This window comes from Streptomyces sp. NPDC005566, assembly GCF_040605575.1.
Taxonomy (GTDB): domain Bacteria; phylum Actinomycetota; class Actinomycetes; order Streptomycetales; family Streptomycetaceae; genus Streptomyces.
On sequence record NZ_JBEXDB010000006.1, the window covers coordinates 170,337 to 228,007 of the forward strand.

Annotated in this window: 38 protein-coding genes and 5 pseudogenes (2 of these 43 cut by a window edge); 24 read left to right on the forward strand and 19 right to left on the reverse strand. The window is 69.6% G+C overall.

Annotation, left to right across the window (positions count from 1 at the left end):
- From ABZS61_RS11655 to ABZS61_RS11665, 3 genes and pseudogenes are all read left to right on the forward strand, one after another.
- On the forward strand, positions 1-859 hold the 3' portion of the coding sequence (locus ABZS61_RS11655; RefSeq protein WP_356418083.1) for a family 43 glycosylhydrolase. It extends 626 nt beyond the left edge of the window; the window shows 859 of its 1,485 coding nt (coding positions 627-1,485); the start codon falls outside the window, past its left edge; the stop codon is at positions 857-859.
- A 419-nt stretch (positions 860-1,278) separates the two neighbouring features.
- Positions 1,279-2,247: pseudogene (locus ABZS61_RS11660) on the forward strand (pectinesterase family protein); the annotation flags it as partial.
- Between the two features lie 188 nt (positions 2,248-2,435).
- On the forward strand, positions 2,436-3,443 hold the full coding sequence (locus ABZS61_RS11665; protein ID WP_356418085.1) for a LacI family DNA-binding transcriptional regulator: 1,008 nt from the start codon (positions 2,436-2,438) through the stop codon (positions 3,441-3,443).
- Between the two features lie 76 nt (positions 3,444-3,519).
- Here the strand turns inward: ABZS61_RS11665 and ABZS61_RS11670 are convergent, their stop codons facing one another.
- The 7 genes from ABZS61_RS11670 to ABZS61_RS11700 all read right to left on the reverse strand — a co-directional run bounded on the left by ABZS61_RS11670 (position 3,520) and on the right by ABZS61_RS11700 (position 14,443).
- Positions 3,520-4,230, reverse strand: coding sequence for a hypothetical protein (locus tag ABZS61_RS11670; RefSeq protein ID WP_356418087.1), 711 nt, complete (start codon positions 4,228-4,230; stop codon positions 3,520-3,522).
- 29 nt (positions 4,231-4,259) lie between these two features.
- Positions 4,260-6,479: a glycoside hydrolase N-terminal domain-containing protein gene (locus ABZS61_RS11675; RefSeq protein ID WP_356418089.1), complete on the reverse strand. Its 2,220-nt coding sequence runs from the start codon at positions 6,477-6,479 to the stop codon at positions 4,260-4,262.
- Positions 6,476-8,452, reverse strand: a complete 1,977-nt coding sequence (locus ABZS61_RS11680; protein ID WP_356418447.1) for a beta-galactosidase — start codon at positions 8,450-8,452, stop codon at positions 6,476-6,478. Before ABZS61_RS11680 ends, ABZS61_RS11675 begins: the two co-directional genes overlap by 4 nt.
- 14 nt (positions 8,453-8,466) lie before the next feature.
- Complete coding sequence (locus ABZS61_RS11685; protein ID WP_356418091.1) at positions 8,467-10,722, reverse strand: 1,4-beta-glucanase; 2,256 nt, start codon at positions 10,720-10,722, stop codon at positions 8,467-8,469.
- Positions 10,723-10,804: 82 nt separating this feature from the next.
- Positions 10,805-11,719, reverse strand: a complete 915-nt coding sequence (locus ABZS61_RS11690) for a carbohydrate ABC transporter permease (protein ID WP_356418450.1) — start codon at positions 11,717-11,719, stop codon at positions 10,805-10,807.
- A gap of 26 nt (positions 11,720-11,745) precedes the next feature.
- Complete coding sequence (locus tag ABZS61_RS11695; RefSeq protein WP_356418093.1) at positions 11,746-12,768, reverse strand: ABC transporter permease subunit; 1,023 nt, start codon at positions 12,766-12,768, stop codon at positions 11,746-11,748.
- Between the two features lies 1 nt (position 12,769).
- A complete protein-coding gene (locus tag ABZS61_RS11700; RefSeq protein WP_356418095.1) occupies positions 12,770-14,443 on the reverse strand; it encodes an extracellular solute-binding protein in 1,674 nt (557 codons plus the stop codon).
- Between the two features lie 382 nt (positions 14,444-14,825).
- Between ABZS61_RS11700 and ABZS61_RS11705 the strand changes: the two genes are divergently transcribed.
- The 10 genes from ABZS61_RS11705 to ABZS61_RS11750 all read left to right on the forward strand — a co-directional run bounded on the left by ABZS61_RS11705 (position 14,826) and on the right by ABZS61_RS11750 (position 30,339).
- The gene (locus ABZS61_RS11705; RefSeq protein ID WP_356418097.1) at positions 14,826-17,684 is read left to right on the forward strand and encodes a glycoside hydrolase family 3 C-terminal domain-containing protein; all 2,859 of its coding nucleotides are present in this window, start codon (positions 14,826-14,828) and stop codon (positions 17,682-17,684) included.
- A gap of 61 nt (positions 17,685-17,745) precedes the next feature.
- Entirely contained in the window at positions 17,746-20,013 is a 2,268-nt protein-coding gene (gene yicI / locus ABZS61_RS11710; RefSeq protein WP_356418099.1) for an alpha-xylosidase, read from the forward strand.
- Positions 20,014-20,301: 288 nt separating this feature from the next.
- Entirely contained in the window at positions 20,302-21,834 is a 1,533-nt protein-coding gene (locus tag ABZS61_RS11715) for an aldehyde dehydrogenase family protein (protein ID WP_356418101.1), read from the forward strand.
- Positions 21,835-21,917: 83 nt separating this feature from the next.
- Positions 21,918-23,489 (forward strand): GMC oxidoreductase, encoded by a 1,572-nt coding sequence (locus tag ABZS61_RS11720; RefSeq protein ID WP_356418103.1) that lies wholly within the window; start codon positions 21,918-21,920, stop codon positions 23,487-23,489.
- Complete coding sequence (locus tag ABZS61_RS11725; protein WP_356418104.1) at positions 23,486-24,538, forward strand: glycine betaine/L-proline ABC transporter ATP-binding protein; 1,053 nt, start codon at positions 23,486-23,488, stop codon at positions 24,536-24,538. The genes ABZS61_RS11720 and ABZS61_RS11725 overlap by 4 nt, the downstream gene beginning before the upstream one ends.
- Entirely contained in the window at positions 24,538-26,520 is a 1,983-nt protein-coding gene (locus tag ABZS61_RS11730) for an ABC transporter permease subunit (RefSeq protein ID WP_356418106.1), read from the forward strand. Before ABZS61_RS11725 ends, ABZS61_RS11730 begins: the two co-directional genes overlap by 1 nt.
- 1 nt (position 26,521) lies before the next feature.
- Positions 26,522-27,505: an ABC transporter substrate-binding protein gene (locus ABZS61_RS11735; RefSeq protein WP_356418108.1), complete on the forward strand. Its 984-nt coding sequence runs from the start codon at positions 26,522-26,524 to the stop codon at positions 27,503-27,505.
- Between the two features lie 203 nt (positions 27,506-27,708).
- On the forward strand, positions 27,709-28,278 hold the full coding sequence (locus ABZS61_RS11740) for a PadR family transcriptional regulator (protein ID WP_356418110.1): 570 nt from the start codon (positions 27,709-27,711) through the stop codon (positions 28,276-28,278).
- Positions 28,275-29,015 (forward strand): ABC transporter ATP-binding protein, encoded by a 741-nt coding sequence (locus tag ABZS61_RS11745; RefSeq protein WP_356418112.1) that lies wholly within the window; start codon positions 28,275-28,277, stop codon positions 29,013-29,015. Before ABZS61_RS11740 ends, ABZS61_RS11745 begins: the two co-directional genes overlap by 4 nt.
- Positions 29,005-30,339, forward strand: coding sequence for an FtsX-like permease family protein (locus ABZS61_RS11750; RefSeq protein WP_356418114.1), 1,335 nt, complete (start codon positions 29,005-29,007; stop codon positions 30,337-30,339). Before ABZS61_RS11745 ends, ABZS61_RS11750 begins: the two co-directional genes overlap by 11 nt.
- Positions 30,340-30,355: 16 nt before the next feature.
- On the opposite strand, the gene ABZS61_RS11755 is transcribed toward ABZS61_RS11750, so the two are convergent.
- Positions 30,356-30,574, reverse strand: coding sequence for a hypothetical protein (locus ABZS61_RS11755; protein WP_356418116.1), 219 nt, complete (start codon positions 30,572-30,574; stop codon positions 30,356-30,358).
- 6 nt (positions 30,575-30,580) lie between these two features.
- Here ABZS61_RS11755 and ABZS61_RS11760 point away from each other — a divergent pair, with 6 nt between their 5' ends.
- From ABZS61_RS11760 to ABZS61_RS11770, 3 genes are all read left to right on the forward strand, one after another.
- A complete protein-coding gene (locus tag ABZS61_RS11760) occupies positions 30,581-31,381 on the forward strand; it encodes an alpha/beta hydrolase (protein WP_356418118.1) in 801 nt (266 codons plus the stop codon).
- Complete coding sequence (locus tag ABZS61_RS11765) at positions 31,378-32,631, forward strand: SpoIIE family protein phosphatase (RefSeq protein WP_356418120.1); 1,254 nt, start codon at positions 31,378-31,380, stop codon at positions 32,629-32,631. Before ABZS61_RS11760 ends, ABZS61_RS11765 begins: the two co-directional genes overlap by 4 nt.
- A gap of 142 nt (positions 32,632-32,773) precedes the next feature.
- Positions 32,774-33,544, forward strand: a complete 771-nt coding sequence (locus tag ABZS61_RS11770) for a hypothetical protein (protein ID WP_356418123.1) — start codon at positions 32,774-32,776, stop codon at positions 33,542-33,544.
- 62 nt (positions 33,545-33,606) lie between these two features.
- Here the strand turns inward: ABZS61_RS11770 and ABZS61_RS11775 are convergent, their stop codons facing one another.
- The 3 genes from ABZS61_RS11775 to ABZS61_RS11785 form a co-directional block, all read right to left on the reverse strand.
- On the reverse strand, positions 33,607-35,499 hold the full coding sequence (locus tag ABZS61_RS11775; protein ID WP_356418125.1) for an ABC transporter ATP-binding protein: 1,893 nt from the start codon (positions 35,497-35,499) through the stop codon (positions 33,607-33,609).
- 62 nt (positions 35,500-35,561) lie between these two features.
- Positions 35,562-36,944 carry a cytochrome P450 gene (locus ABZS61_RS11780; protein WP_356418127.1) on the reverse strand — a complete coding sequence of 461 codons (1,383 nt, stop codon included), beginning with the start codon at positions 36,942-36,944 and terminating at the stop codon, positions 35,562-35,564.
- An 83-nt stretch (positions 36,945-37,027) separates the two neighbouring features.
- Positions 37,028-38,812 (reverse strand): ABC transporter ATP-binding protein, encoded by a 1,785-nt coding sequence (locus ABZS61_RS11785; protein WP_356418129.1) that lies wholly within the window; start codon positions 38,810-38,812, stop codon positions 37,028-37,030.
- Between the two features lie 103 nt (positions 38,813-38,915).
- On the opposite strand from ABZS61_RS11785, the pseudogene ABZS61_RS11790 reads away from it, so the two are divergent.
- Together ABZS61_RS11790 and ABZS61_RS11795 are read left to right on the forward strand one after the other, a co-directional pair.
- Positions 38,916-39,260 (forward strand): annotated as a pseudogene (locus ABZS61_RS11790) (ThuA domain-containing protein); the annotation flags it as partial.
- Positions 39,261-40,045: 785 nt separating this feature from the next.
- Positions 40,046-41,205 (forward strand): annotated as a pseudogene (locus ABZS61_RS11795) (IS3 family transposase).
- A gap of 127 nt (positions 41,206-41,332) precedes the next feature.
- Here ABZS61_RS11795 and ABZS61_RS11800 read toward each other — a convergent pair.
- From ABZS61_RS11800 to ABZS61_RS11810, 3 genes and pseudogenes are all read right to left on the reverse strand, one after another.
- A pseudogene (locus ABZS61_RS11800) lies at positions 41,333-41,479 on the reverse strand (transposase); the annotation flags it as partial.
- 62 nt (positions 41,480-41,541) lie between these two features.
- Positions 41,542-44,997, reverse strand: coding sequence for a discoidin domain-containing protein (locus tag ABZS61_RS11805; RefSeq protein WP_356418131.1), 3,456 nt, complete (start codon positions 44,995-44,997; stop codon positions 41,542-41,544).
- A gap of 188 nt (positions 44,998-45,185) precedes the next feature.
- Positions 45,186-45,749: a QsdR family transcriptional regulator gene (locus tag ABZS61_RS11810; protein ID WP_356418133.1), complete on the reverse strand. Its 564-nt coding sequence runs from the start codon at positions 45,747-45,749 to the stop codon at positions 45,186-45,188.
- 60 nt (positions 45,750-45,809) lie between these two features.
- On the opposite strand from ABZS61_RS11810, the gene ABZS61_RS11815 reads away from it, so the two are divergent.
- On the forward strand, positions 45,810-46,787 hold the full coding sequence (locus tag ABZS61_RS11815; protein ID WP_356418134.1) for a DUF1295 domain-containing protein: 978 nt from the start codon (positions 45,810-45,812) through the stop codon (positions 46,785-46,787).
- A gap of 73 nt (positions 46,788-46,860) precedes the next feature.
- Here the strand turns inward: ABZS61_RS11815 and ABZS61_RS11820 are convergent, their stop codons facing one another.
- Complete coding sequence (locus ABZS61_RS11820) at positions 46,861-47,397, reverse strand: XRE family transcriptional regulator (protein ID WP_356418136.1); 537 nt, start codon at positions 47,395-47,397, stop codon at positions 46,861-46,863.
- A gap of 203 nt (positions 47,398-47,600) precedes the next feature.
- On the opposite strand from ABZS61_RS11820, the gene ABZS61_RS11825 reads away from it, so the two are divergent.
- The 5 genes from ABZS61_RS11825 to ABZS61_RS11845 all read left to right on the forward strand — a co-directional run bounded on the left by ABZS61_RS11825 (position 47,601) and on the right by ABZS61_RS11845 (position 53,610).
- Positions 47,601-48,950, forward strand: coding sequence for an MFS transporter (locus tag ABZS61_RS11825; RefSeq protein ID WP_356418138.1), 1,350 nt, complete (start codon positions 47,601-47,603; stop codon positions 48,948-48,950).
- A gap of 110 nt (positions 48,951-49,060) precedes the next feature.
- Positions 49,061-50,284 carry an amidohydrolase family protein gene (locus tag ABZS61_RS11830; protein ID WP_356418140.1) on the forward strand — a complete coding sequence of 408 codons (1,224 nt, stop codon included), beginning with the start codon at positions 49,061-49,063 and terminating at the stop codon, positions 50,282-50,284.
- 71 nt (positions 50,285-50,355) lie between these two features.
- Positions 50,356-50,775: a nuclear transport factor 2 family protein gene (locus tag ABZS61_RS11835; RefSeq protein WP_356418142.1), complete on the forward strand. Its 420-nt coding sequence runs from the start codon at positions 50,356-50,358 to the stop codon at positions 50,773-50,775.
- 367 nt (positions 50,776-51,142) lie between these two features.
- Entirely contained in the window at positions 51,143-51,271 is a 129-nt protein-coding gene (locus ABZS61_RS11840; RefSeq protein WP_356418144.1) for a hypothetical protein, read from the forward strand.
- A gap of 188 nt (positions 51,272-51,459) precedes the next feature.
- A complete protein-coding gene (locus ABZS61_RS11845; RefSeq protein WP_356418146.1) occupies positions 51,460-53,610 on the forward strand; it encodes an MMPL family transporter in 2,151 nt (716 codons plus the stop codon).
- A 208-nt stretch (positions 53,611-53,818) separates the two neighbouring features.
- Here ABZS61_RS11845 and ABZS61_RS11850 read toward each other — a convergent pair whose 3' ends face one another.
- The 4 genes and pseudogenes from ABZS61_RS11850 to ABZS61_RS11865 all read right to left on the reverse strand — a co-directional run.
- A complete protein-coding gene (locus tag ABZS61_RS11850; protein ID WP_356418148.1) occupies positions 53,819-55,270 on the reverse strand; it encodes a HAMP domain-containing sensor histidine kinase in 1,452 nt (483 codons plus the stop codon).
- On the reverse strand, positions 55,267-55,959 hold the full coding sequence (locus tag ABZS61_RS11855; RefSeq protein WP_356418150.1) for a response regulator transcription factor: 693 nt from the start codon (positions 55,957-55,959) through the stop codon (positions 55,267-55,269). The genes ABZS61_RS11850 and ABZS61_RS11855 overlap by 4 nt, the downstream gene beginning before the upstream one ends.
- Positions 55,960-56,541: 582 nt before the next feature.
- A complete protein-coding gene (locus ABZS61_RS11860) occupies positions 56,542-57,495 on the reverse strand; it encodes a hypothetical protein (RefSeq protein WP_356418152.1) in 954 nt (317 codons plus the stop codon).
- A gap of 173 nt (positions 57,496-57,668) precedes the next feature.
- A pseudogene (locus ABZS61_RS11865) lies at positions 57,669-57,671 on the reverse strand (transposase); its annotated part runs 81 nt beyond the window's last position; the annotation flags it as partial.

Below are 57,671 nucleotides of genomic sequence, written 5' to 3' on the forward strand. Positions count from 1 at the left end.
GTACGACTGGGAGAAGTCGGGCGGCACGGTGAACGAAGGCGCCGAGGTGCTGCAGCGCGGCGGAAAGACGTTCATCGTCTACTCGGCCAGCGGCTGCTGGACCCCCGACTACAAGCTCGGGCAGCTCACCCTGACCGGATCCAACCCGCTCTCCGCCTCCTCCTGGACGAAGAAGTCCACCCCGGTCTTCCAGCGCAACAACGCCGCCGGGGTGTACGGGCCGGGGCACAACGGATTCTTCACCTCACCCGACGGCACGGAGAGCTGGATCGTCTACCACGCCAACGACGCGGCGTCCGACGGCTGCGACAACGGGCGCACGGCGCGGGCACAGAAGTTCACGTGGAACAGCGACGGGACACCGAACCTCGGCACGCCCGTCGCCCTCGGCACGACACTGGCCGGGCCCTCCGGCGAGAGCGCGGCCACGCCGACCGCGTACACGGTGGTCAACAGGGCCACCGGAAAGTGCCTGGACGTGAACGGTTCGTCGACCGCCGACGGAGCGAACGTCCAGCAGTGGACGTGCAACGGCGGCACACAGCAGAAATGGCGCATCGAGGACCAGGGCGACGACACGAGCCGCCTCGTCAACGTCGCTTCGGGCAAGGTGCTCGACACGGCGGACTGCTCCACAGCCGACGGCGCCGACCTGCGCCAATGGTCGTGGCTGAACAACACCTGCCAGCGCTTCGGCCTCGTCACCACGGCGGCCGGCGGCTGGGTGCGCATCGTCAACCGGGCGAGCGGGAAGGTCGCCGACGTGGCCGACTGCTCGGCCGCCGACGGTGCGGACGTACGGCAGTGGTCGTGGCTGAACAACAACTGCCAGCAGTGGAAGCTGACTCCGGCGGCCTGAGGCCCCGCGAGCGCTGCGTGATCCAAGTGAGGGATCCGGAGTCCGGGCCGCGGCCCGGACTCCGGATCCCTTCGACATGTACGCGGCCGATCCGGTCGGTGCGCTCGATGTGGTGCTGCGGGCCGCGGGACCCCCTGGACAGGTCCGGGCGCAGGACGCGCGGTCTGCAGGGCATGAGACAGGCGCCCGGCCACGACCCGGAGAATTGTGCCGCGACCCGGAATCCGGCCACGAGCCGCGGCAACCATTCGGGGCGCAGCGGCGACTACCTCCCGGAACCCCCACCTCTTCCCCACGGAACGGATCAAGCCATGGCAGCGAATCGGCATGCCGCGCTCCGCCCAGGTCGGCGCACCGGACTCGTGGCGGCGGCGCTCGGGGCCGTCGTGACGGTGCAGGCGCACGGGGCGGCGTCCGGCGCCGCAGCGGCGAGCACCCTCACCGTCGCCAAGGACGGCACCGGCCAGTACACCACCGTGCAGGCCGCCGTGAACGCGATACCGGCGGGCAACACCGCGCGCGTCATCGTCTCCGTCAAGCCCGGCACGTACCGGGAGACCGTGAAGATCCCCTCCTCCAAACAGAACGTCACCCTCCAGGGCAGCGGAACGAGCCGCAACGACACCGTCATCGTGTACAACAACGCCTCGGGAACCCAGAAGCCCGACGGTTCGGGCACCTACGGCACGAGCGGCAGTGCGACCGTCGCAGCCGAGGCGAACGGCTTCCAGGCCCGCAACCTCACGATCTCCAACGACTTCGACGAGGCCGCCCACCAGAACATGAGCGGACTGCAGGCCGTCGCCCTGCGCACTGCCGCGGACAAGGTCTTCCTCGACTCCGTCATCGTCACCGGGGACCAGGACACCCTGTTGCTCGACACCGCGTCCAAGGCGACGCTCGGCCGGGTCTACATGACCAACTCCTACGTAGTCGGCAACGTCGACTTCATCTTCGGGCGGGCCAGCGCGGTGATCGACAGGTCGGTCATCACCCTGAAGAAGCGATGGGACGGCAGCTCCGCCGGCTACATCGCCGCGCCCAGTACCGCCGCGGACCGCAAGGGCTTCCTGATCAACAACTCAACGGTCAACGGGGACGTCTCCGCGGCGAGCTTCCACCTCGGACGGCCGTGGCACGCGGGCGGCGACGCCTCCCTCGATCCGATGGCCACCTTCCGCAACACCACGCTGGGTGCCGCGATCAAATCCGCCCCGTGGACCGACATGAGCGGCTTCTCCTGGAAGGATGACCGCTTCGCCGAGTACAAGAACACCGGGCCGGGCGCGGGTTCGGCGAGCAGCAACCGCCCGCAACTCTCGGATTCCCAGGCCACCGCCCAGGAGACCGCGGACTGGCTCGCCGGGTGGACACCGTCGGCGTCCTGAGACACGGTGGGAAGGACAGGGCAGCAGTCGGTCGAAGCGCTTCGATTACCCTTCTGGACAGTCCCGGTGAGCGAGTCTAGGCTCGACGGTGTCTGTGCTTGTCAGAGTGTGAAAGGGAGGGACAAAGGCGCTGTCGAAGCGCTTCACCTTCTCTTTCCTTACTGTCCTCATCTGTAAGGGAGAGCTGAATGGTCACGCTTGCCGAGGTCGCCCAGCACGCCGGAGTCTCCGCGAGCACGGTGAGCTATGTCCTCAGCGGGAAGCGGTCGATCTCCGCTTCCACCCGGGAGCGGGTGGAGCTCAGCATCCAGCAGCTCGGCTACCACCCCAACGCGGGGGCACGAGCCCTCGCCAGCAGCCGGACCAACATCATCGCGCTCATGGTGCCGCTCCGTACCGACATGTACGTACCGGTGATGATGGAGATCGCGATCGCCGTCGCCACCACCGCCCGTACCCACGGCTACGACGTCCTGCTCCTCACCGGGGAGGAAGGACCCGCGGCGGTCCGGCGGATCGCCGGGAGCTCGCTCGCGGACGCGTTGATCCTGATGGACGTCGAGATGCACGACGAGCGGCTCCCGCTCCTCCGGGAGTCCGGCCGGACCGCCGTCCTCATCGGGCTGCCGGCCGACACCGACGGACTGACCTGCGTGGACCTCGACTTCGAGGCCACCGGTGCGCTCTGCGTCGAGCACCTCGCCGGCCTCGGACACCGCGAGATCGCCGTGATCGGCGAAGCCGCCGCGGTCTACGAGCGCCACACCGGCTTCGCCGAGAGGACCGTGGACGGCATACGGGCCAAGGCGCAGGAGACGGGCGTGCGGGTCCTGCACCGGCCCTGCGAGGGCGGGTACGCGGCGATGGCCGGCACCCTGAGCCGGATCTTCGACGAGCGTCCGGGTACGACCGGGTTCATCGTCCAGAACGAGGCCGCCGTCGAGCCGCTGCTCAACCTCCTGCAGCAGCAGGGCCGTGCCGTGCCCGAGGACGTCTCCGTCGTGGCGATCTGTCCCGAACAGGTGGCCACGCAGGCCTCGGTCCGGCTCACCTCCGTCGCCATCCCGGCGCAGGAGATGGGGCGCGGGGCGGTGGAGCAGGTGGTGGCCAAGCTCGCGGGCCGCGGCACGGACGAGGTCGAGCTGCTGGCGCCGGAGCTGACCGTACGTGCCAGCACGGGCCCTGCTCCGGCCTGAACCCTTCGAACCGGATGAACCGGACGAGCCGGCCCCCGCGGGGACCGGCTCTGCCCGTAGGTGAGGGCTTGGGGGATCAGCTCGACGAGACGTTGAACCCGTTGGTCCTGAAGTCCAGTCCGCCCTGCGACGAGGTGATCTCGTAGCCGAACTGGACGTCGCCGATGGTCTCGTTGCCCCACCAGCCCTTGGTGTCCTTGATCCACTTCAGGATCGGCAGGATGTTCACGGTGCCGGAGGAGGAGTCCGAGGTCCGCAGGAACGAGAAGACCTGGTTGGCGCCGTTGTCGCCCTTGTAGACGGCCCAGGTGTGGCCGCCCAGGGTCACGTTGCCCTGCGAGGTGCCGAGCGGGCCGACGGCACCGTTGTAGTTGACCCAGAGCATCACTTCGTAGTCGTAGTCCGTGTCCCAGATGTCGTACGACGTGTTGTACGCGCCGGAGGACGGGACCGTGACGTTGTAGTTGCTCGTGAGCGACGCGAGCGAGCCGATCGGCTTGTTCACGATCTTCTTGGCGTTGGGGTACGACTTGATGCCGCCGGTGTTCGGGTGGTCGGCCCAGACGCCCCAGTTGCTGGAGGAGTTGGCCCAGACCGTCTGCGCGCCCGCGCCGGAGCCCCAGATGTTGTTGTAGAGGATGTAGCCGTCGGACGTGGTGTAGTTGCCCCACTGGTCCGATGAGGACCAGATCACCGCGTGAGCCGGTGCCGCGGCGAAGCCGATCAGGGCCGCCGCCGCTGTCGCGGGGGCCAGCAGGAGCCGGGTCAGAGTGCGTCGTCGTGCCATGGTGTCCCTTCCATGGGTGGGGGGAATCGCTACCGCGGTCTCAGGGTGAGGACGCGGTCCACGCCGGCCGTGAGGTCCAGCGGAGCCTCGGGGTTGTCCGTGCCGGTGTCGACGAGTACGAGCCCGGGTCCCGGGCGTACGTCGACACAGGCGTCGCGGGTCGGGTGCAGGACCGCCGTTGCGCCCTCGGCGGACCAGCTGAGGTTCAGTCCCGCGCCGAACCGGGTCCGGATGCCTCGGAGTTCGCCGGCGGGGCAGCTGCCGGGAACGGCGGGAAGAAGGACCAGGCGGCCGGGCGTCGACTGGACGAGTGACTCGATGACGGCGGCCGGCAGCGCATGAGCCGCATCCGCGTTGTAGACGTTGCGCGCCGGATAGTGCGCGCTCATCAGCGAGTCGTGGAAGAAGTCGCCCGCCAGTACTGCGTCCAGAGCGGCGGACACCCGGGACGGGTCCCGGAGCCGTGCCGCGATCAGCGCATGGTGGAGGTGGCCGTGGGCCGAGTCGTTCTCCGAGCCCCGCAGTTCCAGGGCGCGGTGCGCCGCGGCCGCCTGCCGAGGTGTGTCGTACGGGTTGATCTCGTCCAGCGGCCACACCGGGTAGAGGTGGCTGAGGTGACGGTGGTCGTACGTCTCCTGAAGACCCGGCCACGCCCACTCGGCGAGTGCCCCGTCCTCGTTCACCAGGTAGCCGGGGAGCCGGGCCGCGAGCTCACGCCAGCGGCCCGCGGAGGGGTGGTCACAGGCGCGGTCGGCGGCCGTGGTCAGCGCGTGGCGCGCCGCGGCGATGTCCATGGTGGCGTTGACGGTGCCCCAGCTCGCATTCGCCGGGCGGTTCTCCGGGGAGTAGGACGGCACGATCGCGATGCGCCCGTCCGGGCCCTCGCGGGTGAGGAAGTCCTCGTAGAACACCGCCGCTTCGACGAGCGCGGCGGTGAGACGGGAATCCGTCGTGCCGCTCGTCACCTCGGCGTGTTCGAGCAGCGGCTGCAGCAGCCAGTCCGCTCCCGCCGTCCACAGATGCAGCGGATAGGCGCGCTGGAAGTGCCGGGTGTGGCCCGACTCGCCGTCCGTATGGGACGGGGCGACGATGCCCCGGGCGCCGAAGATCGCGCGCGCGTTGTCCTGCCAGTGGGCCAACTGGCCGTGGACCAGGGCGGCGTGGGCCTCGGTGACCTCCGGCAGGGCGGCCGTGGCAGCCGAGGAGATCTGGAGGTTGAGGTTGGCGTTCGTGGTGAACGCCCCGGACCACGCGGTGTCCCAGTCACCGGTCCACAGCCCGGTCAGCCGGGGCGGCAGCAGCCCCGAGGAGGAGAGCAGATGGTAGCGGCCCGCCGCGAAGAGACGCTCCAGGAGCGCCGGACTCCCTGGGCTGCCGAGCAGCTCACTGCCGGGCAGATCCCGGTCCTGGAGCGCGTCCCGCAGCGTCAGGGCCGTGCGCCCGAACGCCTCGCGGTGCAAGGGCTGATGGCGGGCGAGCAGGGTGGCGTAGCTCTCGTGCGGCAGGGCCGCCCACAGGGCGCAGGGGTCGAGGTGGCCGACCCCGCGCCGGACCCGGGTGGCCAGCGTGAGGCTCCGCGCCCCCTCGACCCGGATGCCTTCGCCCGCGACGGACACCTTGCCACCGTCCACCGTGGCGACGGTGACCCCCGTGTAGGTGAGGTCACTGCCCGGATAGCCCACCCGCAACGCCAGCTTGGCGCCGTCAGGGGTCAGCACGGTCGAGCGGCCGACCGCCAGGTGCGCCGGAGCGCCCGGCAGAGCGTGGTCCAGGACCAGGTCGGCGGTCAGCCCGGGATCCGTGATGTGCTGGACGATCACGTCGTCGGCCCTCGACACGAAGACCCGGCTGCGCCAGGCCTCGTACGAAGCGGTGACCTCGCCTGTCGTGAAGTCGACCTCGCGCCGGTAGCCGGCGACCGCGTCGTGCAGCCCCCGGCTCCGGCGGACGCGGGTCTGGAACGCGGGATGGAAGGGCTGCACCCACGCCAGCGGACGCCCCGCGCCGAACTCCTCGGCCGCCGCGATGTCCCCGGAGAGCAGCGCGTCCTGGAGGCGGCCCAGCCGGTCCGCGAGCTCGGGCGGCCGTATTCCCTCGCTGCCGTTCGGCCGGACCAGGGTGTGGTGGTTGACGATGACGCGGTCGTCCGCCGGATCGCCGTACACCATGGCCCCGTGATGGCCGTTGCCACTGAGGAAGGCGTCCTCCCAGCGGGCGGCGGGGCGCGGCTCCCACGTTCCATCGATCATGCGGAGGTGTCTCTGAGGACGGCCACGCCGTACCGGCCCAGTTCCACCTTGCCGTCGGTCTCGGCACCCGTCAGCAGATCGGTGTGCCGGCCCGGAACCATGACCGTCACCGTGGACCGGCCGTGGTGGAGCAGGAAGAGCAGGGATCCGCGGCGCACCGCCTCCACCCCCGCCGGCAGCCCTTCCAGCACGGGGCGTGCTCCGGACTTCGCCGCCACCCGGCCCAGCAGTTCGCGCAGGGCCTCCGGTTCGGGCAGCGTGGACACGTACCAGGCCGTGCCCTTGCGGAGCACCGCGGGCAGCCCGTCCAGTTCGCCGCCCCGGTAGGCGGAGACCGTCTCGGCCCTGCCGTCGGGCTCCAGCTCCTCCGACCACAGGCTGCCGCTGAAGCCGTCGCACTCGACTGACGCGCCCGCGTCCAGCGGCCACCACTCGTGCACCGTGCGGATCCCGAGCAGCTCCCGCAGCCGGCTGTCCATGCCGCCCGGCCTGATCCGGTCGTCGGCGTCCGCGATTCCGGTGAAGAACCCGCAGACGAGGGTGCCGCCACCCTGCACGTAGGAGACGAGATTGTCGATCGCCGCATCGCTCAGCAGGTAGAGCTGCGGGACGACGACCATGCGGTAGGCGGTCAGGTCCCCCTCGGGGCGGGCGAACTCCGTCCTGGTCCCGTTCTCCCACAGTGCCCGGTGCCACGCCCGCACCACATCCGGGTACGAGACGAGCGAGGACGGCCGGCCCTCCTGGGCGCTCGCCCACCACGCGTCCCAGTCGTGCAGGACCGCGACCTCGGCCGGCACGGGCGTGCTGCTCACCTCGGCGCCGATCAGGGCGAGTTCGGCACCGAGCTGCTTGATCTCCCGGAACACGCGCCCCTGTTCGCCCGCGTGGGTGAGCATCCCGGAGTGGAACTTCTCCGATCCCTGCCGGGACTGCCGCCACTGGAAGTAGCAGACGGCGTCCGCGCCCCGGGCCACCGCCTGGAGCGACCAGAGCCGGTTGAGTCCCGCCGGCTTGGGGTGGTTGACCCCGCGCCAGTTGACCGGGCCCGCCGCCTGCTCCATCAGCATCCACGGGCCCCCGGCCTGTGAACGCGTCATGTCAGCGAGCATGGCGTTGTACTGGCCGCCCTGCGGGTCCTGGGGGTCCGGATAGATGTCGACGGAGACGACGTCCTCCTGCTCCGCCCACGCCCAGGCGTCCTGGCCCGACCACAGAGGCATGAAGTTGGTCGTCACGGGGATGTGCGGGGTGTGCCGGGCGACGATGTCCCGCTCGGCGACGTAGCACTCCATCAGGGCGTCGGAGGTGAACCGTTTGAAGTCCAGCACCTGCGCCGGGTTCTTCATGTACTGGGCGCGGCGGGGCGGCAGGATCTCCGCCCAGCTGTCGTAGCGCTGGCTCCAGAACGCCGTTCCCCACGCCTCGTTGAGCGCGTCGAGGCCGGGGTGGCGGGCGGCCAGCCAGCGGCGGAAGTGGTCAGCCGTCCCGTCGCACCAGCAGTGCGTGCAGTACTCGTTGTTGATGTGCCACACGGTGAGCGCCGGATGATCCGCGTACCGTGCCGCGAGGTCCTCGGTGATCGCGGCGGCGTAGCGGCGGTAGACCGGCGAGCTCGGGCAGAAGTGCTGCCGCGAGCCGTACGAGACCAGGGTGCCGTCCTCGGCGCGCGGCAGCGTCTCCGGGTGCAGCGCGCCCATCCACGGCGGCGGCGACGCCGTCGGGGTGGCGAGGACGACGCCGATGCCGTGCGCGTGCATCAGGTCCATCAGCCGGTCCAGCCAGCCGAACTCCCGTGCGCCGGGGCGCGGTTCGATCTTCGCCCAGGAGAACACGCCGACGGTGACGGAGTTGACCCCCGCCTCCTCCATCAGCCGGGCGTCGTCGGCCCACACCTCCTCGGGCCACTGCTCGGGGTTGTAGTCGCCTCCGAAGAGAATGCGGCCACGGGTGGCGTCGTGCAGGGACGGCATGGACTTCTCGTTCCTCATTCGGGGTCCGCGTACTGGATGCCGCGGCCGTTGGTGCCCAGGTAGACACGGCCGTGGATGCGGGGGTCACCGGTGATGACCTCACCGGTCCACCCCCATTGGTGCTGGTCGTCGTTGATGCGGACCCAGGTCCTGCCCGCGTCGTCCGAGCGGAGCACGGCGACACCGTCGTGGGTGGCGGACACCCGTCCGGTCTGGAAGACCGCGGGGTAGGGGGCCTTGTGGCCGCGGCGCGGCTTCCCGGCGGCCCTGCCGAAGCCGAGGGCGTGCGAGGCCTGGCAGCCGGCCACCGCGGTGAACGTCAGCCCGCCGTCGGTGGAGCGCAGCAGCCCGTTGTCCTTGGCCGACAGCCACAGGTCGCCGGAGCGGCCGGGCGCGGCGGCGACGCGGAACTGCACATCGCCCGAAGGGAGCCCGGAAGCGCCCCGGGTGAAGGTGACGCCCTTGTCCGCGGAGACGAACACCGCGCCGGTGTCCGTGTCGTAGACGTAGAAGCGGGCAGGGTCGAGCGGGTCGGCGACCGGAGCGCCGCCCTTGGGGAAGGTGGCGATCTCGGCCCACGTCGCGCCACCGTCCGTGGAGCGGTGCGCGGCGTACTTCGTGCCGTCCCAGTGGACGAACGACCAAAGGAGCGTCGCCCCGTCGGCGGACACCGCCACCGGCCCGGGAGCGGATGCCGCGATCGCGGGCTGGGAGGCGAACGGCTGCCAGCTCGCGCCCCCGTCGTGCGAGTACGCTCCTGCGGCGTCCGAGCCGGACGGCCAGCCCGTCCGTACGACGTACGAGGGCTTGAGCGCGGCCAGGGCGAGTCCCGTCGCCGTCCCGAAGACCGGGTTCGACGCCATGCCGCGCGACGGGGACGCGGTGAGGGAGTCGTGGTACATCACACCGATGTCACCGAGCCCGCTCAGCAGCCGGGCGCCCGACGGAGGTGCGATCAGCTGCCGCACCGCCGACTCCTCCAGACCTCGGATCTCCGGCGCCCAGTGCACCAGGTCCCGCGTCCCGTAGATCGTCGCTCCGGTGCCGTACACGAGGTGGTGCGAGTCGTACGGGTCGACGGCCACGGCCTGGATCCACCAGCCGAACTTCGGTGTCTGGCCGCCCCACTTCAGATACGGCGTCTCCGACGCGTCGAGGACCGCCGTGTCCTTGAGCGAGGTCCAGTTGGCGCCGCCGTCCGTGGAGCGGAACAGGGTGTCCACCGGCCCCCAGCGGTTGTTCGTCGATACGACGACCGTGCCGGGGCGGGTCGCGTCGACCGCGACCCCGCCGTAGCCGAACGCGTCTCCGGCAGCCGGCGCGACCGGGGTGACGTCCGTCCAGGTGCCGGTGATCGTGTCGAGCCGGTGCACCGAGCCGTCCGTCTGGTTGTTGGGTCCCGGTCCGTCCGCGTAACTCACGTACAGCGCCCGGGTTCCGGCGTCGTAAGCGGCACGGATCGGCACCTTCGACGACGCGGTGCCGGCGGACGGCTGACCGGGGACGGGCTCCCAGCCGCCGGAGGCGGCCGTACGGTACAGAGCCGTCCCCCCGTCGCCCCAGCCCGCGTACACGGTGCGGCCCGCCGCCACCAGCAGCGTGACGCCCTGGCCGCTCGCCGACGCGGTCGCGGGGAACGAGGCGTCGGCCGCCCAGGTTGCCCCGCGGTCGGTGGAGCGCAGCAGACCGTCGTGCCGCGTGCCGAGCCAGAGCGTCTCGCTGTCACGCGGGTCGACCAGGAGCCGTTCGCCCGCGCCCCGGCCGTCCTCGTTGGCACCCAGCCGTACCGTCAGGTCCGTACGCGCCCAGCTGGCCCCCCGGTCCTCGGATCTGAGCACCGCGCCCGGACCCGCCCACGACTGTGCGTAGGTGCCGAGCGCCAGGTACAGCCGGTCCGGGTGCGCCGGATCGACGGCCATGGCCTCGACACCCAGCAGATTCCAGTCGTCCCAGCCGAGGTGGTCGGTCAGCGCCGTCCAGCGTGCCCGGCGGTCGTCCCACCGGTAGGCGCCGCCGATGTCCGTACGGGCGTAGGCCAGGCCCCGGACGGCCGGGTGGAACAGGATGCCCGTCACGAAGCCGGTCCCGCCGATCGCCGCCGTACGCCAGCGGTGGGGCTGGGACCTCCTGTGCCCCCCGGCCGCCGCGGCCGGGGCTGCCAGGGGCAGCGCGGCGGCGGCTGTCACCAAGGCCGCACCGGCGAGCACCGTACGGCGCCGGGGCGCGTTCTCCTGTGCGGGATCGGGCTGCGGAACGGACGAAGCGCGCATGACGAACACACCTTCCGGTGGGAACAGGGGGAGTGGTGGGGTCCTGCTGTTCGGGGAGTTCGGGGGGTCCGGCCCGGCGGTCTCAGCCCTTGACCGCGCCCGTGAGCATGCCTTCCTTGAAGTGCTTCTGCACGAAGGGCGACAGGACCGCGACCGGCAGCAGCGCCAGCACCATGACCGCCATCTGGATGGCGAGCGGCGACAGATGGCCCGTGTTGATGACCTGGGCCAGGCCGGTGGGCCTCTCCTGCTTGATGACCAGCTGGTTCATCACGTTCTGGAGCGGGAGCATGTCCGGGTCGCTGAGATAGATCGACGCGTTGAACCAGGCGCTCCAGTAGCCGACCGCGTAGAACAGCGTGATCACCGCGATGACGGCCCGCGAGAGCGGCATCACGATCTGCCACAGGATGCGGACATCGCCGGCCCCGTCGATACGGGCGCTCTCGATGAGCTCCTGGGCGGTGCTCATGAAGAAGGCGCGCAGAACCAGGATGTTGAACACATTCAGGGCGCTCGGGAGGATCAGCGCCAGATACGAGTCGGTGAGGCCGAGCCCCTGCACCACCAGATAGGTGGGAATCAGGCCCGCGCCGAAGAACATCGTGGCCAGCATGAAGACCAGCAGCGGCCGGTGCAGAACGGACCCGGTGCGCGAGAGACCGTACGCACACATGATCGACACCGTCATGCTGAAGAGCGTCCCGACGACGGTCACGCCGATGCTGACCAGCGCCGCCCGGGTCACCTGGCCGCCGCCCAGCAGTTCCTGGTAGGCGACGAACGTGATGCCGCGGGGGATCACGACCAGGCCGCCGGTCTCGGTGATGGTCTTCACCGAGGACAGGCTGGTGACGATCACGACCCAGAGCGGGAAGAGGACGCCGAGGCAGACCAACACGAGGACCACGCCCTTGGAGGCGAGTCCCGCCTTCGACGGCTCCTCGTCCCATGCCGGACGCAGACGGCCACGCGTTCCGGGCTTCACCCCGGCCATGCCGGTGATTCCGGCGAGCAGGCTGCTCACTTCTTGTACACCCCCTGCTCGCCCATGAGATGAGCGACCTTGTTGGCCCCGAGGACCAGCAGCAGACCGAAGATTCCCTTGATGATTCCGACGGCCGACGCATAGCTGAAGTTGCCGTAGGTGATGCCGACGTTCCAGACGTAGGTGTCCAGGACTTCGGAGGCCCCCGGCCCGACGGCCGTGCGCTGGAGCAGGATCTGCTCGAAGCCGACGGTCAGTGCGTTGCCGACCTGGAGCACCAGCAGGAGGGCGACGACCGGGCGCAGGGCGGGCAGCGTGATGTGCCACATCCTCCGCCACCGGTTCGCGCCGTCCATCGCGCTCGCCTCGTACAGATCGGGGCTGACGGAGGCCAGGGCGGCCAGGAAGACGATGACGCCCCAGCCGGCGTCCTTCCAGATCATCTCGAAGGTGATGAGGAACTTGAACAGGCCGGGGTCGGTCATCAGGTCGATGCCCTCGTGGCCGTGGTCGCGCAGCGTCTGCGCGATGAGCCCCGCCCCGCCGAACATCTGCTGGAACACGGTGACGACCAGGACCCACGAGAAGAAGTGGGGCAGGTACAGGATCGCCTGGGCCACCGCCCGGACCCGAGGGCGCACGAAGCTGTTGATGAACAGCGCGAGCAGGATCGGGACCGGGAAGAACAGGGTCAGCTGCAGCAGGAAGATCACCAGTGTGTTCCGCAGCGCCGACCAGAACAACCGGTCGTTCACCATCTGCTGGAACCATTCGAGGCCGACCCACGGACTCTGCGCCATCGACTGGAACGCGTTGTCCGCGATGTACGGGTCGTAGTCCTGGAAGGCGACGACGTTGCCCGCCAGGGGGATGTACGCGAAGACCAGCAGGAGCAGCATCGCCGGCAGGGTCATCAGGATCAGCGTGCGGTCCCGGCGGAGCCGGTGACGCAGGGTGATGCCCCCGGCCGCCCGGCGCTCACGCCGCTCCGCGCCGCTCGTCTTCACCGGCGGCGTCCGTGTCGCTCGCGCGCGCCGGTCCTCTGTGCTCAGTGACATGTCAGGAGGCCGACTCGCCGGTCTCGTCGAGCAGCTTCTTGTACCAGTCGCGCAGCTGGTCGCCGCCCTTGGCCTTCCAGTCGGAGACGTTCTGCTGCATGTCGCTGATCTTCTTGCGGCCGCGCACGATGTCCTTCTCCAGGTCCTCGAACTGCGCGTTGAGTTCGGCGTACCGGGAGGGCTCCTGGATCTGCATCCCGTAGAAGAGGGGCTTCTTCAGGTGCGCGCCCTGCCGCTGCTGCCACTCGACCATGCCCTTGGCCACGTCGGGGTGGTCGGCGAAGGCCCGGAAGGGGGCGGGGGAGGCGATGTACTCGTAGGTCGCGAAGACCTGGTTGTTGCCCAGTTCCGTCTTGGTGAGGACGCCGTCCTTGAGCGTGTGGTGGGTTCCCTCGACGCCGTACGCCCGCAGACGCTGCTCCTTGGTGCCGTACGGGGCGGCGGCGAAGTTGGCGAGCGCCAGGACGTCCTCGATGGTCTTCTTGTCGGCCTTCTCGTTGATGAAGCACCAGATGTTGGAGGGGGACGCCTGGTAGAGGACGGGGGTGCCGCCGTCGTGGGCGAAGATGTCCATCGCGGCCATCTTGAACTTCGGGTTGTCCAGCCGCTGCACCGCCGTCTTGCCGTACCAGTCGGAGATGTCGGCGTTGTACATGAGGAGCTTGCCCGAGGCGAAGACGTTGCCCAGGTCACCCTGCTCGGCCTTGGCGTCGGGGTGCACGAAGCCCGCCGAGTAGAGCGAGCGCGACCACTCCAGGGCCTCGAGGTACTCGTCCGTCTCGTAGCGGTTGACCAGCTTGCCGTCGACGAGCTTCCAGTAGTACGGCTTCTCGGGCAGTGCCCCGAAGAAGTTGAACGCCGACCACGTCATGTCCGCGCACGCCCACACCTTGCTCTTCGGGGCGTTGATCTCCTTGCACAGGTCGAAGAACTCCTGCGTGGTGGTGGGGACCGAGTAGCCCTTCTCCTCGAAGATGTCGGCCCGGTAGAAGGGGGTGATGTTCGGCGTCGCCTCGGCCGGCATCGGGAGCCCGCGCAGCTTGCCGGCGAAGATCGCCCGCTGCCAGGCGCCGGTGGGGATGGCCGCGAGGTTCGGGTACGCCTTCACCTTGTCGCCGGAGAGGTAGGGGCCGAGGTCGGCGAACTTGTTGGCGATCGCGCTGGGTATCTTGCCGTTCAGTTCCCAGCCGGGGACGACGACGGCGTCCGGGATGCTGCTGGACGCGAGGACCGCGCCGAGCTTCTGCCCGTAGGTGTTGCCGTCCTGGTTCTGCCACTTGACCTTGACGCCGGCGCCTTCGTCCATCGCCGTCCAGTAAGGGTTGCCCTCGCCCGGCGAGGTCCCCCACAGCGGTGCCAGGATGCTCAGCTCGCTGCCCTTGCCGAGCTTCTTCGGCACGGAGACGGCGAGCTGGGCGGCGGGCAGCGCGGTGGTGAAACCGGCGGCCGAACCGTTCTTGCTGGGGATGTCCGGGGTGACCACGGCGGACGGCACGTAGGCGGGAAGCACGTCCTTGAGCTTCTTGCCGGTGGTGGTGCCCTCGTTCTTCGAGCTGCTGCCCGAACCGCCGCAGGCGGCGAGGAGCGGGATGCCCCCGCCCACAGCAGCCGCAACGACCGCGGTCGAGGCGAGGAATCTCCTCCGGCTCGGGACGGAGGGGGAGTTCGGCGTCATTGCGTCAACCCTTCGTGGTGCACCAGGACGATCCGGCGGTGGCGAGTGCCGTCCGGCTCCTGTGTCTTGAGGTAGCGGGCGTTACCGGCCGAGCCGGCAGCACTGCACCGGCTGAGGCGAAGCGGGTCGACCAATGTGTCGTCGAAGCGCTTCGATGTTGCAGCGAGATTAAGTGAAGCCATCCGGCCGCACAAGAGTCGGTTTCCAGATTCCTCGGACCTGTTTCCCAACCGTTTCCTGGTCGAACGCGGCCCGGACAACCGCAGCACTCGGCTCGGACCCTTGACACCTGCGGATTGTGCGCAGAGCATCGAAGCGCTTCGAAGATCCTTCGACACGCACCAGCCGTGAATACCTCCCACCTTTCCAAGGGGACCCGCACGTGACGGACCATCCGCTTCCCTTCCGCGACCCGCAGCTGACCTTCGCCCTGCGCACCGCCGATCTCCTCGGGCGGCTCACGCTCGACGAGCGGATCGCGATGCTGCACCAGTTCGCACCCGCGGTGGAGCGGCTGGGCCTCGGGCCGTTCCGTACGGGGCAGGAGGCCCTGCACGGAGTCGCCTGGATGGGCCCCGCCACGGTCTTCCCGCAGGCCGTCGGGCTCGGCGCGACCTGGAACGACGAGCTCGTCCGGCGGGTCGGCGAGGCCGTCGGCAACGAGGTGCGGGCCAAGCGCGCCGAGGACGACCGGGTGGGGCTCAACGTCTGGGCCCCGACAGTGAATCTGCTGCGCCACCCGCTGTGGGGCCGCGGCGAGGAGGGGTACTCCGAGGATCCGGCGCTCACCTCCGCGATCGCCGTCGCCTACACCCGGGGGCTGCGGGGCGACGACCCCCTCTACTGGCGCACGGCCCCGGTCCTGAAGCACTGGCTCGCGCACAACAACGAGACCGACCGCGACACCGCCTCCTCCTCGGTCCGCCCGCGCGTCCTGCACGAATACGATCTGCGGGCCTTCCGCAGTGCGGTCCGGGCCGGTGCCGTGGCCGGTGTCATGCCCGCCTACAACCTGGTCAACGGCCGCCCCAACCACGTCTCCCCGCTCCTGGCGCAGGAGCTGCGCAGCTGGACCGAACTGCCGCTCGTCGTCTGCTCGGATGCCGGGGCGCCCTCCAACCTGGTCGACTCCGAGCACTACTTCGACACCCACGAGGAAGCCACCGCCGCCTCCCTGAAGGCCGGTGTCGACAGCTTCACCGACCACGGCCAGGACTCCACCGTCATGACCGGACGCATCCGCGACGCGCTCGCCAAGGGCCTGCTCGACGAGGAGGACATCGACAACGCGGTCCGCAGGATCCTCGAACTGCGTTTCAGGCTCGGTGAGTTCGACCCCCAGATCGACCCGTACGCGGACGCCGCCGACTTCGACACGGCCGGGCACCGGGCTCTCGCGCTGGAGGCCGCGGAGCAGTCCGTCGTGCTGCTCCAGAACGACGGGCTGCTTCCCCTCGAACCGCGTGACGGCCGGACCGTGGCCGTCGTCGGGCTCCTCGCGGACGCCTGCAAGCTCGACTGGTACAGCGGCACACTCCTGCACCGTTCGACCCCGCTCGACGGACTTCGTGAGCGGTACGGCGCCGAGAACGTCCTCTTCGCCGAAGGCGCGGACCGGATCCGGCTGAAGTGCGCCGAGGGCTGGCTGACGGTGCCCGAGGCCGTAGCGGCGACGGACGGAGAGGCCCGTGGCGCCGAGGGCGCCCTCGACCCCGCGCTCCTCGCCGGCCGCACCGACCTCCCGCCGCTGACCTGCGGCGAGGCCGCCACCGAGCTCGCACTCGTCGACTGGGGCGAGGGCGTACTCACCTTCCGTACAGACGAGGGCCTGTATCTCTCCGTCGCCGACGACGGCTACGTACGGGCGTCCGCGGACGAGCCGGGTGGCTGGGTCGTCCAGGAGACGTTCCGCCGGGAAGCGGTGGAGGGACACGACGGCGGACACCGCCTTCTGCACATCGGGACCGGTGGGTACGTCACTGTCGCCGCCGACGGCGCAAAGGTTGCCGAGTCCGGCGAAAAGATTCCCGCGGCCCGCGCCACGGTCTTCGAGACCCAGACTGTCGAACGCGGTGAGGACGCCGTGGCCCGGGTCGCCGCAGCCGCCGACACGGTCGTCGTGGTCGCCGGGAACGACCCCCACATCAACGGCCGCGAGACCGAGGACCGTACGACGCTCGCCCTCCCCGCCCAGCAGGACCGGCTCTGGCGCACCGCGCACGCCGCCAACCCGCGCACCGTGCTCGTCCTCACCTCCGCCTACCCGTACGCGGTCCCCGACGCGGACGCAGAGCTTCCCGCCCTGCTCTGGACCGCCCACGGCGGCCAGGCCGCGGGCACCGCGCTCGCCCGGATCCTCGCCGGAGACGTGTCCCCGGCCGGACGGCTCCCGCAGACCTGGTACGCCTGCGACGACGATCTGCCCGGCCTGCTCGACTACGACATCATCGGCTCGCGGCAGACCTACCTCTACTTCGACGGCACCCCGCTCTACCCGTTCGGACACGGGCTCGCCTACACCGACTTCACCTACTCGGCCCTGCGGACGGCGCTGGAGGAGGAAGGGCTGCGGGTCTCGCTGACCGTCACCAACGACGGCGCCGTCGCCGCCGACGAGGTCTCCCAGCTCTACGTCCGGGCGGCGGACTCCCCGGCGGACCTGCCGCTGCGCCGACTGGTGGGCCACCGCCGGGTGCACCTCGCGGCGGGCGCCGCAGAACGCGTCGAATTCCTCGTACCCGTCGAGGAACTGGGCCACTGGAACGTGGCGCACGGCCGCTGGACCGTCGAGCCCGGCGCGTACGAGATCCTGGCCGGCGCCTCCAGCACCGACATCCGGCTCACCGCCACCGCGATCGTCGACGGTGAGGCCTCCGGCCCGCGCCCCGTCGTGGAACGCGGGCTGGAGGCCGCCGACTACGACGAGCAGCAGGGTACGGAGATCCTCGACCGTACGAAGACGGCTGGCGACACCGTGGCAGCCGTCGAAGCCGTCGGCCAACTCCTCTTCCGTGCCTGTGACTTCGGCGACGGCGTCCGGGGGATCAGCGCATCCGCCTCGGGCGCCGGATCCGTCACGGTGTCGGTGGACGGACGAACGGCGGAGATCGTGGTCCCCGCCACCACCGGACCGTACGACTACCGCACGGTCGAGGCCGCGCTCGACGCAAGCGGGGTGCACGACGTGCGCGTCACCCTGCAGGGGTCCGTACGCCTCGCCGGACTCGGGTTCACCGCGTGACGACCGTGCCGCACGCCCCCACCCCCCGACCGTTTCCCTGTGCCCCCGGCAAGGAGTCCTCATGAAGTTCACCGACGGCTTCTGGCTCATGCGTGAGGGCGTCCGCGCCTCCTACGCGACCGAGATCCGCGATCTGCGCGTCGAGGCCGACCGGTTCACCGCGTACGCCGCGGTCAAGCGGGTGGCCGCACGCGGCGACACGCTCAACACCCCTCTGATCACCGTCGACTGCTTCTCCCCGGCCGAGGGCGTCATCGGCGTACGCGTCACGCACCACGCCGGAAAGGCCCGGCGCGGTCCCGACTTCGCCCTCCTGCCCGGCGACGGCAACGTGCCCGCCGCCCGCACCCGCAGGGACGGTGCGGTCACCGAACTCACCAGCGGACCGCTGACGTTGCGCATGGACGGTGACGGCCCCTGGGGCATGACCTTCCTCGACGGCGACGGCCGGCGCCTCACCGGTGTCGACCCCAAGGGCACGGCGTTCGCCACGACCCCCGACGGCGCCCACCACATGGTCGCCCAACTCGCCCTGAGCGTCGGCGAGAACGTCTACGGTCTCGGTGAGCGCTTCACGCCGTACGTGAAGAACGGGCAGACCGTCGACATCTGGCAGGCCGACGGCGGCACCAGCAGCGACCTGGCGTACAAGAACATCCCGTTCTACCTCTCCTCGCGCGGCTACGGCGTCTTCGTCAACCACCCCGGCAAGGTCTCCTTCGAGATCGGCTCGGAGTCCGTCGGCCAGGTGCAGTTCAGCGTCGAGGACCAGTCGCTGGAGTACTACATCGTCGCCGGCCCGACCCCGAAGGAGGTCCTGGTTCGCTACACGGCCCTGACCGGTCGGCCCGCGCTGCCGCCCGCCTGGTCGTTCGGTCTCTGGCTCACGACCTCGTTCTGCACGTCGTACGACGAGGAGACCGTCACCTCGTTCGTCGACGGGATGGCCGAGCGTGGCATCCCGCTCAGCGTCTTCCACTTCGACTGCTTCTGGATGCGCGAGTACCAGTGGTCGGACTTCCTCTGGGACCCCGAGGTCTTCCCCGACCCGGAGGGCATGCTGGCCAGGCTCAAGGAGCGCGGGCTGCGGATCAGCATGTGGATCAACCCGTACATCGCCCAGAAGTCCGTGCTGTTCGCGGAGGGCGCCGAACTGGGCTACCTGGTGCGGCGGCCCAACGGCGACATCTGGCAGTGGGACCTGTGGCAGCCCGGCATGGCGCTGGTCGACTTCACGAACCCCGCAGCCCGCGAGTGGTACAACAGCAAGCTGCGCGCGCTGCTCGACCAGGGTGTCGACTGCTTCAAGACGGACTTCGGCGAGCGCATACCGACCGATGTGGTCTGGCACGACGGCTCCGACCCCGAGCGGATGCACAACTACTACGCGCAGCTCTACAACCGCACGGTCTTCGAACTCCTGGAGAAGGAGCGCGGCACGGGCGAGGCGGTGCTCTTCGCCCGCTCGGCGACCGCGGGCGGACAGCAGTTCCCGGTCCACTGGGGCGGCGACTGCTTCGCCTCGTTCACCGCGATGGCCGAGTCGCTGCGCGGCGGTCTCTCGCTGAGCCTGTCCGGTTTCGGCTTCTGGAGCCATGACATCGGCGGCTTCGAGGGCACCCCCGACCCGGCGGTCTTCAAACGCTGGCTCGCCTTCGGCCTGTTGTCCTCGCACAGCCGGCTGCACGGCAACGTCTCCTACCGGGTGCCGTGGGCGTTCGGCGAGGAAGCGGTCGACGTGGCGCGGAAGTTCACCCTGCTCAAGCACCGCCTGATGCCGTACCTGTACGGGGTCGCGGCCGAGGCCCATCGCACGGGCATCCCGATGATGCGCCCCATGCTGGTCGAGTTCCCCGGCGACCCGGCCTCCCGCACCCTGGACCGGCAGTACATGCTCGGCTCCGATCTGCTGGTCGCGCCCGTCTTCACCGAGGACGGAGAGGTCGAGTACTACGTACCCGAGGGCACCTGGACGTCGCTGCTCACCGGCGAACGGATCACCGGTCCCGCCTGGCGCCACGAGACCCACGGCTTCGACAGCCTGCCCCTGCTGGTCAGGGACGGGGCGGTGCTCCCGTGGGGCGCCGACGACCAGCGCCCGGACAGCGACTGGCTGGACGGCCTCACCCTGCGGGTGTTCGGCTCCGGGGACGGTGAGCGGACGGTCACCGTGCCGGACCTGACCGGTGCCCGCGCGGCGGCGTACCGCGTCGTACGGGACGCCTCGGGCGTGCACGTCGTGGCGGAGGACACCGACCGTCCGTACCGCGTGAGTGTGGAGGAGTCCGGAGCGACGGGGGAGGGGACGGGGGCCGTGACGGTCCTCTGATCCGCCACTCTCCCGCACGACGGTCTCCGCCTACTCGCACGAGGTCCCACCGCCTTCCCGCACGACGGCCCGCCGCCGGCCCCCACCAGGGGCCGGCGGCGGGCCGTTCTGCGTTACCACGGGTACGGCAGTGAGTCATGTCACCCAGAGTGAATTTCTCGGCATACATCTCGCCGGACCGGAAAGGGGTCCAGGCTGCTGGTGTGCCCCCATCCCGGTGCACCGGCGCGGAACAGTGCTCGGCCGGACCGGTGCGGAGCGATTCAGGCACGGAAGGCAGACCACTACATGTCGGCTCACCCCTCGGCGGCTCACCCCGCGACGGTGCTGGACACCATCCACATCGACGGGGCCTGGCAGGCCGCGGCGTCGGGCGCGACGCGCGAGATCCTCGACCCCGCCGACGCCACCGTCCTGGCCCACGTGGCCGAGGGCGGCCCCGGCGACACCGACGCGGCCGTCGCCGCCGCGCGCCGTGCCTTCGACGACGGCCCCTGGCCGCACAGGCCCGTCGCCGAGCGCGCCGGGCTGCTGCGCCGGGTCGCCGACCTCCTCCAGCGGGACCGTGAGGAGATCGCGATCACCGAGAGCCGCGACACCGGCAAGACCCTGGAGGAGGGGCGCGTCGACGTCGACGACGTGACCAACGCCTTCCGCTACTTCGCCGACCTCGTGATGAACGAGAGCGGCGGCCGGGTCGTCGACGCGGGCGACCCCGACGTCCACAGCATCGTGGTCCACGAGCCGGTCGGCGTCTGCGCCCTGATCGCCCCGTGGAACTACCCGCTGCTCCAGGCCAGCTGGAAGATCGCCCCGGCGCTCGCCGCCGGCAACACCTTCGTGCTCAAGCCCAGCGAGGTCACGCCGCTCTCGACCGTGCACCTCGTCCGGCTGCTCGCCGAGGCCGGTCTGCCGGACGGCGCGGCCAACCTCGTGACCGGCGCTGGCGACCCCGTCGGCGCCCGGCTCTCCGAGCACCCGGACGTGGACCTGGTCTCCTTCACCGGCGGCCTCGCCAGCGGTACGAAGGTGGCCCTGGCCGCCGCACCCACGGTCAAGAAGGTCGCCCTGGAACTCGGCGGCAAGAACCCCAACGTGGTCTTCGCCGACGCGTGCGCCACTGACGAGGACTTCGACACCGCCGTCGACCAGGCACTGAACGCGGCGTTCTTCCACAGCGGCCAGGTCTGCTCCGCCGGGAGCCGGCTCATCATCCAGGAGTCGGTCTCCGAACGCTTCGTCACCGAGCTCGCCCGCCGCGCCGACGCGATCCGGCTCGGCCGCGGCACCGTGGACGGCGTCGAATGCGGCCCGCTCGTCTCCGCCCAGCAACTCGCCAAGGTCGAGGCGTTCGTCGCCTCCGCCCGCGAGGAGGGCGCGATCGTGCGCTCGGGCGGTGCCCGCCCCGAACCCTCGGACGTACGCCCCGCCGGCGGCTACTTCTACCGGCCCACCGTCCTGGACGGCTGCCACCGGGGGATGAGGGTGGTCCGCGAGGAGACCTTCGGGCCGATCCTGACCGTCGAGACCTTCCGTACCGAGGAAGAGGCCGTCCGGCTCGCCAACGACACGGACTACGGGCTCGCGGGCGCCGTCTGGACCACCGACGCGGGCCGTGCCCGACGCGTCGCGGGACGGCTGCGGCACGGCACCGTCTGGATCAACGACTACCACCCGTACCTCCCGCAGGCGGAGTGGGGCGGCTTCGGCAAGTCCGGCACGGGCCGTGAGCTCGGGCCCACCGGGCTCGCGGAGTACCGCGAGGCCAAGCACATCTACCAGAACCTCAACCCGCGCCCGCAGCGCTGGTTCGCGGGCTGAACCGGTCGGCGTCCACCTGACGTACTCCCGGCTGTTCGCAGCACCACGCACACGCAAGCACCTTGCAGAAGGAGCAGTGACCGATGCCCCCGTCCCCCCGCACCGCACGCCCCGAACCTGTCGACTACGTGATCGTCGGCGGCGGCACCGCCGGCTCGGTGATCGCCTCCCGCCTCACCGAGGACCCCGGGGTCACCGTCACGGTCATCGAGGGCGGCCCCACCGACATCGACCGCGACGACGTCCTCACCCTGCGCCGCTGGCTCGGACTCCTCGGCGGCGACCTCGACTACGACTACCCCACGACCGAACAGCCGCGCGGCAACTCCCACATCCGGCACAGTCGGGCGCGGGTCCTCGGCGGCTGCTCCTCGCACAACACGCTGATCAGCTTCAAGCCGCTGCCCGGTGACTGGGACGAGTGGGCCGAGGCGGGCGCCGAGGGCTGGGACGCGGCGTCCATGGACCCGTACTTCGCACGGCTGCGCAACAACATCGTGCCGGTCGACGAGAAGGACAGGAACGCCATCGCCCGCGACTTCGTCGACGCGGCGCAGGCGGCGGCCGGGGTCCCGCGCGTCGACAGCTTCAACAAGAAGCCCTTCCACGAGGGGGCCGGCTTCTTCGACCTCGCCTACCACCCGGAGAACAACAAGCGGTCGTCCGCATCCGTCGCCTATCTCCACCCGCACATCGAGGCCGGTGACCGCCCCAACCTCGAGATCCTGCTGGAGACCTGGGCGTACCGGCTGGAGTTCGAGGGCAACCGCGCCACCGGCGTGCACGTGCGCACCGAGGACGGCGAGGAGGTGCTGCTGCGCGCGGCCCGTGAAGTCATCGTCTGCGCGGGCGCGGTGGACACCCCGCGGCTGCTCATGCACTCCGGAGTCGGACCGGCGAAGGACCTGAAGGACCTCGGCATCCCCGTGGTCCACGACCTCCCCGGTGTCGGCGAGAACCTGCTCGACCACCCGGAGTCGGTCATCGTCTGGGAGACCGACGGTCCCATCCCGGAGAACTCCGCCATGGACTCGGACGCGGGCCTGTTCGTACGCAGGGATCCCGAATCCCGGGGACCCGACCTGATGTTCCACTTCTACCAGATCCCCTTCACCGACAACCCGGAGCGCCTCGGCTACGAGAGGCCCGCGCACGGGGTGTCGATGACCCCGAACATCCCCAAGCCGCGCAGCCGCGGCCGGCTCTACCTCACGAGCGCCGACCCCGAGGTCAAACCCGCCCTGGACTTCCGGTACTTCACGGACGACGACGACTACGACGGCCGCACCCTGGTCGACGGGATCAAGCTCGCCCGCGAGATCGCGAAGACCGAACCGCTGGCCCACTGGCTCACCCGCGAGGTGTGCCCGGGCCCCGAGGTGACCTCCGACGAGGACATCAGCGAGTACGCCCGCAAGGTCGCGCACACCGTCTACCACCCGGCCGGAACGTGCCGGATGGGCGCCCAGGAGGACGCCACCGCGGTGGTCGACCCCCAGCTGCGCATCCGCGGCCTGCAGGGCATCCGTATCGCGGACGCGTCCGTCTTCCCGACCATGCCCGCCGTGAACCCCATGATCGGCGTGCTCATGGTGGGCGAGAAGTGCGCCGAACTGCTCTCAGCAGCCCAGACCGCCGGAGGCGATGTCCGATGACCGAAGCCAGTACCCCTGTTTTCAGCGTCCGCGACCTCTGGAAGGTCTTCGGCCCCAAGGCCGACCGCATACCGGGCAGTGCGTACGCGGATCTGCCCGCCGCCGAACTGCGGACACGCACCGGCTGCACCGCCGCCGTACGCGACGTCTCCTTCGACGTGAAGAAGGGCGAGGTCTTCGTCGTCATGGGCCTGTCGGGTTCCGGCAAGTCCACCCTCGTACGCTGTCTGACCCGGCTGATCGAGCCCACCAGCGGCACCGTCGCCATCGACGGCGAGGACGTCCTGGCCATGGACCGCACCCGGCTGCGCGAACTGCGCCGCCACCGTGCCGCGATGGTCTTCCAGCACTTCGGGCTGCTGCCGCACCGCACCGTCCTGGACAACGTCGCCTACGGCCTGGAGATCCAGGGCCTCGGCAAGTCCGAACGCCGGGCCAAGGCGGCCGAGCTCGTGGACAAGGTCGGTCTGACCGGTCTCGAGAGCCGCCGCCCGGCCCAGCTCTCCGGTGGCCAGCAGCAGCGCGTCGGGCTGGCCCGCGCGCTCGCCGTCGACCCGTCCGTCCTCCTGTTCGACGAGCCGTTCAGTGCTCTCGACCCGCTGATCCGCAGGGAGATGCAGGACGAAGTCGTCCGGCTGCACAAGGAGGAAGGCCGCACCATGGTCTTCATCACCCACGACCTGAGCGAGGCACTGCGCCTGGGTACCCGCATCGCCCTGATGCGCGACGGCGGCATCGTGCAGCTCGGCACCCCCGAGGAGATCGTCGGGTCGCCCGCCGACGACTACGTCCGCGAGTTCGTGCGCGACGTACCGCGCGAACAGGTTCTCACCGTCTCCACCGCCATGCGGCCCCCGGCCGCCGGAGAGAGTGAACACGGCCCGGCACTGCGCCCCGAGGCCACCGTCTTCGAGGCCATCGAGGCGGTCTCCCGCTCCGGTGACCGGACAGCACGGGTCATGGCCGACGGCAGGCTGGTCGGCGTCGTCGACCATGCCTGCCTGCTCGACGTGGTCGCGGGCACGGGGGCCCACGAGGTGAGCGTCTGATGGCAACCGCCCAAGCCGCCACCACGGCCCCCGTGAGCCCTCCGGGCAGCGGACCCCTCGCCGCCCTGCGCGGTCGCCCCGCACTCGGCAAGCTCCTGATCCTGCTGGTGATCGCCGCAGTCGCCGTCCCCCTGCTCCACGCGCGGTGGGGCGGGGGAGTCTGGCCCGCGGCCCTGACCGTCGACCTGACCGCGCCGCTCGGCGAGGTCAACGACTGGATCATCGCCAACCGCGACAGCCACCCGCTGTTCCTCTACTTCTTCGGCCACATCAGCAACGCCGTCGTCCTGTCCGTACGCGGCGTCTACCTGGTGCTGCTCGCGCTCGGCTGGGCCGGTGTCACCGCCCTCGCCGCGGTCGTCGCCTGGCGGGTGGCCGGACTGCGGCTCGCGCTGACCGCCGCCCTCTGCTTCGGCGTCTGCGGCCTGCTGGGCATGTGGGTGCCGACCATGCAGACGCTCGCGCTCATGATCGTCGCCGTGCTCGCCTCCGTGGTGCTCGGCATGCTCCTCGGGCTCGCCGCCGGGCTCTCGGACCGCACGTTCCGGGTCCTGCGGCCCGTCCTGGACACCATGCAGGTGCTGCCCGCCTTCGCGTACCTGCTGCCCGTCGTGCTGGTCTTCGGCATCGGAGTGCCCGGAGCGGTTCTCGCGACCGTCGTCTACGCGGCTCCGCCGATGGCACGGCTCACCGCGCTCGGTCTGCGCGGCGCCGACGCCGGTGTCATGGAGGCCGTGGCCTCGCTGGGCGCGACCGGCAGGCAGCGGCTGCTGACGGCACGGCTGCCGCTTGCCCGCAAGGAACTGCTCCTCGGCCTCAACCAGACGATCATGATGGCCCTGTCGATGGCCGTCATCGCCTCCATCATCGGCGCCGGTGGACTCGGCGACCGCGTCTACCAGGCCCTGTCCTCGGTGGACGTCGGTGCCGCGCTCGCCGCGGGCATCCCGATCGTGCTGCTCGCCGTCGTCCTGGACCGTACGACCGAGGCGGCCGGCCGGAGGATCGGCGCGGAACCCGCCGGGCCCGCGGCCCTGCGCGGACCGCGCGGCTGGGGACTCGCCGCGGTGATCGCCGCGGCCGTCGCCGTCGCCGGACGGTTCACCGGCGGCCGCATCTGGCCCGAGAGCGGGATCGTGGCCATCGCCGGCCCGGTCAACACCGCCAAGGACTGGATGGTCGACCACCTGTACACCGGTGTCCCCGTCATCGGCGGCACCGCCGACTGGGCCGCCCACTTCACCAACTGGATCCTCAACCCGCTGCGCGGCGGACTGCAGGGCCTGCCCTGGTGGTCCGTCCTGCTGGTCGTCGCCGCCCTCGCCTGGACCATCGGCACCTGGCGCACGGCGCTGACGGCCGTGCTGGCCATGGCCGCCATCGGGGTCCTCGGTGTCTGGGAGCCGTCGATGGACACGCTCAGCCAGGTCCTCGCCGCCGTCGCGGTCACCCTGGTCCTCGGTTTCGCCATCGCCATCGGCGCCGCACGCAGCGCACGCCTCGAACGGCTGCTGCGACCCGTCCTGGACGTGTTCCAGACCATGCCGCAGTTCGTCTACCTCATTCCTGTCGTCGCCCTCTTCGGCGTAGGCCGCGCCCCCGCCGCCGCGGCAGCCGTCGTCTACGCGCTGCCCGCCGTCGTCCGCATCACCACCCAGGGACTGCGGGGCGTCGACCCCGCCGCGATGGAGTGCGCCCGCTCGCTGGGTGCCACGAGCGGCCAGCAGTTGCGCCAGGTCCAGCTCCCGCTGGCCAGGCCCGCCCTGCTGCTCGCCGTCAACCAGGGCGTCGTCCTGGTCCTGGCGGTGGTCATCATCGGCGGACTCGTCGGTTCCGGAGCCCTCGGGTACGACGTCGTGTTCGGCCTCGCCCAGGGCGACCTGGCCACCGGCCTCGTCGCCGGTGCCGCCATCGTCTGCCTCGGGCTGATGCTGGACCGGGTCACCCAGCCCACCACCCGCCGCAGCCGGAAGGAGAGCTGACATGGCTCGCACCCGCACCCGCGCACACCTGCGCACGTCCGCGACCGTCGCCTCGGCCGCAGCCCTGCTGGCCGTCACCGGCTGCGGTGCGGCGGACATGACGAAGCAGGCGTCCCCGTTCGCCGCCCCCGCCGACATCAAGACCGTCACGCTCTCCGTGCAGTCCTGGGTCGGCGCCCAGGCCAACGTGGCCGTCGCCCAGAAGCTCCTGGAGGACGAACTGGGCTACCGCGTCGACCTCGTCCAGACCGACGAGGTCCCCGCCTGGGACGCCCTCAGCCAGGGTCGAGTGGACGCCATCCTGGAGGACTGGGGCCACCCCGACCAGGAGAAGCTGTACGTCCAGGACAAGAAGACCATCGTCCCCGGAGGCGACCTCGGCGTCACGGGGCACATCGGCTGGTACGTACCCAAGTACTGGGCGGACGAGCACCCCGACGTCACCGAGTGGAAGAACCTCGACAAGTACGCCGACGAGCTGCGCACCCCGGAGAGCGGCGACAAGGGCCAGCTGATGGACGGTTCACCGTCCTACGTCACCAACGACAAGGCCCTGGTGAAGAACCTCGGCCTGGACTACAAGGTCGTCTTCGCCGGCTCCGAGGCCGCGCAGATCACCCAGATCCAGCAGTTCGCCAAGGAGAAGAAGCCCTTCCTCAGCTACTGGTACCAGCCGCAGTGGCTGTTCAACGAGGTACCGATGGTCGAGGTGAAGCTGCCCGAGTACACCGACGCGTGCGGTGCCAAGGATCCGGCCGACATCGACTGCGCGTACCCGCAGACCCCGCTGCAGAAGTACCTCAACGCGGACTTCTCCCGGCGGGGCGGCGAGGCCGCGGCCTTCCTGAAGAAGTTCAACTGGTCGGAGAAGGACCAGAACGAGGTCTCCGAAATGATCGCCTCCGAGCGGCTGGCGCCCGGTGAGGCGGCCGAGCGCTGGATCGAGGAGAACCCCGACGTGTGGAAGAAGTGGCTGGTCCGGTGACCGGAGTCCGGAGCGGCCTCAGCTGACCTGAGCCAGGCGCCCGGGTCCGGAGGGGCCTCCGCCGTCGCGGCACACGTCGCGACGGCGGAGGCCCTTTCGCGCGACCCGCCGCAACGGTCCGCACGCTCACGTCCTTCAGGCGGCCCGGCCATCGAACCGCCGACTATTCACTCAGTACATGTATTACGTATATAGTCGCCGCCATGAGCACCCGCCATGTCCTCCTGGGCCTGCTCGCCGCCGGTCCCTGCCACGGCTACGACCTGAAGCGACAGTACGACGCACGCCTTCCACAGGCCCGCCCGTTGGCCTACGGGCAGGTCTACACGACGCTGCAGCGCCTCGTGCGTGACGGTCTGGCCGCAGTCGAAGGCACCGATTCCGACGGCGGCCCGGAGCGCACCCTCTACCGCTCCACCGATGAGGGATCACGCGAACTGGTCCGGTGGGCCGATGAGATCACCCCACCCGCACCCTTCGTGACGAACGAGATCTTCGCGAAGGTCGTGGTCTCGATCCTCGTCACGGCAGCAGGCACGCGGCCGGACCGGGACGGCCGGACACCGGACGCCGCAACTCACCTGCTGGCCCAACGAGCCGCCCATATGGAGCGGATGCGCGACCTCACCGCACTCAAGACCACGCCCGGCGCCGATCTCAGCACGGTGCTCTCGGCCGACTACGCCCTTGCACATCTGGACGCCGACGTGCGGTGGATGACCACCACCGCCGCCCGCATCGACACCCTGACCGCGGAGGTCAACGCAGCATGAGCACCCGGGACGAACAGCTCCTTCCAGGCGGGACCGCGCTGATCACCGCGCGCGGTCTGAAGAAGTCGTACGGAAGGTCTCAGGCACTGCGCGGCGCCTCGCTCGACCTCCACGCAGGCGAGATCCTGGCCGTCACCGGCACGAGCGGCAGCGGCAAGTCCACGCTGCTGCACTGCCTGGCCGGGATCGTCCGCCCCGACGAGGGCGTCGTCACCTACGGAAACGAGCAGCTCGGCGAATCGTCCGAGGAACGGCTCAGCGAGCTGCGGCGCAGCGACTTCGGGGTGGTGTTCCAGTTCGGGCAGCTGATCCCCGAACTCACCGCGCTCGACAACGTGGCGCTTCCCCTGCTGCTCTCGGGGATCCGCCGCGGCCCGGCGAACGAGCAGGCCGGCGAATGGCTGGAGCGCTTCGGAATCCGCGGGCAGGCGGACCTGCGCCCCGGCGAGATGAGCGGCGGGCAGAGCCAACGGGTCGCACTGGCACGTGCCTTGGTCACCGAACCGAAGGCCGTCTTCGCGGACGAACCCACCGGGGCGCTCGACTCGCTCGCCGGAGAACAGGTGATGACCGCCCTGGTGCACGCCGCCCGGGAATCGGCCACGGCGGTCCTGCTGATCACCCATGACGCGCAGACCGCGGCCTACGCGGACCGAGAGGTGTGGTTGCGGGACGGGGCCGTCCACTCCGGCTCGGCCGCTGTCACCGGCCAGGAGGCGGTTCGCCATGAGGGCTGACATCCGCATCGCCTGGATTCTTGCGCGCGGCTCGGAGCGCCGCGAGGGGTGGAGGATCCTGCTCACCGCGCTGGGCGCCCTCGCCGCCACGGGCTTCGCGCTCGGGGCGGTAGCGGTCGCCGCCGTCCCGGGGCAGGTGTCGATCCCCTACGGACACGGCCTGCTCGACCAACCCGGCCAGCGCGCCGGTGTGGTGCTCACACTCGTCCTCCTGCTCCTGCCGGTACTGGGATTCCTCGGCCAGTGCGCCCGCCTCGGCGCCGTGCACCGCCACCGGAGGATGGCCGGGATGCGGCTCACCGGGGCGACCCCCGCGCAGGTCCGGAGGATCGCCGCGGTGGAGTCCGCGTTCCCGTCACTGCCCGGCGCCGTGGCCGGCGTCGCCGCCTTCGCCGTACTCCTCGCCGTAGCGGGGCACGCGCCGTATCCCGCGGCCTGGGCCGGCTTCGCTGTGGTCGTCCTCGCCGTTCCGGTGGCCGCGGCGCTGGTCAGCGTCTTCGCCCTGCGGCATGTGGTCGCGTCGCCGCTCGACCAGGTGCGCCGCACGGTCCCGGACCCGGGGCGCCGGGCACTCTTCGGCTTCCTGCTCGGGGCTGTGCTGATCTCCGCGGCCGGCATGCTCGTCATTCTCCCCATCGGCTTCCGCTACGCGGCGTTCCCACTGCTGGTCCTGGCTCTCGTGTTCGTCACCGGGGCGGGCGCCATCTGGGCGGCCGGGGCATCGGCGTCGTTCCTGGGCCGGCGGCTCACCCTCCGTGCGCAACATCCGGCGGTGCTCATCGCCGCCGGCCGCCTCGCGCACGACCCCTGGGCGGCCGCGCGCACCCACGCCGCGCTCCTGCTGGTCACCGTCGTCGGGGTGGGCTTCGTGGGCGTGCGGGCCGTCCTGCTCGCCGACCTGTACGCAGAGGACGATCTGGCGATGGACCTGGGGTTCTACACCACGGGCATCGGCGTCGCCGGATCCGCCGTCCTGTTCGCCCTGGCGATCAGTCTGTGCGGACTCGCCGTGGGCACCGCCGAGTCGCTGGCCACCCGCCGCAGGGGACTCGCCGTCCAGGCCGCGGCCGGGGTGCCGCACTCCGTCCTGGCCAGGGCCGCACTCCTGGAGACCGCGCTTCCGCTGGCACCGGCGCTCCTGCTCGCGGGCGTCGGAGGCACGGCGGTGTACCTGCTGTACGCGGGCTTCGTGGGCACCGGCTCCGTACCGCTGCTCCCGCTCCTCGTCCCCGTGGCGGTCTACGCGGCCTGTCTGCTGGCCGCGGCGACGTCGCTGCCGCTGTTGCGGCGCGTGACGCACCCGGCGGAGCTGCGGTTCACCTAGGACCCCGGGCCGGGCTTCACGCTCCGCAGTGGCAGGCGGCCCACCCCCCCGTCAGTGCGCACGAGAACACTGGCCGGCGGGCGTCCTCGCGCAGCGTGACCCGGGTGGTGACCAGGGCGGCTGTGAACCTGCGCTCGGGCGCGGCTGCACCCCGGTGGTCACTCATCGTGACCACCGGGGGGTGGGCGGCCTTCTGCCGGCAGACCAGGCCGTCGTGTGCCGGGGGTGCCACCATGTCCTTATGGACGTGCGGAAGAGGAACCGGATAAGGGTGACGGGCCGGGAGAGCGGCCCGGTGGTGATGCTCGCCCATGGATTCGGGTGCGACCAGAACCTGTGGCGTCTTGTCGCGCCCGCACTGGACACGCACTTCCGGGTGGTCCGCTTCGATCATGTGGGGGCAGGGCTCTCCGACGTGTCGGCATGGAGCCCCGAGCGGTACTCCACCCTGGACGGCTATGCGCAGGACGTGATCGAGATCTGCCGGGAGCTCGGCCTCGGGCCCCTGACCTTCGTCGGGCATTCGGTCAGTTCGATGATCGGTGTTCTCGCCGCCGTGCAGGAACCCGGACTCTTCGACAAGCTGGTCCTCCTCACCCCCTCCCCGTCGTACATCGATGACGGCGACTACCGGGGCGGATTCAGCGAACAGGACATCGGCGAACTCCTCGAGTCGCTGGACAGCAATTACCTGGGCTGGTCCGCGACAATGGCACCGGTGATCATGGGAAACCCGGAGCGTCCGGAACTGGGTGAGGAGCTGACCAACAGCTTCTGCCGAACGGATCCGGAGATCGCCCGCGTCTTCGCGAGAGCGACCTTCCTGTCCGACAACCGGGCGGATCTCGCCAAGGTGACCGTTCCGACGCTCATCGCCGAGAGCGCGCACGACGCGATCGCCCCGCGCGAGGTGGGCGCCTTCGTCCACGCGCAGGTCCCCGGCAGCGAACTGGTCACTCTGGACTCGACGGGCCACTGCCCCCAGCTGAGTGCCCCCGAGGAGACGGCCGCGGCGATCATCGCCTTCGTGCAGAGGTCGTGACGGTGTCCCCGGGCGACGACGAGACCGACGGGTTGTGGGCGGCGGGGGACCGCGACCAGGAGCAGCTGTCGTTCTCCGCCCTGCTGGAGGACAGCGCCGAGGACCTGTACGAGAACGCGCCGTGCGGCTACCTCTCCACACTGATGGACGGGCGGATCGCCAAGGTCAACGACACCCTGCTGAGGTGGCTCGGTCGCCGTCGCGAGGAACTGGTCGGCCACAAACAGTTCTCCGACCTGCTGACCGTCGGTGGCAGGCTGTATCACGAGACGCACTTCTCACCCCTGCTGCGGATGCAGGGCGAGGTCAGCGGCATCGCTCTGGAGCTGAAGGCTGCGGACGGCAGCCGGCTGCCCGTCCTGGTCACCTCCACCGTCAAGCAGGACGACGACGGCGAACCCCTGCTGATCCGCACCACCCTCCTGGACGCCCGGGACAGGCTCACCTACGAGCGTGAACTCCTGCGCGCCCGGCAGGAGGCCGAGCGCGAGCGCGAACGCCTGCAGCGCCTCGCCACGACCCTGCAGCGCACCTTGATCCCGCCGGCCATCCAACCGGTTCCGGGCCTGGACGTTTCCGCGCACTACCACTTCGCCTCGTCCGACGAGGTAGGCGGGGACTTCTACGACCTGTTCCCGCTGGCCGCCGGACGCTGGGGGTTCTTCATGGGGGACGTGCGTGGCAAGGGCGCGGACGCGGCCGTGGTGACGTCGTTGGCGCGGTACACGATGCGAGCCGCAGCGGTCTCCGATCCTGTACCGGCCATGGTCCTGGCCAACCTCAACACCGCGCTCGACCAACAGTGCCAGGAGGACGAACCGACCTTCTGCACGGTGATCTTCGGCCTGCTCACACCCGTGGAGAACGGCGTGGGATTCCATGTCGTCCTGGCCGGCGGCGGCCACCCCCCTGCCGTGCTGCTGCGTGCCGACGGCAGCGCCGACTACCTGCCGACGCCGGGCGGCCAACTGGTCGGAGTCGTACCGGACGCGCAGTTCACCACAGCGACCACGGACCTGGGGCCGGGTGACACCCTGCTGCTCTACACCGACGGACTGACCGAGGCACGGACACGGAACGCAGGTGAACGCTACGGCGACGAAGCGCTCCTGGACTTCGCGCGGGCCCTCGCACCCACCTCGGCCCCCGGTGCCGTCCAGGCACTCACCGCGCTCCTGGACTCGATCGGCGAAGGGCTCGACGACGACACCGCGCTCCTGGCGATGAGCGTGCCCCCGGGCGAGCGGTGAGTTGATGCGGAGCTGAGGGAAGCGCCGAGGCGCGGAGCGCCTGATCTGCTGCTCCCGCTCCTCGTCCCCGTTGCGGTCCGAGCGGACCGGCCGCTGCTGCGATCATGGTGAGGACAGCAGAGGGCCGACCGAGGGGGACGGGTTGATTTCCGAGCCGGAGATGGTGGGGGAGTTCGGTGGTGCGGTCGAAACCCCGGAGGTGATGGGCGACTCGGACCGGGATCCCGTCGGCCGGCGGCGGAGGCCGTGGCTGTGGGCACTCGGCGGGGCGGTCATGGCGTCGGCCCTCTGGGCGGCCGCACTGCTCTCCTACGGGGTGGGCGATCAGGCACCGGACATGCACGGATACCGGTTGGATCGCGATCCCTGCCCCGTGCTCCGGCTGAAGGCGATCGGAACAGCGATCGCACCGAGAGAGTCCGCGAACGGGGAGGAGTCGGAGCTGTCCAAGCATGCGGCCCTCGACCAGGTCCAGTGCTCCGTTCCTCTCCGGGGCCCGTCCGGGAACGAGCGGACCGAGGGCGGTTGGACCGTCGAATACGCCGTCGGAATCACCGTGGAACTGCACAAGAAGACCGAGCCCGGCGCCGAATTCGAGGCACGGCTGGAGACGGCCGGTCCCTGGATCGACCGTGAGGCGAAGCTGGAGACCGTTCCGGACCTCGGCGACGCGGCCTATCTGAGGACCTCGGACGACGGCTACGCCGACCTGTGGGTGCTCGAAGGGGGTGCGGTCCTCTCCCTGAGCCTCTCCGCGTCCCCGCAGTACGAGAGCGCCGACCGGGATGGGGCCTACAACGAGGTGGAGGTCGGGGACGAGGCCGGTGAGGAGCCGGGCACCCCCGACCTCTCACCTCACCACTCGGCCATGATCAGCGACATGCGTGACCTGATGTCCGTTCTCAGGGAATGAACCCGGGCGGAACTCTCCACCTCTGACGGCCCTCCCACGGGCGGGAGCGCGGTGTGTGGCGGTCAGCCGACGGGCCGCGCCGCCTCCTCCGCCCCGGGCCGCTCGAACTGGGTGCGGTACAGCTCCTCGTACCGTCCGCCGGCTGCCAGCAGCTCCTCGTGCGTGCCCCGTTCGGCGACCCGGCCCTCCTCGATGACCAGGATCAGGTCGGCGGCACGCACCGTGGAGAGCCTGTGGGCGATCACCAGCGCGGTGCGGCCTTCCAGGGCCTCGGCCAGGGCCTCCTGGACGGCAGCCTCCGAGGTGGAGTCCAGGTGCGCAGTCGCCTCGTCGAGGATGACGACCCGCTGACGGGCCAGCAACAGCCGGGCGATGGTCAGCCGTTGCCGCTCGCCACCGGAGAGCCGGTAGCCGCGCTCGCCGACCACCGTGTCCAGGCCTTCGGGCAGCGACGCCACGAGGCCGTCCAGACGGGACCGGCGCAGAGCGTCCCAGATGTCGTCCTCCGTGGCCTCCGGGCGGGCCAGGAGCAGATTGGCGCGCACCGACTCGTGGAAGAGGTGCCCGTCCTGGGTGACCATGCCGAGGGTCTCGCGGATGGAGTCGGCGGTCAGATCGCGGACGTCGACGCCGTTCAGCCGTATGGAGCCCGCATCGGCGTCGTACAGCCGGGGCAGCAGCTGGGCGATCGTCGACTTGCCCGCGCCGGACGAACCGACGAGCGCGACCATCCGTCCGGGCCGGGCGGTGAAGGAGACGTCGTGCAGTACCTGCGTACCGCCCCGTGAGTCGAGCGTGGCGACCTCCTCCAGCGAGGCGAGGGAGACCTTGTCGGCCGACGGATAGGCGAAGGACACGCCGTCGAACTCCACGGAGACCGGCCCGTCCGGTACCCGGCGGGCATCCGGCTTCTCGGCGATGAGCGGCTTCAGATCGAGGATCTCGAAGACCCGCTCGAAGCTCACCAGGGCGCTCATCACCTCGACGCGTGCACCGGCCAGTGCCGTCAGCGGGGCGTAGAGGCGGGTGAGCAGCAGGGCGAGGGCGACGACCGCCCCGGGCTCGAGGCTGCCGCTCAGCGCGTAGTGGCCGCCGAGCCCGTAGACGAGCGCGAGGGCCAGGGCGGACACCAGGGTGAGCGCCGTGATGAACGTGGACTGGAGCATGGCCGTACGGATACCGATGTCGCGGACCCGGCCCGCGCGGGCGGCGAACGCGGTGGACTCGTCGGCGGGGCGGCCGAAGAGCTTGACGAGGGTCGCGCCCGGCGCCGAGAAGCGCTCGGTCATCTGCGTGCCCATGGTGGCGTTGTGACCGGCGGCCTCCCGCTGCAGCGCCGCCATCCGGGAACCCATCCGGCGGGCCGGGACGACGAACACCGGGAGCAGGACCAGGGCGAGCAGGGTGATCTGCCAGGAGATCGTGAGCATCACGGCCAGTGTCAGCAGCAGGGTGACGGAATTGGAGACCACGCCGGAGAGGGTGCTGCTGAAGGCCCGCTGGGCGCCGATCACATCGTTGTTGAGCCGGCTGACCAGCGCACCGGTCCGGGTCCGGGTGAAGAAGGCGACCGGCATCCGCTGCACATGGTCGAACACGGCGGTGCGCAGGTCGAGGATCAGCCCTTCGCCGAGCGTGGCGGAGAGCCACCGGGTGAGGAGGCCGAGCCCGGCCTCCGTAACGGCGATCAGGGCGATGAGCAGGGCGAGCCGCGTGACCGTACCGGCGTCCCGGCCCTGCACGATCGCGTCGACGACGCGTCCGGCGAGCACGGGTGTGGCCACCGCGAGCAGAGCGGTGGCCACGCTGAGGAGCAGGAAGCGCTGGATCCGCCCCCGGTGCGGCCGGGCGAACGCCGCGATGCGGCGCAGCGTCGCCCGGGAGAAGGGCCTGCGGTCCTGTTGCGCGTTCATCGTGCTGTGCAGCGATGTCCACGCCGTGACTTCCATGTCCATGCGAGTGCCTCCGGAGTCGGGTCCCTACGCATGGAACGCTATGACCTCAAGCGAACTTGAGGTCAACCCTGAGGGTCTCGGCGCGCCCGAACGGTCGCCATGACCTCCCGGTCCGGCTGCAACGTCAGTGTCGGCATGGGGTTGATCACGCCCGGGTCCACCTCCAGTTCGAAACGGCGCGCAAGGACGGCGAGGACCAGGACCGCCTCGACCATCGCGAAGCGCGTACCGAGGCAGACCCGGGGGCCGCCGCCGAACGGATACCAGGCGTACTCCGGGATCTCGTCCCCGTGCTCGGGGTCCCAGCGCTCCGGGCGGAACGCCTCCGGCCGGGGAAACCAGCGCTCGTCCCGGTGCGTCGCCCACTGGCTGCTCCACACCCGAGTGCCTTCCGGCATGGGAACGCCGCCGATCCGAGCCCCCTCCTTCGCGATCCCCGTGACGAGCCAGATCGTCGGATACAGCCGCAGGGTCTCCTTCACCACCGCCTGGGCGTAGGTCAGTTGCGCGTAGTCGTCGATACCGGGCTCCCGGTCGCCCAGCACCCGGTCCAGCTCCTCGGTGAGCGCCGCCCGTGCCTCGGGGTTGCGGGACAGCAGGTACCACGCCCACACGAGCGTCGAACTGGTCGTCTCGTGGCCCCCGATGTACAGGGTGACCGTCTCGTCGCGTATCTCCTCGTCGGTGAGGTGCGCGCCGGTCTCGTCCACCGCGGTGAGCAGCCGGCTCAGCAGGTCGGGGCGCTCGCCTTCCCCGTCACGGTGGCGGGCCACCACCCGGCCGACCTCGGCGTCGATCACCGCGGCGGCCTTCTTGATCCTGGCCCGGCCGGGCGTCGGCACCCAGTCGGGCAGGATCGCGCCGAGGCCGCTGAACTCCTTGCCGATCTCCTGCTGTGCGATGTCCATCGCCCGGCCCATCGACTCCGCGTCCGCCGGGGTGTCCACCCCGAAGATCGTGCGGACGGCGATCTTCTGGGTCAGTGCCGCCATCTCCTTCTTGATGTCGATGCGTTCGCCCCCGGACCAGGTGTCCGCGAGGTCCACCGTGCAGGCCGTCATCGTCGACGCGTACGACTTCACCTGCTTGGGCCGCACCGACGGCTGCACCAGTGAACGCTTGCGCCGCCAGTCCGGACCGCGCGCGACCACGACGCCGTTACCCATCACCGTGCGGAAGGCGATCCCCAGCAGCGGCTGGTCGAAGGTGCGTTCCGTCTCGGTGAGCAGCTCACCTATGCAGTCGGGGTCGGAGATGAACACGCAGTCGTTGCGGCCGAAGCGCCAGCTCACCATGGACCCACACCCGCGCAGCCGCTCGAAGAAGGCGAGCGGGTCCTTCCCGAACTGCGGCAGACTCCCCAGGAGGGGCAGGCCCTTCGGACCCGGTACGAGCGTATGACCGCGCGGCTCGGCATCGACAGCCGCACCGGTTTCCGTGGACATGAGGGACTCCCGTCATCTGCCTTGTGGAGTACGTGAGTTGCTGAGGGTAGCCCCAGCCTGACAGGTGTTCGGACGGGACGGTCCTATGCCGGCCGCTCCGGCTGGAGCCCCGCGTACACCCCGCCCCCGCGCACCAGTTCCTCGTGCGTACCCACCTCGGCTATGCGGCCCCGGTCCATCGCCACGATGCGGTCCGCCGCCTGGATCGTGGAGAGCCGGTGCGCCACCACGAACACCGTGCGGCCGTGCACCAGCCGGGCCAGCGCCTCCTGGACCAGCGCCTCCGACCGGGTGTCCAGGGCGGACGTCGCCTCGTCCAGGATCAGCACCCGTGGGTCGCGGATCAGGGCGCGGGCGATGGCGAGGCGCTGCTTCTGCCCGCCCGAGAGCCGTGCGCCGCGCTCACCCACGACCGTGTGGATGCCGTCGGGCAGTTCCTCGACGAACTCCAGCGCGTTGGCGTCCGCGAGCGCGCGGCGGACCGCCCGCTCGTCCGTCTCGCCCATGCCGTAGGTGACGTTGTCCCTGATCGTGCCCTCGAACAGGATCGACTCCTGCGGGACCACGGACAGGAACTGCCGGTAGCTGCGCAGATCGAGCGTCGCCATGTCCGTGCCGTCGAGCAGGATCCGCCCCGATGTTGGCCGGATGAAGCCGATGAGGAGGTTCAGCACGGTCGACTTGCCCGCGCCCGACGCTCCCACCAGCGCCACCGTCTCACCCGGGCGGGCGGACAGGGTGAAGTCCTCCACCGCGGCGCCGCCCGAACCCTCGTACCCGAATCCGACCTGCTCGAAGTCGATGCGGCCGTCGACCCGGTCCACGAGGTCCTTGCCCGCGTTGTTCTCCAGGTCGGGGGCCTGCAGCACCTCGCCGGCCGAACGGACCGACTCCAGGCCCTTGCTGATGACCGGGGCCAGGCTCAGCAGCGTCGACATCGACCCGGTGAGGGTGGTGAAGAAGGCGCTCAGCATGACGACGTCGCCCGCCGTGATCGGCAGCCAGCCGTGGTAGGCGACGAGGGCCGAGCCCGCGAGGCAGGCCACACCCAGGGCGTTCAGGAGGATCCAGGCGAGCGCCCCGAAGCGGCCGTTGAGCAGATCGAGGCGCAGACCCGCGAGCAGCACCTGGCGCAGCGAGCCGTCGACACGGCCCAGCGCAGCGTGCTCCAGGCCGTGGGCCCGGGTGATGGGGATCAGGCTCGTCATCTCGCTGACCCGCGCCGAGAGCTGCTCGACCTCCTGGCGGAACGACTCGTTGTGACTGCGCAGCCTGGACCGCAGTTTCATGACCAGGAGCGCGGCGAGCGGGACGACCACCAGGAACACGGGAAGGAAGGACGGGACCCGTACGGCGATGACGACGAGACCGCCGGTCAGCGTGACGATGCCGGCCAGCCCCATGTCGGCGGACTGCTGGACCATCTGCTCGACGGTCTCCACATCCCGCACCACCTTGGCCTGCAGCACCCCGGCGCTCGTCCTGGAGTGGTAGCCGATGGACAGCTGCTGCATCCGGCGGCAGAGCGCGTCGCGCAGCGAGGTGCCCATGCGCCGCACACTGCCGTTCAGGCAGCGCACGTACAGCAGGTGCAGCGGGTAGTTGAGCACGAGCACGAAGAGCAGGGCGCCCGCGTTCGCCCACAGCTCCCGCTCCGGGCGGTGCTGGACGACCACGTCGATGATGTTCGCGGTGATCAGCGGAAGCAGCCAGATGGGGCTGTGCTTGACGATGAAGGCGGCCACACCGAGAGCGAGCCGGCGCCGGTCGGGGCGCAGGAGGTAGCCGAGGGTACGGATGGGATGTTCGCCCCGGTAGCGGTGGTCGAGGGCGGAGAGCTGCCGTGGCAGAGAAAGCGGTTGCTGCATACGATCAGCCAAACCCGGTCCGTCCCCCCGTGCAAGACCGTTTCGCATCGTGGCGCACCGGGGCCGCAGGGCCTGCCGTGTCCGTTCGTCCGAGGAGCCGCCGATGCCCACCGGCCTGCCGGGTGTCCTGCTGTACACCCGCACCACCGAGTACCGGCACGCATCGATCCCCGACGGAATCGCCGCGTTCCGGGAACTGGGCGCGGAACACGGGTTCGCCGTCGACGCGACGGAGAGCCCCGAGGTGTTCGGGAACGGCCTCGCGGCCTACCAGGCCGTGGTGTTCCTCTCCACCAGCGGCGACGTCCTCACCCCTGAGGGGCGTGAGGGGCTCCGGGCCCACTGCGCGTCGGGCGCCGGCTTCATGGGCGTGCACGCCGCGGCCTGCACCGAGTACGGCTGGCCGTTCTACGGCGAGCTCCTCGGCGCCCGCTTCGCACGCCACCCGTCAGCCGCCCGCGCAACACCTGGGGGATGTGGGTCATGCTCTGCTCCGCCCGGCGTTCCTCCTCCCGGATGCCCCAGAAGGCCGGCGTGACAGTGCCCCAGGGATGGAACAGCTCTGCGTGCTCGACGTTCATCAGCTTCATCGGCCGTTCTCCGGTCTCATGGATCACCACTGCACCACCCGACGTGTAGGTTCTCGTTTGATCTGTCGGTCGGGAGTCGTCCGACCTGGGCTTTTGGCGCTGGTTCTCAATGACTTGTCGGCGGCTTCTTCTCACCGAACTGTCGGGTTCCTCAGGCTCGTCCGACACGTAACAGGTCGCGATAGGGCGGCGGCGCGGCGGCGACCCGACGTACACAAGCGGCGTGCACTGGTCGGCGGTTGTAGGGTCTCCAATTTCGCGGCACAATCTTGTCTCCGATGGCACTTATGCCACCGTTGTGAGACTTACCGGCGGGGTGGGCTGTTACGTGCCGGCTGACCATGCGGTGCCAAGAGCGGGTGGTGCCCATGGGACCGGCCGTCGTTCGTCGCCATCGCGGCGTACGCGGGCTCCGAGGATGGCAACGATCTCGCCTTGGTAGCCGATCAGGTGCAGAAGGGCGAGACCGAGCCAGTAGTTGGCGAGGAAGCTGGCTTCCGCCCATTCCTGGAGCGTGTACTTACCAGGGCGGCCTTTGACGGGATGGGTCTGATGCAGTGTTGGGTGACAGGTTGACCTGCCCTACCTCTCGGGTTCCATTTCTGGTAGCTAACTGACAGCCCTTCACGAAAGGCTGGCAGTCATGCCTCGTCCCTATCCTCCGGAGTTCCGTGCACGTGCCATCGCTCTGGTCCGTGCCGGCAAGCAGGCCAAGCAGACCGCGCTCGAGCTCGCCATCCATCCCGTCACGTTGTCGAAGTGGTTGCGTCAGGACGACGTGGACAAGGGGCGGCGGCCGGGCACGCCGTCGAGCGAGTCTGCTGAGTTGCGGGCGGCTCGTCGGCGGATCCGTGAACTTGAAACCGAACTGGGAATCGTCCGGCAGGCGGCGAAGTTCCTCGGTGAGGACAAGCCCCGCCCGAAAGGCTCTACCCGGTGATCGACCGACTCGTCGGTGCCGGGGCTCCGGTCGACAGATGCTGCCGGATCCTCGGGGTCGCGCGGCAGTCCTACTACAAACACAAGCGCACCTCCAGCACACCCAGGCAGCTGCGTCGCGAGTGGCTGACGGGCCTCATCCGCGAGGTCCACGTCGCGCCCCGAGGCACCTACGGCTACCGCAGGATCCACGCCGAGCTCACCATGGCCATGGGCATCAAGGTGTGCGAGCGGACCGTCTCGGTCCTGATGACGCAGGCCGGGATCTACGGACTACCCGGGCCCACCCGGGTTAGACGTCTGCGTGGCGTCGCTACAGCCGAGGACCTGGTCAACCGGAAGTTCCATCGGCTACGGCCCAACGAACTATGGGTCACCGACATCACCCAGCACCGGACCCGGGAAGGGTGGCTCTACTGTGCCGCGGTACTCGATGCCTACAGCCGCAGGATCGTCGGCTGGTCCATCGACTCCCGTCAGGACTCTACGCTCGTGGTCAACGCCCTCGACATGGCCATCCGCAACCGTCGACCCGAACCCGGCGGCATTGTCCACGCCGACCACGGCCCTCAATTCACCTCCTGGGTCTTCGGTGAAAGGATCCGTTCCGCCGGCCTGCTGCCCTCCTTCGGCACGGTCGGCGACGGGCTGGACAACGCGATGATGGAGAGCTTCTGGTCCTCCATGCAGATCGAGCTACTCAACCGCAAGCGGTGGAAGACCAGAGTCGAACTGGCCAACGCGATCTTCGAGTACATCGAAATCTTCCACAACCGGCAGAGACGCCACTCAGCACCGGGCTACCGCACGCCGATCGAGTACGAACTACTCTCCGAGAACGACACTGTCCTCGCCGCCAGTTAGCCACCGAGGCAGGAATCCAAACAGTGGGGCAGGTCAAGATGTCACCCGATCGTGCGGCAGACCCGTCTGGCGGTTTCGGTAGGCATGCCAGCGCAAGGTCGAGGGGCCAGTCAGCACGGTCGTCTTCAGCAAGCCGGCCGGGCAAGTCGGCCAGCACACTGTAGTGGAAGCCGGGATCGTTCAGCTCCATGGCCATGGAGTGCTTGAAGTCGATGCGACAGCAGACAGCCTCGGCGGCCTGCCGGTCCGACAGTCCGAGCAGGAACTGCAGCAGGAGACACGCGCGTGCGCCAGTCCGGCAGGAGCCTGGGGCCGGAGCACGCGCGTGAGGCTTTCCTACAAGGCTTTCAGCGACCAGGAGTCGATGTTGACGGCGCCGTCACTTTGTCCGGTGCAAGTCAGACCTATCGGCAACAGGCCTTCCGGCAGATCCACGGTCACCTCGGCCGTGCTCCAGGTGTCCCAGTTCGCCGTAACGGGGAACGATACCGTGATCGGCGAGGCGCCCGGTACGGCGAGCGTCATGGTGCGAGTCTTCGCCTCGTACGGTTCTGCGGCCCCACCGAGGGAGTTGGCGTAACGGATCGCCAGCGTGTATCTGCCGGCGGTGGGGGCGTTGAACTGGGTGATGAATCCTGCCCCCGCGCTGAGCAGCCCATCGACGAATCCCGCGCCCGTGTAGCCCTTGTGGTCCGTGTTGACGCCGCCCGAACCAGTGAGCGCGGCTTTCTCGGCCTCACAGGTTTCGCCGGGGGTGCAGGGGTCGACCACGGTGAGTGTGGCGGTGGCGCGGTCAGTGACCGTCTGGCCGCGCTGCTCGCGGACGGCCGTGACGGCGAGGGTCGATTCGCCGGGGGCCGCATCGGCCGGTGCGGCGATCTGCCACTCGACGTCGACGGTTGCTCCGGGTGCGATTTTCTCGAATGTATCGGCGCCCTGAGGGGTGGGCTTCCAGCTGTCCGGAACCTCCAGTGCCAGCTTCACATGGTGCGCTGCGGTCCTGCTGAGGTTGGTGTACTTCGCTACCACGGTGGTGGTCTTGTCCACCTCTGTGGTGTCCTGCGCGGGCTCCACCTCAACGGTGGCGGCGTAGCGGCCGCCGCCGACGGCGAATTCGGCGATGCGCGGGATGTCACTCCCGTCGGCGCCGGTGAAATGCAGGCGTACGAATCGGGCGTTCACCGCGGAGAAGCGGATCCGGTCGGCGCCGGCGCGGGGCTCGACCGTCTGCCTCGTCGTCCAGGTCCTCCCATTGGGCGAGGTCTGCACTTCGTAGCCGAAGACGCCCTTGCCGGCCCGTGACACGGAGGCACCGGCCACCCGCTGCGTGCTGCCCAGGTCGACCGTGAGGTCTGCCTGCGGCTTCTCGGCCACCCAGGCCGTGCTGCTGTTGCCGTCCACAGCCGCAGCCGGGTAGTAGCCGCTTTCGGCAGAGTCGGACGTCGCGGACTTGCAGCGTGCGATGTTTCCGGTCGGGTCGAGATCCGGGCGTGCGGTGGCAAGTCGTACAGGTGCCCGGTGTGACAGCCGCATCTTTCCATCAGGTGTTTCGATGGTCATGGAGGGGCCGCTGTTCAGAGTCACAGTGGTGGCCTTCGGGCCGATGGTGATCGACAGTTCGCGCCCTTGCCACTTCACTTCGCTGATCCGGACTCCATCGGAGAGCTGGGGGGGCAGCGTGGGGGCGAGACGAAGGCTGTCGGTTCCCCAGCGCAGACCCGCCAAGCCGTAGGGGAATGTCTGGAGGAATCCGCCTGCCCCGGTGAGGAAGGTGAAGGCGGGGGCTCCCGCGTTGTCACCCGCCTTGTCGCCGCGCGCCTCGGAGAACTGGGCGTACGGCTCACGGATGAACGGCTGCACCGACCGGAGGAGGTAGGTGTAGGCCACACAGCCTGGATCGCCGATCGCGGCGGCGGCGATCATGTGAACCGAGTCCGTCATGGCCGGGCCCTCGGGGTCGGTGCGGGCCGCGAAGTAGTTGAGGTCGTTGCGCGCGACGGTTTTGGGCATCGGCCAGTTGTACGGGTACTGCATCAGCACCGTGTCCGCCTGCTTGACCTTCTGTCCGGCGTAACCCTCGTATTCGGGATGGGTGTCAGTCGCACTGTCGAGGGGGATTCTCAGCTTGCCGGCGATCGTGGACCACTGGGCCGGGGCGTCGGATCCGAGGGCTGCGGCTGCCTCGGTCGCGATCTTCAGGGTGGTCGCCGCGCCCGCGTTGGTGGAGACGTTGTCATCGCCGTGCGAGTACTCGTCGGCGCCCGCCACGCCTCTCACGCTATAGCTGCCGTCGTTGTTCGCGGCGACCCGGGACGCCCAGAACTGTGCGAGTGCCTTGATGACGGGCCAGCCAGTGGACTTCAGCCACGTCTTGTCGCCTGTGGCCTGGAAATACTGCCACTGGGAGAGGGCGATGTCGCTCTGCAGGTGAGCCTGAGTGCCGTAGCAGGGGCCGACACCGGTGCAGTCACCCGTCAGGGCCGAAGTCCACGGATACAGAGCGCCCTTGAAGCCACCGCCTGCCGCGTTCCGCTTGGCTTGTCCCAGGGTGCGGTAGCGGTAGTCGACGATCGACTTGGCGAGTTCGGGGTGGCCGGCAAGCAGGGCGGGGAACATCCAGGTGTCGGCGTCCCAGTAGACCTGCCCCGCGTAGGTGTCGCTGGTCAGCCCGGTCGGGGCCAGCGACCAGGACTGGCCCTCGCGCACACTGGAGAGGAGCGAGTAGTAGCTGCCGTTGAGCCAGCCTTGCATGCGGTCTTGACCGGGCACGGTGACACCCGCGTCCCACAGCTTCGCCCAGGCATTGGTGTGCTCGGCAAGGATCTTGTCCCAGCCGTCACCGGCCGCCGCGGTGGCGGCCTTCAGGGCGTCCCGCTGGGGAGCGTTGCTCGTCTGCTCGGTGTCCGTACCTACGAACTTGGTGAACTCATATGAATGCCCCGCCGTTACGGGAAAGGCGACGCGCTGCCCGGCGGTGAGATCGTGCGGCGCGGTTGCCGTGGTCGATTCCGGCCTCACTCGCTCGGAGTGGGTCAGGGTGGACGCCAACGTGCCTGCGATGTTGTTGCCGTCGGTCACGAAGGAGACGTGGGCGGTCGAGGTACCCGAGTCGAAGCCGGCGCTGGTCTGCTTCAGCCTTCGCGCACCGGCACCGTCCAGCAGGTCGGTGACGGAGGCGGTACCGGACCAGCGGGGCGTGACCGTCAGCCGGACTGCGCCGACATGCGCGCGTTCGCGGTCGGCGAGCACCTCGTAGGTGAGGTCGGTCGTACGTCCCGTGACGGAGAGCCAGGATGTGCTGGTGGTGACCAGCGCACGCCTCACGTCCAGTTCCTGCCTGTAGGACGTCAGCGTGCTGTTCGGCGCCGCCGCATAACTGTCCTTGCCCTGGCCGTCGGTGGCGAAGTCCAGAGTTGACCAGGTCGGCAGAGCCGCGGCGAACTCGTCTGCCCCTTGCTTCGCGAACAGCCCCGCGACCTGGGACCCGTCGTAGCGAGGCGTGTAGAGGGGCGAGCCGGTCGGGCCACCACTGGAGTAGTAGCCCATCCCCTTGGCCGGTATCCGTTGCGAGAAGTAGCCATTGCCCACGTACGGATGGGCGTCGTACGCGTCGTCGGGCGTGTCCGTGGCCATGTGCCACGGGTCGGTCTTCGCGCTCTCCCCCGCCGGCTGGGCGCCGCCCACCGGAGCGTGCCGGTCCTGGCCGAGGGCCGTTGCCGGCAGGGCGAGTGTCAGGGGCAGCGCCGCCGCGGCGAAGCACAGAGCGGTGCGGCCCCCACGTCCCAGTCTCATGAAACCTCCATGGTTTGTGCGCGAAAATGATTGATGCATCCCAGCTTCGAACAGCGAGATGCATCTAAACAGTGAAGGACTTGGCGGTCCAGGGGGCCGACTGTGTAAATTACTTATGCACTCAAGCGGCGAGGGGCTGCCCCGTACACCCTGCTGCGGGGGCGGCTCCGGGGCCGTTCACTCGAGTTTCAGCGCAGGAGTCTGCGGATGACCACGGCGGCTGCGGCGAGGTCGGCCGGTTCGCCGGTGATCAGTTCACGGTAGTAGAAGGACTCCGACACCCGGGTGACGGCGTAGGCGAGGGTGGGTGCGTCGATGTCCTGCGGTTCGCCGATCTCCTGCCGGATGAGACGAGTGAGCGTGGCGATGATGCGGCCTTCCATGACCCCATTGCTTGACGTCATGACGCGAAGCGCGGTTTCAGCGTGCTCAGCCACGAAGCGGCGCATGGAAGGCATTTGGGCACTGGCACGGAGTACGGCGTGGACGAGGTCGGCGACACCTTCGGCGCCGCTTCCCCGGAAGTGCGGGTACACCCGGCCGAATTCCGTGGTCGCGATGGACCAGATCGCCTCTCCCAGGAGTCGGTCACGGTCACCGTACCGCCGGTACAGAGTGGCTCGGCCGATGCCGACCTCGACGGCCAGTGCCCGGGCGTCGACCCAGCCGTCACGGCGGAACATCGCGACCGCTGCGAGCAGCACCGCGTCGTCCCCGGGGAAGGGAGGCGGAATCTCTTGCGATGGAGACATCATAAGCCTAGTGTCTCACCGAGACACCTGCTCATGTGTGTCTCAGGTAAGGAGTTCTCCGTGGCAACCGTGAGGCGCGCGGCGCCGTTCGTGATCTACGTCGCACTGTTTGCGGCGCTCGCGTTCCAGCCTGATCTCAGACGGTTCGTGGTCGTCAACCTGGCGATTCAGCTTGGTCTCTTCGTCGTGGGCGCGTGCCTGCCGGCCTACCGTACCGGCTTCATGTCCTACGTAGATGTCGCGTGGCCATGGGGCCTGGCGGCGCTCGGTGTCCAGATCCTGGTGTTCGGCGACCCCGGGTCGCCCGCGGTCCTTGCGACCGCGGGAATCTACTTGCTCATGGGTCTGCGCATGGGCGTCTGGGCGATGCGCTTCATGGTGCTGACCCGGCTGCCGGTCGAGCTGCCGCGCTACCGGTATCAACGGCGTCGCTGGGAGCGGGACGGATTTCGGAACGAGAAGGTGTCCCTGCAGGTGGAGATCATGGTGCAGTGCGGCGCCAACGTCTCCGTGCTCGCGATCCCGGCGGCCCTCGTCGTCGCCGATACCTCGGGCTCGCTCGGGCCCGTCGGTATCGCTGCGATTGTGCTGTGGGCGCTGTCCTGGGGCTTCGAGACGACGGCTGACCGACAGAAGGCCCGTTTCGTCAAACTCGGCCGACGCGACGGTAGTCACCTCACCTGTGACGTCGGATTGTGGCAGTTCAGCCGACACCCCAACTACTTCGGGCAGTGGATGCAGTGGAACTGCCTGATCGCGCTTTCGCTGTCCTGGCTCACGCACCGATGGCCGGAAGGTCATCTCGCCTCTGGTCTGCTCACCGCGTTCGGCCTGGCCTGGATCTCGTGGACCATGTACCACACGCTCATCTATTACACGGGCGCTGTCCCGGCTGAACACTTCAGCCTGAGGAAGCGTCCTGACTACCGCACGTATCAGCGCACGACGAACCGGTTCTTCCCCGGTCCCCGGCGCGCCGGTCAACCCGACTTGTTCAACCGGGCGCCCCGCGATCGCGCGGTGAGCGATTCCCCCTGACGCCCGCCCCTCGCGAGGCGGGCGCCCGTCTCGGTCGTACTCCTGCGCCCGCCCTGCGGGGCAGGGGGTGCAGTCAGGGGTTTGGTGGCGTCACCGACACGAGGAACTCGACGGGCGAATCGGAGTCGTTGCGGTAGCGGTGCGCCTGGCGTGCGTCGAACGTGATCGCCTCTCCTGTGTCGACGAGGTGGGAGTCCGCGCCGAGGTCGACAGTGAGGGTGCCCTTGACCACGACGGCGCATTCCAGTGAGGAGTGGGCCCACAGTTCGTCGGCCGTGGTCTCCCCGGGCCCCAGGACGCCCCGGAGTACTTCCATCTGGCCGTTGCTCGGCGTCAGGCGCTCATAGCGGAGCTTTCCCCGCGGCCCAGTGATGGTGGAGCGCGCACCGGGGCGGCTCACCCATACCGGCGGGCTGTGCTGGTCGTCGAACAGCGACGAGACGGACTCACCGAAGAACTCGGCGAGGCGCCTGAGGGTGGCCAGGCTCGGCTCAGTCACATCACGTTCGATCTGGCTGAGCAGTGTGGCCGACACCCCGGTCTCGGCGGCGAGAGAGCGCAGGCTCATACCGCGCTGGGTTCGAAGCATTCGCAATTGCTGACTGATCATGACCTTTGTATAGCCTCACTGCACGGTTGAATGTGTATATGCCGCCAACCAGGCAGTATCCCGGCACGACGTAAAGCTTGACTGCACACTCGTGGTCGCTTAGCGTCCGGACGACCAGTGGAGCGGCGGATGCGGAACATCGGCGCAGCCCTTCCTGTTGCCCTTCCCTCACGAGTGATCACGAGCTGGCTAGGAGTCTACGTATGGCCGTTCCGGCAAAAATCGAATCGGTGGACGGCCGGTCGCTGCGCCGAGTCGTGGTGTCCAGCGCGGTTGGCACCGCCATGGAGTGGTACGACTTCTTCCTGTACGTCGCAGGCGGCACCCTGCTGTTCGACAAGCTCTTCTTCCCCCAGCTGAGCTCCGCCGTCGGAACCATGGCCGCCCTCGGGACACTGGCCGTCGGTTCGCTGAGCAAGCCACTGGGCGGGCTGGTCTTCGGCCACATCGGCGACCGGGTCGGAAGGAAGGCCACCCTGGTGATGACCCTCCTGATCATGGGAGTAGCGACCACGGCGGTTGGTTTGCTGCCGACCGCAGCGGTCCTCGGCATCTGGGCGCCTGTGCTCCTCATCGTTCTGCGATTCATCCAGGGACTCGCCGCAGGAGGTGAGTGGGGTGGCTCGGTGCTTCTGGTGGCCGAGCACACGCCGGCCGACCGCCGAGGGTTCTTCACGAGCATGACCCAGTCCGGCATCGCGCTGGGCTTCCTCTCTGCCACAGGGATCTTTGCTCTGTTCTCGGGCGTCCTGACGCAACACCAGTTCGAAACTTGGGGCTGGCGCATCCCCTTCCTTGCCAGCATCCTGCTCGTCGCCCTCGGCCTCTTCATGCGGCTGAAGGTCGACGAGACGCCCGAGTTCACCGCGCTCCAGGCACAGGGCAAAGCGGAGCGCGCTCCCATCGCCGAGGTCCTCCGCGACCACCGCAAGAGCTCCCTCGTCACGATCGGAGCCAGGCTCGGAGAGTCCGGATTCTCCTCGCTCGTGCAACTCGCTGTGCTCGTCTACGGCGTCGACGAGCTTGGAATCAGTCCGACCGTTGCGCTGCTGGCCCTGATGATCGGATTCGGCGTCGAAATGATCACCATGGTCGCCTTCGGCTGGCTCAGTGACCGGATCGGCCGGAGACCCGTCTACATGGTGGGCGCGGTGTCAGCAGCCCTTCTGGCCTTTCCCCTCATATGGATGCTCGGCACCAAGGACGGCGTGTTCCTCGTCCTGGCGGTGACGCTGGCCTTCGGAATAGGTCACGCGGGGATGATCGGAGTCGTTCCCAGCTTCTTCACCGAGCTCTTCCCCGCCAACCTTCGCTACAGCGGGATGTCGGTCAACCTGATCTCGGGCGGAATCACAGCGGTCTTCCCGCTGGCCATCTCCGCCCTGATCCTTTGGGCCGGCGGCTCGCTGTGGCCCATCGCTGGACTCACCGTGCTCATCTGCCTTGTCGGCCTGGCATCCGTGTACTGGGCGGACGAGACCCACCGCCCCACTCACCCCGACACCCCCGCCGCTGAACCGGCCACCGACGTGCCGGTCGGCTCAACGCGCTGAGAAGTCACTCCTCCGCTCACCTGCACCGGGACGCCTGACTTGTCCCCTTGCATAACGGCTGCGTGGCCGTAACCCCATGCGCAACACCCGCACAGCACAGGAGAACCAGCATGCGTACACAGCAGACCGACTTGGTCATCGCCGGAGCCCGGATCTTCGACGGGCGGTCGGACCGGGCCGCCGAAAACCAGGCCGTTTGGATGAGCGGCGGCCGCATCCGACGGGTGGGCCCCGCGGTCGACGTACTGCGCGAGGCAACCGCCACGGAATCACCCCGCATCGTCGAAGCCAACGGCGACACCGTAGTGCCCGGCCTGGTCAACATGCATGTCCACCTCGACCTTGCCCTGCCCGGCGACCTGGCCCGAGTCGCGATGCTCAACGAGGCCGAACTCGCCCTGCACATGGCCGAGGAAGCCCGTCTGACGCTGCTCGCCGGTGTCACCACCGTACGGCTGACCGGCACCTACAACCACGTCGACTTCTCTCTGCGCAACTCGATCGAGGCGGGCCGCACCCTCGGGCCGCGCATCCGTACCGCCGGACAACTCGTCTGCTCGACCGGAGGACACGGATGGCAGCGCAGTCTGGAGGCAGACGGTCCCGCCGAGTTCGCACGAGCCGTACGCGAGCAGATCAAGCACGGCGCGGACTTCATCAAGCTGGCCCTGTCCGGCGGGATGGCCGGCGAACACGAGAAGGTCACCACATCGCAGCTGCGCGAGGACGAGCTAGACGCGGTCCTTGAGGTCGCGCACGCGTGGGGACGCAAGGTGACCACACACGCCGGCCCCGCCGGCCCCACCCTGGAAGCCGTCCGACGCGGCATCGACTGCGTGGAGCACGGTTACGAGCTCACCGACGAGCTGTGCCGGCTAATGATCGAACGGGACGTCACCTACGTCCCCACCATCACCGTGACCCGCTGCAGGGAGTTCTTCGAGCGCCACAACATGCCCAGGTGGATGCAGGACCGCGCCCTCGCCTGGGGAGACCGCCACTGGGAAAGCCTTGAGAACGCGATCCGTCACGGGGTCACCATCGCCATGGGCAGCGACATGCCGCCGCACGCGGAGTTCGACGGGACATCTGCGACGGTACGCGAGCTCGAGTTCATGGTCGAGGCCGGCATGACACCGCAGGCCGCCCTCGTTGCCGCCACCTCGACCGGAGCCCGATGGCTGGGACTTGAGGAGGAGATCGGCTGCGTACGGGAAGGCGCGTACGCGGACCTCCTCCTCGTGCAGGGTGACCCGCTTGCCGACATCTCGGCGATGCGTGACCTGCGCATGGTCGTCAAGGACGGCAACCCCGTCCTCGATCAGCAGCCGTAACAACCCCTGCAAGCAGACCTGCTCCGGTATTCGGAAAGACGGACCACACCATTAACGCGGAGGAAATGACGATGAGTTCGGAACACGACGTGGCCTCCCTGATACAGGGCCTCTATCAGGAACTGGGCAACTGGCAGGCGTTTCGGCAGCGCCTTGATCCGCATGTGACCGTGTGGGAGAGCGACGCAGAGCAGCTGCTCCACGGCACAGCTCAGGTCGAGGAGTTGCGTGGACGGCGCCGGGCAGCCTTCACCGCCGCCGACGTGCCCCTGTCCGTGAAGCCCGAGAACGTGATCATCGACGTCTGGGCGGACGGAGCCGTGGCGCGGTACATCCTCCGTGCGGTCTACCCGTCGACGGAGTCGGACCGCTGCTACCGAGTGACCGATGTCCTGCGCTGCGGCGACGCGGGATGGCACATCGTCCACCACCACTCGGAGGCGCTCTCCCCGCGTGACAGGGCCTCGGTCACCACACCCACCTCCGGCTGACCCCGCTTCCCGACCTCGCCCACCGACCATGGGGGGTGAGGTCGTCAGGGTCCGCACGCGGTGGCCGGTGTCGCATGGACACGAAACTGTCGGCGGCCACATTCTCAGGGTGCCCGGCATCTTAGACCGTGTCCTATGTGGGGTTGGCTCGTTGGGGGCTGATTCAGAGGACGGGACCGAAGTAGGGGCCCCGGGAAGTCTCGGGCCGCGCCCGTCACATGGAGCGGGGCCCAGCCGGCCCGCGACGCACCCTGAGTCATGTTCTCCGCGGCGGCGTGGATAGCGGTCTGCTGCTTGCCTGCACTGCTCGGCTGGGCCGGAGCCGATACGGCCATGCCGAGAAGTTTTGCTGTCAGGCTACGGGCGGTTGGCTGGAGGGGGTGGCCTGGTCGGCAGGCTGATCCAGTTGCTGCTGGCGGCGCCGCTGCTCGTTGCGGCGGTCTTCAACCCGCAGGGTGAACAGCTTCAGCGCCTCGCCCTCCCGGCCGCCAGTTAGTCACCGAGACTGGAGCCCAAACGGTGGGGCAGGTCAAGATGTCACCCGATCGTGCGGCAGACCCATCACACCCACCCGGTGCACGACGTCGCGCCAGTTACTTCACGGGCTCTAACGGTCGTCTCAGGTTCGCTCCGTAGAAGTAGGCATCCAGATAAGCGATGTAACCCGTATGTAGGAGGCTAGTGATGGCAGTCAACGCAGCGCCGTCCGGGGAAGCGCCGGCCGGTCGGTTGGCAGGCCGGTGGGTGCCGTGGTTGGTGATTGGCTTGTGGCTGGTGCTGGCGGTGTTCATGGTGCCGCTGAGCGGAAAGTTGAGTTCGGTCACCACCGACAGCGCCGTAGACACCCTGCCGGCCAATGCCGAGTCCACCAAGGTGGCGGTGCTGGACGACAGTCTCCCCGGCGGTGACGACAACACGTTCGTCTTCGTGTACCACCGCGCCGACGACATGACCGACGCCGACCGCGCGACGGTCGAGCGCCACTACAACACCCTTGCCAAGCGGTACCCGCCGAAGGTGGCGACCCCGGCCGGCGGCGATGACGAGGGCCCATCGACGAGACCCTCCACCGACGGCAAGGCGATGATGTTCACCCTCGAGGTGAGCACGGCCTACGGCGCACCGGAGGACATCGTCGGCCCGTTGCGTGACGCCGCGAAGGACCGCCCCTCGGGCCTGGAACTCGACGTGACCGGCCCGGGCGCGATCGACGGCGACATGGATGCCGTCTTCGACGGCATCGACGTGCAGGTTCTCCTCACCACCATCGTCGTCGTCACGCTCCTGCTCATCCTCACCTACCGCAGCCCGGTGTTGTGGATCATCCCGCTGGTGGCCGTCGGCGCGGCGGCACTGACCTCGATGGGGACCGTCTACCTGCTCGTCAAGGGCTTCGGCATCGTGGTCAATGATCAGAACTCGGCGCTGCTGACGATCCTGGTATTCGGCGTCGGCACGGACTACGCGCTGTTGCTCATCGCTCGATATCGGGAGGCACTGCACCACCATGAGAACGTCCAGGTCGCGATGGTCCACGCGCTACGCGGCGCGGCGCCGGCCATCGTCGCGTCCGCGGCGACCGTGGTCGCCGGCCTGCTCTGCCTGCTCGTCGCGGACCTGAACAGCACCAGCGGGTTGGGACCGATCGGTGCGGCCGGCATCCTGTGCGCGCTGGTGGCCATGCTGACGCTGTTCCCGGCGGTGCTCGTGGTGCTCGGCAGGCGGATCTTCTGGCCGGCCATCCCGCGGTTCAGCACGGCCGTAGAGGAGAAGCCGGGGCTGTGGGGACGGCTCGGCACCGCCATCAGCCGGCGCCGGTGGGTGGCGACGCTCGGCTCGCTCGGAGTCCTCGGGGTGCTCGCCCTCGGGCTGGCGGGCAACACCGGCGCGCTGCGGGAGCAGGACCAGTTCCTGTCCGCGCCGGAGTCGGTCACCGGCTTCACCGTTCTCCGCCAGCACTTCCCGGAGCTGGGCGGCCAGCCCATAACGATCTTCACGCGGCCGGCGCACCAGGAGCGGGTGCTCGACATTGTCAAGGGCACTCGCGGTGTGGCCCTGGCCGTTCCGGAGCAGACCAGCCGTGGCTGGGCCAACATCTCAGTGTTCCCGAAGGACGCGCCGGACACCGTCGCAGAGTACGACACGATCAAGCGGGTGCGCACCGCCGTGCACGCGGTGAGCGGGGCGGAGGCGATCGTCGGCGGGCCGAGTGCGGAGAACCTCGACACCGAGGTGACCACCAAGCGCGACGAGAAGCTGGTGATCCCGCTGGTGCTCGCCGTCGTCCTGATCGTCCTCGGGCTGCTGCTGCGCGCGATCGTGGCCCCCCTGGTCCTGATGGCCACCGTGATCGTCTCATTCGCCGCGGCCTTCGGCGGCAGCGTGTTCGTCTTCGACACGATCCTCGGGTTCAAGGGCGTCGACTATTCGGTGCCGCTGCTGGCATTCCTGTTCCTGGTGGCGCTCGGCGTCGACTACAACATCTTCCTGGCCAGCCGGGCCCGGGAGGAGACCGTGCGTCTCGGCGCCAGAGAGGGCATGCTCAAGGCCCTCTCGGCCACCGGTGGCGTCATCACCTCGGCAGGCCTGGTCCTGGCGGCCACGTTCGCGGTCCTCGCCACACTTCCGCTGGTGATGCTGATCGAGGTCGGGTTCCTGGTCGCCTTCGGCGTGCTGCTCGACGCCCTGCTGGTGCGGTCGGTCCTGGTGCCCGCCCTCACCTTGCTGATCGGCCGGCGGATGTGGTGGCCGAGCCGGCTGTCCCGTCCAGCGGCGGAGCTGCCGGACGGTCAACAGCCGCTCGCCGACGACGAGGAGCCCGCGCTGCAACGGTGAGCCGGCGGCACGGACGAGATCCGGGACGGGAACCCAGGGCCCCCCGTCCCGGACCTTTTCATGGGCCCGACGGTCGCGGCCCTTTGGTCCTGCGCCACGCGCCGGGACTGGGGTCGGCGCATCGCGGCGTTCGGCCCCGACGGTGAGTCGCGCGGGGCCATGCCCGAGGGCCGCCGTCCCTTGTTCTGCGCCGCGCAGCCGGGGCGGGTCAGCGCGCCGCGGTGTCCTCCCCGGCGGTGAGCCGCACGATCGGGGCGGGCGGGGCCTCGGCCGGAAGGTCGACCCGAAGCAGCGCTCCACCGCGTGCGGAGCGGGCGACGGTGGCCCGGCCGCCGTGGGCGTCGACGACCCGCTGCACGATCGACAGCCCCAGACCGGATCCCGGCAACGCCCGGGCGCTGTCGGCACGGTAGAACCGGTCGAACACCCGCGGTACATCGGCGGCGTCGATGCCCGGCCCGGCGTCGTCGACCTCAAGCACCGCCGACGCGCCCTCGGCACGGAGCCGGACCTGGACCGGCTGGTCCGCGGGGGACCACTTGCCGGCGTTGTCGATGAGGTTGAGTACCGCCCGCTGGAGCGCAGCGGGACGCCCGCTCACCCACACGGAGGTCACGTCGAGCGCGACCTCGATGTCGGGAACGCGGGAACGTGCCCGCGTCGCGGCGGCAACCACCACGTCGGCGAGGTCGAGCAGCTCGGTGTTCTCGTCGCTGACGTCACCGCGCGCCAGGTCGGTCAGCTCGGCGGCAAGGGTGCTCAACTCGGCTACCTGGGCGCCGAGATCGTTGAGCAGCCGGGTCCGGCTCTCCGTCGGCAGTGCGCTGTCCAGGGTGCCGCGCCGATCGAGCCGGATCAGCAGCTCGGCATTGAGGCGCAAGCTGGTGAGCGGGGTCTTGAGCTCGTGGGCGGCGTCCTCGGCGAGCAGCCGCTGGGCCCGCCGGGAGTCCCGGAGCGCGGCGAGCATGTCGTTGATCGACTGGATCAGCCGCCGGATCTCCCCACCGCCCTCATCCGGGATGTCGGCGTCGAGATCCCGGGTGTGCGCGACACGTACCGCGGCGGCGGTCAGCCGGTCGATCGGTGCCAGCCCGGTCCGCGCCACGGTCCGCCCGACAAGGGCGCCGCCGACCACGCAGAGCAGCCCGATCAGCAGCATGCCCAACCCGAACCTGTTGATCGGGCTGTCGTCGACGACGAGGGCCACCTGGACCGCGCCCTCGCCCGCCCGCAGGGTGTAGATGAGGTAGCCGTCGTCGTCGCTGTCGTTCGACTCCATCAGGTCGGCCGACGCGCCCTGCGCCACGCGCCCGGCGTGCTCGCTGACCGGGGGCAGCGCGGGTTGGCCGCCCGGTGTCCGGATCGAGCCGTCGGGCAGGATGACCCGCACCAGCCGACCGGATCCGGGATACGGCGGTAGCTGGACCTGCGCCAGACCGGCGCGCTCCGCGTTCGTCGCCAGGACGCGGGAGTCGGCGCGCAGCTGATTCTCGGCGCTGTCCTGCAGCTCCCAGTCCAGTAGCTCGCTGGCCACCTGGAAGGCCACGAACACGCTGACCGCGATGGCCGTCGCGGCGATCACCGTCAGCCTGGTCCGCAGGGACCGCCGGCGCCACCATCGGGTCAGCCGGCGCGGTTCCCGGCCGGCGGGCCTGCTCACGGAGGAGTCTCCCGCATCGCGTATCCCAGGCCGCGCAGCGTGTAGATCAATCGCGGCTCACCCTCGGCCTCCATCTTGCGGCGCAGATAGCTCACGTATACCTGGAGGTTGTTGGCGGTGGCGCTCATGTCGAAGCCCCAGATCGCCTCGAACAGCGCGTCGCGGGTCAAGACCCGGGTCGCGTTGCGCACGAGGACCTGCAGGAGGGAGAACTCGGTCCGGGTCAGGCGCAGCGGCCGCCCGCCCCGCCACGCCTCGAACCTGTCGGGATCGAGCCGGACGTCGGCGAACGACAGGATCTGCGACTCCCCGTCGGTCGGCGTGCGCCGGCGCAGCAGGGCCCGCACCCGGGCCAGCAACTCCTCGGTGGCGAACGGCTTGGGCAGGTAGTCGTCGGCACCCGCGTCCAGCCCCGCGACCCGGTCGGAGACCTGGTCACGGGCGGTCAGCATCAGCACCGGCAGATCCCGACCCGCGGCCCGCAACCGCCGGCAGGTCTCCAACCCGCCGAGGCGGGGCATCATCACGTCGAGGATCAGCAGATCCAGCGTGTCACCGCCGGCCCCACCGACCCCGTCGAGCACGGCGAGACCGTTGGCGACGGTGCTGGTGTCGTAACCCTCGACCTGGAGCACTCGCTCCAGCGACTCACGGATGGCCACTTCATCATCCGCGATCATGATCCGCACGCCGGCCCGCCCCCTTCCAGTCGATGCTTTTGCCGCTCATTGTCCACGATCAACCTGAGGCCAGGATTAGCGCGTCGCCGCGGTGGTGCCCGCGGGCCGTGCGGCGCCGGGCCGGCCTGCTTCGGCTCGGTGGCCGCAGCATCGGAACAGGCGGCGCAATCGCCCTGGCAGGCGGCGCTTCCCGCCGGCTGGATTCTCACCTGGCACCCGCCTACATCCCCGGTCTCCGTCCCGAACACCTGATATGCCCGCGTCACCCGATGTGGGCGTTCAGTCCGCGCCTTGGTCGTCCTCGTCCAGCTCGGGCGCGTCCGGGTCGCGCAGCGGGCGTAGGCACCGGGGCGGTATGGAGGGGGTCAAGCTGTGGCGGCCCAGGCCCCAGAACATCGGGGTGAGGCCGCGGCGGTCGGCGGGATGCGCCGCGCGGCCCCTGCCCCGAGTGCCGTAAACGGGATTCCACGTCGCCGGAGGCAGGTGAAGCAAGGTGCCTTGTCCGGGGATGCCGGCATCGGCCGCACCGGAAAAACTCCTTCAGCACCGTTGGGTCGGGGGGCGAGACCGGCGAGGACGGGGGATCCCTGGTTACTGGAAGCTGAGCCGGTGCGGGTGAGCCGGATCGGTGGGGCAGGTGTGTACGCGCATCAGGCCGCGGCCGAGGTAGACGTCGGTCGGGTTGGTGGCGTGGGGGTCGCCGCCGGCGTCCCGGTCCTCGATCGGCAGCCAGCTGCGTGAGGCTCCGTCACACTCCCATGTGGCCACGGTGAGAAGGGGCGGCATCGCTGCCCCGCACACCCCGCAGTCGACCGGAGCGGGGTCGGTCAGGTGCCATGAAGCAAAGCCGCCGACCTTCCAGCCAGGAGCGATCGACAGATCGCTCATGTAGTTGATCTCCTCAGGCTCCGCAGCTTGGGCCACGGCCATCGCCTCTGCGTACTCCTCATACGTCGCGTAGCTCGCTGACGAGGGCGGTTCGACCTCGTCTTCCTCTTCCTCGTCGAGGAGACCCTCCTCCCACTCGTCGATCTCCTCCTGGAGTTCCTCCTCCAGCAGCCCGAGGTACTCGTGCTCCACGACGCGCTCAGGGTGCACGACGCACATGTTCGGCACGCATTCCTTCCGGCCGACCACCGGCGGTTCGGGCTGCGGCGTGAGTACGGCGCCGACACCGGTGGACCGTCGCCACTTCAGTACGACGTCGATTGTGCGGTCGGCGCCGTGCACCTCGAAGGGGCACCAGAAGACCTGCAGAAGGTCGTGGTCCTCGGGTCCCACGAGATCGGGAATCTCCCGTGCGTACAGCTGGGCAACGGCCAGCATCGGCAGCGGGGCACGCTCCTGCAGTTCCGGGACGTGATTGCCCTCGGTCATCCCCTCGATCAGGCGCTGTTCCTCGTCGGTGTACTCCCGTTCCCGGGCGTTCTCCTGGATTCGGCGGAGCTGCCGCACATCGGAGAGGAGGTGGCCTGTGCCCTTCGGGTGGACGGCCTTGCACACCGGCCACGGTTCGTCGGCCGGCCAGAGCAGAGGGCCCGCCACCGAGCTGTCCTGGGCCCCGGGAGAGCCGTGACGGGGGTGCAGCCGTGTGGTTGTGCGCCGGTGGGCTGCCAGGGCAGGGAAAGCCGCTTCTACGTGGAGGGGACGTGGCGGGGTGGTGCGGGTCATGAGGGAGCCTCTTCCCAATAAGCACGCACCGCAGGGCCTTACGCACGTCC

Excerpts from the sequence above, each read along its gene's own strand:
- ABZS61_RS11820 (WP_356418136.1), bottom strand. The coding sequence starts at position 47,397 with ATGATCAGTCAGCAATTGCGAATGCTTCGAACCCAGCGCGGTATGAGC.
- ABZS61_RS11810 (WP_356418133.1), bottom strand. The coding sequence starts at position 45,749 with ATGTCTCCATCGCAAGAGATTCCGCCTCCCTTCCCCGGGGACGACGCG.
- ABZS61_RS11740 (WP_356418110.1), top strand. The coding sequence starts at position 27,709 with ATGAGCACCCGCCATGTCCTCCTGGGCCTGCTCGCCGCCGGTCCCTGC.
- ABZS61_RS11700 (WP_356418095.1), bottom strand. The coding sequence starts at position 14,443 with ATGACGCCGAACTCCCCCTCCGTCCCGAGCCGGAGGAGATTCCTCGCC.
- ABZS61_RS11690 (WP_356418450.1), bottom strand. The coding sequence starts at position 11,719 with ATGGCCGGGGTGAAGCCCGGAACGCGTGGCCGTCTGCGTCCGGCATGG.
- ABZS61_RS11685 (WP_356418091.1), bottom strand. The coding sequence starts at position 10,722 with ATGCGCGCTTCGTCCGTTCCGCAGCCCGATCCCGCACAGGAGAACGCG.
- ABZS61_RS11825 (WP_356418138.1), top strand. The coding sequence starts at position 47,601 with ATGGCCGTTCCGGCAAAAATCGAATCGGTGGACGGCCGGTCGCTGCGC.
- ABZS61_RS11720 (WP_356418103.1), top strand. The coding sequence starts at position 21,918 with ATGCCCCCGTCCCCCCGCACCGCACGCCCCGAACCTGTCGACTACGTG.
- ABZS61_RS11835 (WP_356418142.1), top strand. The coding sequence starts at position 50,356 with ATGAGTTCGGAACACGACGTGGCCTCCCTGATACAGGGCCTCTATCAG.
- ABZS61_RS11755 (WP_356418116.1), bottom strand. The coding sequence starts at position 30,574 with ATGGTGGCACCCCCGGCACACGACGGCCTGGTCTGCCGGCAGAAGGCC.
- ABZS61_RS11735 (WP_356418108.1), top strand. The coding sequence starts at position 26,522 with ATGGCTCGCACCCGCACCCGCGCACACCTGCGCACGTCCGCGACCGTC.
- ABZS61_RS11805 (WP_356418131.1), bottom strand. The coding sequence starts at position 44,997 with ATGAGACTGGGACGTGGGGGCCGCACCGCTCTGTGCTTCGCCGCGGCG.
- ABZS61_RS11775 (WP_356418125.1), bottom strand. The coding sequence starts at position 35,499 with ATGGACATGGAAGTCACGGCGTGGACATCGCTGCACAGCACGATGAAC.
- ABZS61_RS11670 (WP_356418087.1), bottom strand. The coding sequence starts at position 4,230 with ATGGCACGACGACGCACTCTGACCCGGCTCCTGCTGGCCCCCGCGACA.
- ABZS61_RS11830 (WP_356418140.1), top strand. The coding sequence starts at position 49,061 with ATGCGTACACAGCAGACCGACTTGGTCATCGCCGGAGCCCGGATCTTC.
- ABZS61_RS11760 (WP_356418118.1), top strand. The coding sequence starts at position 30,581 with ATGGACGTGCGGAAGAGGAACCGGATAAGGGTGACGGGCCGGGAGAGC.
- ABZS61_RS11680 (WP_356418447.1), bottom strand. The coding sequence starts at position 8,452 with ATGCCGTCCCTGCACGACGCCACCCGTGGCCGCATTCTCTTCGGAGGC.
- ABZS61_RS11750 (WP_356418114.1), top strand. The coding sequence starts at position 29,005 with ATGAGGGCTGACATCCGCATCGCCTGGATTCTTGCGCGCGGCTCGGAG.
- ABZS61_RS11665 (WP_356418085.1), top strand. The coding sequence starts at position 2,436 with ATGGTCACGCTTGCCGAGGTCGCCCAGCACGCCGGAGTCTCCGCGAGC.
- yicI (WP_356418099.1), top strand. The coding sequence starts at position 17,746 with ATGAAGTTCACCGACGGCTTCTGGCTCATGCGTGAGGGCGTCCGCGCC.
- ABZS61_RS11715 (WP_356418101.1), top strand. The coding sequence starts at position 20,302 with ATGTCGGCTCACCCCTCGGCGGCTCACCCCGCGACGGTGCTGGACACC.
- ABZS61_RS11845 (WP_356418146.1), top strand. The coding sequence starts at position 51,460 with ATGGCAGTCAACGCAGCGCCGTCCGGGGAAGCGCCGGCCGGTCGGTTG.
- ABZS61_RS11730 (WP_356418106.1), top strand. The coding sequence starts at position 24,538 with ATGGCAACCGCCCAAGCCGCCACCACGGCCCCCGTGAGCCCTCCGGGC.
- ABZS61_RS11745 (WP_356418112.1), top strand. The coding sequence starts at position 28,275 with ATGAGCACCCGGGACGAACAGCTCCTTCCAGGCGGGACCGCGCTGATC.
- ABZS61_RS11785 (WP_356418129.1), bottom strand. The coding sequence starts at position 38,812 with ATGCAGCAACCGCTTTCTCTGCCACGGCAGCTCTCCGCCCTCGACCAC.
- ABZS61_RS11695 (WP_356418093.1), bottom strand. The coding sequence starts at position 12,768 with ATGTCACTGAGCACAGAGGACCGGCGCGCGCGAGCGACACGGACGCCG.
- ABZS61_RS11780 (WP_356418127.1), bottom strand. The coding sequence starts at position 36,944 with ATGTCCACGGAAACCGGTGCGGCTGTCGATGCCGAGCCGCGCGGTCAT.
- ABZS61_RS11675 (WP_356418089.1), bottom strand. The coding sequence starts at position 6,479 with ATGATCGATGGAACGTGGGAGCCGCGCCCCGCCGCCCGCTGGGAGGAC.
- ABZS61_RS11725 (WP_356418104.1), top strand. The coding sequence starts at position 23,486 with ATGACCGAAGCCAGTACCCCTGTTTTCAGCGTCCGCGACCTCTGGAAG.